The sequence below is a fragment of the Streptomyces sp. NPDC005774 genome (genome assembly GCF_042871645.1).
GTDB classification, from domain to species: domain Bacteria; phylum Actinomycetota; class Actinomycetes; order Streptomycetales; family Streptomycetaceae; genus Streptomyces; species Streptomyces pratens.
Map to the genome: position 1 here is coordinate 1 of NZ_JBIAIV010000057.1, position 41200 is coordinate 41200.

Annotated in this window: 52 protein-coding genes and 1 pseudogene; 7 read left to right on the plus strand and 46 right to left on the minus strand. The window is 32.9% G+C overall.

What is annotated here, in order from left to right:
• The 20 genes from ACFYQA_RS33360 to dut form a co-directional block, all read right to left on the minus strand.
• Window positions 1-1011 (minus strand): prophage endopeptidase tail family protein (locus ACFYQA_RS33360; protein ID WP_388926068.1); only part of this gene is annotated, 1011 nt, incomplete at its 3' end.
• On the minus strand, window positions 1012-1845 hold the full coding sequence (locus tag ACFYQA_RS33365; protein ID WP_002468177.1) for a phage tail domain-containing protein: 834 nt from the start codon (window positions 1843-1845) through the stop codon (window positions 1012-1014).
• A gap of 1 nt (window position 1846) precedes the next feature.
• Window positions 1847-6607, minus strand: coding sequence for a phage tail tape measure protein (locus ACFYQA_RS33370; protein WP_049386822.1), 4761 nt, complete (start codon window positions 6605-6607; stop codon window positions 1847-1849).
• 28 nt (window positions 6608-6635) lie between these two features.
• Window positions 6636-6788 (minus strand): phage tail assembly chaperone GT, encoded by a 153-nt coding sequence (gene gpGT, locus ACFYQA_RS33375; protein ID WP_154224849.1) that lies wholly within the window; start codon window positions 6786-6788, stop codon window positions 6636-6638.
• A gap of 32 nt (window positions 6789-6820) precedes the next feature.
• A complete protein-coding gene (gpG, locus tag ACFYQA_RS33380; RefSeq protein ID WP_002485828.1) occupies window positions 6821-7183 on the minus strand; it encodes a phage tail assembly chaperone G in 363 nt (120 codons plus the stop codon).
• Window positions 7184-7253: 70 nt separating this feature from the next.
• Window positions 7254-7439, minus strand: a complete 186-nt coding sequence (locus ACFYQA_RS33385; RefSeq protein ID WP_002456405.1) for a hypothetical protein — start codon at window positions 7437-7439, stop codon at window positions 7254-7256.
• A gap of 18 nt (window positions 7440-7457) precedes the next feature.
• Complete coding sequence (locus ACFYQA_RS33390; RefSeq protein WP_145466028.1) at window positions 7458-8087, minus strand: major tail protein; 630 nt, start codon at window positions 8085-8087, stop codon at window positions 7458-7460.
• A 12-nt stretch (window positions 8088-8099) separates the two neighbouring features.
• Window positions 8100-8504, minus strand: a complete 405-nt coding sequence (locus ACFYQA_RS33395; protein ID WP_002485830.1) for a hypothetical protein — start codon at window positions 8502-8504, stop codon at window positions 8100-8102.
• Between the two features lie 4 nt (window positions 8505-8508).
• Window positions 8509-8907, minus strand: coding sequence for a hypothetical protein (locus ACFYQA_RS33400; RefSeq protein ID WP_225540280.1), 399 nt, complete (start codon window positions 8905-8907; stop codon window positions 8509-8511).
• A 2-nt stretch (window positions 8908-8909) separates the two neighbouring features.
• Window positions 8910-9239 carry a hypothetical protein gene (locus ACFYQA_RS33405; RefSeq protein WP_002456401.1) on the minus strand — a complete coding sequence of 110 codons (330 nt, stop codon included), beginning with the start codon at window positions 9237-9239 and terminating at the stop codon, window positions 8910-8912.
• Window positions 9229-9570, minus strand: a complete 342-nt coding sequence (locus tag ACFYQA_RS33410; protein ID WP_002456400.1) for a head-tail connector protein — start codon at window positions 9568-9570, stop codon at window positions 9229-9231. Before ACFYQA_RS33410 ends, ACFYQA_RS33405 begins: the two co-directional genes overlap by 11 nt.
• Before the next feature lie 18 nt (window positions 9571-9588).
• Window positions 9589-10947: a phage major capsid protein gene (locus tag ACFYQA_RS33415; RefSeq protein WP_038399451.1), complete on the minus strand. Its 1359-nt coding sequence runs from the start codon at window positions 10945-10947 to the stop codon at window positions 9589-9591.
• 41 nt (window positions 10948-10988) lie between these two features.
• Window positions 10989-11546 carry an HK97 family phage prohead protease gene (locus ACFYQA_RS33420; RefSeq protein ID WP_038399450.1) on the minus strand — a complete coding sequence of 186 codons (558 nt, stop codon included), beginning with the start codon at window positions 11544-11546 and terminating at the stop codon, window positions 10989-10991.
• On the minus strand, window positions 11536-12768 hold the full coding sequence (locus tag ACFYQA_RS33425; RefSeq protein ID WP_038399449.1) for a phage portal protein: 1233 nt from the start codon (window positions 12766-12768) through the stop codon (window positions 11536-11538). Before ACFYQA_RS33425 ends, ACFYQA_RS33420 begins: the two co-directional genes overlap by 11 nt.
• 205 nt (window positions 12769-12973) lie before the next feature.
• On the minus strand, window positions 12974-14725 hold the full coding sequence (locus ACFYQA_RS33430) for a terminase TerL endonuclease subunit (RefSeq protein WP_350666657.1): 1752 nt from the start codon (window positions 14723-14725) through the stop codon (window positions 12974-12976).
• Window positions 14718-15188, minus strand: coding sequence for a phage terminase small subunit P27 family (locus ACFYQA_RS33435; protein ID WP_038399447.1), 471 nt, complete (start codon window positions 15186-15188; stop codon window positions 14718-14720). Before ACFYQA_RS33435 ends, ACFYQA_RS33430 begins: the two co-directional genes overlap by 8 nt.
• A 142-nt stretch (window positions 15189-15330) precedes the next feature.
• The gene (locus ACFYQA_RS33440; RefSeq protein ID WP_032601667.1) at window positions 15331-15681 is read right to left on the minus strand and encodes an HNH endonuclease; all 351 of its coding nucleotides are present in this window, start codon (window positions 15679-15681) and stop codon (window positions 15331-15333) included.
• A gap of 483 nt (window positions 15682-16164) precedes the next feature.
• Window positions 16165-16611 carry a transcriptional regulator gene (locus ACFYQA_RS33445; protein ID WP_002468152.1) on the minus strand — a complete coding sequence of 149 codons (447 nt, stop codon included), beginning with the start codon at window positions 16609-16611 and terminating at the stop codon, window positions 16165-16167.
• Window positions 16612-16819: 208 nt separating this feature from the next.
• Window positions 16820-16960, minus strand: a complete 141-nt coding sequence (gene rinB, locus ACFYQA_RS33450) for a transcriptional activator RinB (protein ID WP_002468120.1) — start codon at window positions 16958-16960, stop codon at window positions 16820-16822.
• A 526-nt stretch (window positions 16961-17486) separates the two neighbouring features.
• Window positions 17487-17909: a dUTP diphosphatase gene (gene dut / locus ACFYQA_RS33455; protein ID WP_002468111.1), complete on the minus strand. Its 423-nt coding sequence runs from the start codon at window positions 17907-17909 to the stop codon at window positions 17487-17489.
• Window positions 17910-17953: 44 nt separating this feature from the next.
• Here dut and ACFYQA_RS33460 point away from each other — a divergent pair, with 44 nt between their 5' ends.
• Window positions 17954-18283, plus strand: a complete 330-nt coding sequence (locus ACFYQA_RS33460) for a hypothetical protein (protein WP_350666653.1) — start codon at window positions 17954-17956, stop codon at window positions 18281-18283.
• A gap of 207 nt (window positions 18284-18490) precedes the next feature.
• Here ACFYQA_RS33460 and ACFYQA_RS33465 read toward each other — a convergent pair whose 3' ends face one another.
• The 7 genes from ACFYQA_RS33465 to ACFYQA_RS33495 all read right to left on the minus strand — a co-directional run bounded on the left by ACFYQA_RS33465 (window position 18491) and on the right by ACFYQA_RS33495 (window position 21870).
• Window positions 18491-18943 carry a DUF3310 domain-containing protein gene (locus ACFYQA_RS33465; protein ID WP_002468121.1) on the minus strand — a complete coding sequence of 151 codons (453 nt, stop codon included), beginning with the start codon at window positions 18941-18943 and terminating at the stop codon, window positions 18491-18493.
• Window positions 18940-19299, minus strand: coding sequence for an SA1788 family PVL leukocidin-associated protein (locus ACFYQA_RS33470; RefSeq protein ID WP_002468115.1), 360 nt, complete (start codon window positions 19297-19299; stop codon window positions 18940-18942). The genes ACFYQA_RS33465 and ACFYQA_RS33470 overlap by 4 nt, the downstream gene beginning before the upstream one ends.
• Complete coding sequence (locus ACFYQA_RS33475) at window positions 19300-19497, minus strand: hypothetical protein (protein ID WP_002468127.1); 198 nt, start codon at window positions 19495-19497, stop codon at window positions 19300-19302. It abuts the gene before it with no gap.
• On the minus strand, window positions 19498-19905 hold the full coding sequence (locus ACFYQA_RS33480; protein WP_002468165.1) for a RusA family crossover junction endodeoxyribonuclease: 408 nt from the start codon (window positions 19903-19905) through the stop codon (window positions 19498-19500). It lies immediately after the preceding gene.
• Between the two features lie 8 nt (window positions 19906-19913).
• Window positions 19914-20159, minus strand: a complete 246-nt coding sequence (locus ACFYQA_RS33485; protein ID WP_002468151.1) for a hypothetical protein — start codon at window positions 20157-20159, stop codon at window positions 19914-19916.
• A gap of 154 nt (window positions 20160-20313) precedes the next feature.
• Window positions 20314-21084, minus strand: coding sequence for an ATP-binding protein (locus tag ACFYQA_RS33490; RefSeq protein WP_038399446.1), 771 nt, complete (start codon window positions 21082-21084; stop codon window positions 20314-20316).
• 12 nt (window positions 21085-21096) lie between these two features.
• The gene (locus ACFYQA_RS33495) at window positions 21097-21870 is read right to left on the minus strand and encodes a conserved phage C-terminal domain-containing protein (protein WP_002468137.1); all 774 of its coding nucleotides are present in this window, start codon (window positions 21868-21870) and stop codon (window positions 21097-21099) included.
• Between the two features lie 43 nt (window positions 21871-21913).
• Here ACFYQA_RS33495 and ACFYQA_RS33500 point away from each other — a divergent pair, with 43 nt between their 5' ends.
• Window positions 21914-22396 (plus strand): hypothetical protein, encoded by a 483-nt coding sequence (locus ACFYQA_RS33500; RefSeq protein WP_002468164.1) that lies wholly within the window; start codon window positions 21914-21916, stop codon window positions 22394-22396.
• 15 nt (window positions 22397-22411) lie between these two features.
• Here ACFYQA_RS33500 and ACFYQA_RS33505 read toward each other — a convergent pair.
• The 6 genes and pseudogenes from ACFYQA_RS33505 to ACFYQA_RS33530 form a co-directional block, all read right to left on the minus strand.
• Window positions 22412-23011, minus strand: a pseudogene (locus ACFYQA_RS33505) (putative HNHc nuclease); the annotation flags it as partial.
• 83 nt (window positions 23012-23094) lie between these two features.
• Window positions 23095-23649: a single-stranded DNA-binding protein gene (locus ACFYQA_RS33510; RefSeq protein WP_049374172.1), complete on the minus strand. Its 555-nt coding sequence runs from the start codon at window positions 23647-23649 to the stop codon at window positions 23095-23097.
• Between the two features lie 28 nt (window positions 23650-23677).
• Window positions 23678-24454, minus strand: coding sequence for an ATP-binding protein (locus ACFYQA_RS33515; protein WP_061749171.1), 777 nt, complete (start codon window positions 24452-24454; stop codon window positions 23678-23680).
• Window positions 24455-24940, minus strand: a complete 486-nt coding sequence (locus ACFYQA_RS33520) for a siphovirus Gp157 family protein (RefSeq protein ID WP_002468176.1) — start codon at window positions 24938-24940, stop codon at window positions 24455-24457.
• Entirely contained in the window at window positions 24924-25136 is a 213-nt protein-coding gene (locus ACFYQA_RS33525) for a hypothetical protein (protein ID WP_388926091.1), read from the minus strand. The genes ACFYQA_RS33520 and ACFYQA_RS33525 overlap by 17 nt, the downstream gene beginning before the upstream one ends.
• A 295-nt stretch (window positions 25137-25431) precedes the next feature.
• Window positions 25432-25647, minus strand: a complete 216-nt coding sequence (locus ACFYQA_RS33530; RefSeq protein ID WP_002468180.1) for a hypothetical protein — start codon at window positions 25645-25647, stop codon at window positions 25432-25434.
• Window positions 25648-25755: 108 nt separating this feature from the next.
• Between ACFYQA_RS33530 and ACFYQA_RS33535 the strand changes: the two genes are divergently transcribed.
• Window positions 25756-25959 carry a hypothetical protein gene (locus tag ACFYQA_RS33535; protein ID WP_002468183.1) on the plus strand — a complete coding sequence of 68 codons (204 nt, stop codon included), beginning with the start codon at window positions 25756-25758 and terminating at the stop codon, window positions 25957-25959.
• 108 nt (window positions 25960-26067) lie between these two features.
• On the opposite strand, the gene ACFYQA_RS33540 is transcribed toward ACFYQA_RS33535, so the two are convergent.
• Both ACFYQA_RS33540 and ACFYQA_RS33545 read right to left on the minus strand, forming a co-directional pair.
• Window positions 26068-26556, minus strand: a complete 489-nt coding sequence (locus ACFYQA_RS33540) for an ORF6C domain-containing protein (RefSeq protein WP_038399444.1) — start codon at window positions 26554-26556, stop codon at window positions 26068-26070.
• Between the two features lie 287 nt (window positions 26557-26843).
• Entirely contained in the window at window positions 26844-27725 is an 882-nt protein-coding gene (locus tag ACFYQA_RS33545; RefSeq protein ID WP_038399443.1) for a DUF3102 domain-containing protein, read from the minus strand.
• 48 nt (window positions 27726-27773) lie between these two features.
• On the opposite strand from ACFYQA_RS33545, the gene ACFYQA_RS33550 reads away from it, so the two are divergent.
• Entirely contained in the window at window positions 27774-27992 is a 219-nt protein-coding gene (locus ACFYQA_RS33550; protein WP_038399442.1) for a hypothetical protein, read from the plus strand.
• A 175-nt stretch (window positions 27993-28167) separates the two neighbouring features.
• Here the strand turns inward: ACFYQA_RS33550 and ACFYQA_RS33555 are convergent, their stop codons facing one another.
• Window positions 28168-28380: a hypothetical protein gene (locus ACFYQA_RS33555; RefSeq protein WP_038399441.1), complete on the minus strand. Its 213-nt coding sequence runs from the start codon at window positions 28378-28380 to the stop codon at window positions 28168-28170.
• Window positions 28381-28551: 171 nt separating this feature from the next.
• Between ACFYQA_RS33555 and ACFYQA_RS33560 the strand changes: the two genes are divergently transcribed.
• The 3 genes from ACFYQA_RS33560 (at window position 28552) to ACFYQA_RS33570 (ending at window position 31799) form a co-directional block, all read left to right on the plus strand.
• On the plus strand, window positions 28552-29163 hold the full coding sequence (locus ACFYQA_RS33560) for a LexA family transcriptional regulator (RefSeq protein ID WP_038399440.1): 612 nt from the start codon (window positions 28552-28554) through the stop codon (window positions 29161-29163).
• 214 nt (window positions 29164-29377) lie between these two features.
• On the plus strand, window positions 29378-30535 hold the full coding sequence (locus tag ACFYQA_RS33565) for a CapA family protein (protein WP_038399439.1): 1158 nt from the start codon (window positions 29378-29380) through the stop codon (window positions 30533-30535).
• Between the two features lie 214 nt (window positions 30536-30749).
• Window positions 30750-31799, plus strand: a complete 1050-nt coding sequence (locus ACFYQA_RS33570) for a site-specific integrase (RefSeq protein ID WP_002468148.1) — start codon at window positions 30750-30752, stop codon at window positions 31797-31799.
• Window positions 31800-33377: 1578 nt separating this feature from the next.
• Here the strand turns inward: ACFYQA_RS33570 and ACFYQA_RS33575 are convergent.
• The 10 genes from ACFYQA_RS33575 to ACFYQA_RS33620 form a co-directional block, all read right to left on the minus strand.
• The gene (locus ACFYQA_RS33575; protein WP_038399459.1) at window positions 33378-34841 is read right to left on the minus strand and encodes an SH3 domain-containing protein; all 1464 of its coding nucleotides are present in this window, start codon (window positions 34839-34841) and stop codon (window positions 33378-33380) included.
• Window positions 34816-35226 (minus strand): phage holin, encoded by a 411-nt coding sequence (locus ACFYQA_RS33580; protein WP_002468157.1) that lies wholly within the window; start codon window positions 35224-35226, stop codon window positions 34816-34818. Before ACFYQA_RS33580 ends, ACFYQA_RS33575 begins: the two co-directional genes overlap by 26 nt.
• A 63-nt stretch (window positions 35227-35289) precedes the next feature.
• Window positions 35290-35688, minus strand: coding sequence for a YxeA family protein (locus ACFYQA_RS33585; RefSeq protein WP_038399458.1), 399 nt, complete (start codon window positions 35686-35688; stop codon window positions 35290-35292).
• Window positions 35689-35845: 157 nt separating this feature from the next.
• Window positions 35846-36253, minus strand: coding sequence for a hypothetical protein (locus tag ACFYQA_RS33590; RefSeq protein ID WP_038399457.1), 408 nt, complete (start codon window positions 36251-36253; stop codon window positions 35846-35848).
• Window positions 36240-36647 carry a hypothetical protein gene (locus ACFYQA_RS33595; RefSeq protein WP_237621837.1) on the minus strand — a complete coding sequence of 136 codons (408 nt, stop codon included), beginning with the start codon at window positions 36645-36647 and terminating at the stop codon, window positions 36240-36242. The genes ACFYQA_RS33590 and ACFYQA_RS33595 overlap by 14 nt, the downstream gene beginning before the upstream one ends.
• A 14-nt stretch (window positions 36648-36661) precedes the next feature.
• Window positions 36662-37285 carry a poly-gamma-glutamate hydrolase family protein gene (locus ACFYQA_RS33600; protein WP_038399576.1) on the minus strand — a complete coding sequence of 208 codons (624 nt, stop codon included), beginning with the start codon at window positions 37283-37285 and terminating at the stop codon, window positions 36662-36664.
• A gap of 4 nt (window positions 37286-37289) precedes the next feature.
• Window positions 37290-38504 (minus strand): BppU family phage baseplate upper protein, encoded by a 1215-nt coding sequence (locus ACFYQA_RS33605; protein WP_038399456.1) that lies wholly within the window; start codon window positions 38502-38504, stop codon window positions 37290-37292.
• The gene (locus tag ACFYQA_RS33610; protein WP_049386821.1) at window positions 38504-40366 is read right to left on the minus strand and encodes a M14 family metallopeptidase; all 1863 of its coding nucleotides are present in this window, start codon (window positions 40364-40366) and stop codon (window positions 38504-38506) included. The genes ACFYQA_RS33605 and ACFYQA_RS33610 overlap by 1 nt, the downstream gene beginning before the upstream one ends.
• A 15-nt stretch (window positions 40367-40381) precedes the next feature.
• On the minus strand, window positions 40382-40555 hold the full coding sequence (locus ACFYQA_RS33615) for a hypothetical protein (RefSeq protein ID WP_002504159.1): 174 nt from the start codon (window positions 40553-40555) through the stop codon (window positions 40382-40384).
• The coding region (locus tag ACFYQA_RS33620; RefSeq protein WP_388926102.1) for a phage tail protein at window positions 40548-41200 on the minus strand (653 nt) is incomplete at its 5' end. The genes ACFYQA_RS33615 and ACFYQA_RS33620, both read right to left, overlap by 8 nt.

Sequence of the window (41200 nt, forward strand, 5' to 3'; positions counted from 1 at the left end):
TTTTTTCGATTTAAAAACGCCTCTAAAAGAATGTTTACCTTTTGATAATCCTTTAGCTAAAATAACTTTTTGCGTCGAAGCATGAGCGCTGTAACAATCAAAAGTCCCTTTCGACTTATCATCAATAAATACTTCGATAATTCCACCTTTAGGTCCTTTTTTTAGATTCCAAGTTAAGGTTTCATTCCCCCACTTACAATCAAATGTCTTATAAAACGAATCTCCTATATGTTCAGTAGACCAAGTCCCTTCTTTATTAAAATTTCCAGAGTATGAGAAATCTTTAGGTTTTATAGGTTTATAGTTTTTCGTTTCGGATTTTGACTTTTTCTTTCCATATCCTTGAATATAGGTGCGTAATTCAGTTGTGATTGTTTTAGCCGAAACCGAACTATTATTATATTTATAAACTAATATTTCATCTGATTTTTTATAAAAATTATCAGGTGTATAAATATGGAAAGTTTTATTATTAGCAAAAAATATATAGCCAAAATACTCAGCACCTTCAATAAGATGTTCTAAACCATTTTTATCTCCTAACTGTTCAATATATTTACTCTCATTAAATTTTCCATGTAACTTATAATCGAAATTAAGTTTATTATTTTTGAATGCAAAATCAAGGTACTCTTTAACTTTCATGGAAATTTTTGCTTCAGTCTCATCTTCATCATTCAGTGACTCATCATCTAAATCTTTAGGTACATAATGATTTTGAAATTCCATAGAAATATGCTTAGCCTCAATTTCATTAAGTATTACACCTTCTTCATACTTAAGCTCAGTCGATTTAATAACATATTTCTGGCCCTTCCAAATTAAATAATTTTCATTAATCAAACTATCGAATATATCGGCGTTAACATTAGTTTTATAAGCAGTGAGAGATATGGATCGCTCATTATTTTGTTCATATTCATATTTAAAGGAACCAAAATCAAAGTCATTAACAATTTCCGAAAATGTCCCTTCTCTATTCATAAATATTAGATTTTCCAATATTCTCACCTACCTATAGATGTAATTAAATATAAATTCTGTTTTAGGACTATTGGATATATTGTGACCTCTAATTAAAATTTCATTCCAACCCGGCGCTAAAGTAATAAAATCATAATTTGTGTCTTTACCAACTCTTTTATTATTAATATAAGGATGCACTCCTATAATAGAAACCGTATTACGCTTTTTGAGCGGTTTTTTATATTCAAATATATCATTTGTGGTTAGATTAACGATTTCAAATCCATAAGGTGCTGTAAGTGTGCAATTAATATTTAATTTGTGTCTTAATAAAGGGTTAATAGTATCTTTAGAACCGTTAAATATTTTAAAGTAACGAATATTGTGTTTATATTTAACTTCATCACTTCCTATAACACCTTGTTCAAATTGCCAACTTTCATCAGTCCAACTAAATTCAGAAGTATCTTTTAATGATTCTGCATATCCTTTGTAGACAGAATAAGTCACCTCAATAAGTCCAAATTGACTTGTTAAATTTTCATTACTGACACCCTCTGGTATAACTGCATATTTTTTACCTGGCATATCTGAATGCCATACGAAATAAGGATCTCTCCTATTTATCAATTGACGTAACTTTTCTTTTGCTAATCTATATTCTTTATAATCCATGCCTTTATATGAAAATCTCAGTATCAAATTAAAAGGACCGAAATTCATCGGTCCTTGTAAAACGCCATCGCTACCATTAACTTCAATCTGATTGGACTTCCTATCTAAATCCTCTTCTTCAAATTCTAGAAACTTAAGATGAGGAATATCCGTTAGTGTTTCTTCGAAATGATCGTTAAATATTTTTACTTTTTTATTTTCCAATTTATAAACCTCCCTGGCTATAAGCAGCGAGTCTTAACCTTGAACCTTGTGCCTGACTTACATCGCGTTCTGAAAAACCTTTCGGTTGTTTTTCAATAGTTTTATTACTTCGTGCTATTTCCATTAACACGTTTATTTGTTTCTGTTGATTTTCTATCATTTGTAGTAGTAATTCTGCATTATCAACTGTATTACTAGTAACATTAGGTGTACGTAATTGGTTAGGTCGTTTATTTCTGTTATTTCCACTAATTTTACTTGCAGCAAGATGTAACAATTTCATCGCATCTGATTGTCTGCTTGGATCTGTAGGGATTACTATCTCAGGGTATCCATCTTCTGCCAAATTATATAATCCAGCAGTGTTAATAACCCCGCCTGTAGCATAAGCATAATCTCCAGCACGTTTAAATGCACTTCTCCAACTCCCCATAATAGGAACCCACTTACCTACAATGTAACGCATAGCAGATATAGCTTCGTCAGTTGGATTTAAGATGTTTCCGTGTCCTGGTTTAGCATATGCTCTAAAAGATGGTTCAATCATTTGGAACATACCTTTAGAAGGCGTTCCTTTTTGTGCGTTGATGTCCCAGTTATTAACCGCATCTGATTGGAAGTTAGACTCACGTTTGGCAACTCTCATCATTTGTTCGGTAATATAAGACGATTTATAACGTCCACCTAAAATAGATTGTGCTTTTTGAATTGCTCTACGTGCGTTTGCAGAACCACTACCACCAACTTTTCCGCCACCGCCATGACCTTTAAGCCATTTAGCAGGGTTTACTGTCCCTCTGTTTGTGATGTCATCATGGCGACCTCTTTCAACTTGGAAGTGTACGTGTGGACCAGTAGTCCATTGACCTGAATTACCTGTTTTAGCCATTGGTTCTCCAGCTTTGATTTTACCTTGTTTTAATATTTTAGATAAGTGCATAAAGAACAATGTGAACTGACCTGTTAAAAGTCGTGCAACAAGTCCTCCACCTAAGTTGTGGATAGCTTTTACATTTCCATCATTGGTAGCATTGATAGTTGTACCATATGGAGCGCCATAGTCAATACCAAAGTGAGCACCACCATTAAAACTATAACCAGGAGCACCACCATTAGGATAATACCCCGTAGTAATTGGGAATTTAGTGAACGAAGAACCATCTCCACCGCCTGCAGAGTCTAAACCTTCATTAAAGAAGTCTTTAATACCATTTTTAAGTTTCTTAATCATAGCTGTCATTAAATCAAATGGTAATGGTGCATTTTTCATAAAGTCTAGGTTAAAACCAACTTTCTCAAAGACTTTATTTACCAATTTCATAGGATGACCTACATAATCAAAAACATCTCCAATACCCTTGATAACAGTGCTAGACACATCTTTAGCTTTATCAAGTGCTTTTGTACCTATGTCTTTTGCTTTGTCAAACGTAGTACCACCTATGTCTCTTGCTTTACCACCAATGTCTTTTACTTTATTAACATCATTTTTTACACCAGAGCTAATAACATCTAATATACCGTCTTTCTTTTTAGTACCTTTACTAAATTTAGGTAGTTTTTTCTTCTTAGTGTCATATCCTGAATTAGATAAAATAGCATGTGTTTGGGCGCCATTATAAACTTCTGATTTCTTAGGTAAGAATGTTAAAGTATCTTTATTAGGAGTTAAAGCTAGTTTTCCATTAGGGTAACGAATCATTTCATTTCTGAATCCATTAGGACCATTACCTTTACCTTTGTCCCCTACTGTTGCCATTGTACCTTTATTGATTTTACCGTTGGTAATATAACTTTGTGTATGCGTAGATTGAGTACCTGTAGATAATTTAATCTTAGGTATTTTATCCATACCTAATTTATCTGCGACCCAGTTAACACCTTTGATTAATCCATTAAGGCCTTTTTTAACGCCTTTAACCATTCCGCCAAAAAGATTCCCAATTTTACCGGTAACTGTTTTGATACCGTCTCTCATTTTATTCATGGTGCCCATAACTTTCGATTTCATGCCATTTACTATAGATACAGTAGTACTTTTAATTCCATTCCATTTCTTGCTCATGAAGCCACCTACAGCATTCATGGTGTTATGAGTACCTTTTTTAAGTGATCCCCAAGCACCTTTGACGCCTGACCATAGAGCTTTCGCTTTATTAACAGTACCTTTTTTAATACTGTTCCATTTAGAACTCATGAAACTGCCAACTGCTTTAAATATGCCAATTGTACCTTTTTTGAGTGCATTCCATGTATTTTTAACTCCAGACCATAATGCTTTTGCTTTATTCACTACTGATTTTTTTATAGCCGTCCAGATTTTAACTGTGGCATTCTTTACAGCATTAAATATTACAGAAACACCTTTTTTTAATGCGTTAAATACAGATAGAACACCTTTGCGCAAAGCTCGAACGATTCCTAACACACCATTTTTTAATGCAGTCCACACTTTAATAGAAAAGCTTTTAATAGCATTAAATATCGTAACTACAATGCGTTTAATAAGGTTGATATTAAATTTTACTTGCGCAACATATGCTTTAATAATTGCTATAACGCCGTTCTTTAAGGCGGTCCAGATTTTAATAGCAGCATTTTTCATGCCATTCCATAAAGCTGATAAGACATTTTTTAATGCTTGAATAGGATGTTGAACAGCAAATTTAATAGCGTTCCATATTATTACAGCACTTCTTTTAATCGCGTTCCAAATGGCAATTGTAGAGTTTTTAATTGCGTTCCAAATATTAATAATATAAGGTTTGATAAAACCAAATATAGCTATTGCAGCATTTTTTATTGAATTCCAAATGCCGATAACTGCATTTCTAAACGAGCTATTTGTTTTCCATAAATGAATAAGCCCTGCTACTAATAATCCGATGGCTGTAATAACTATACCGACTGGTCCAGTCATAAATCTTATTGCTAATCCCAAGCCTTTAGTTGCTAAAGTTGCACCTTTAGTAACTGTAGTCCAAGCTGTTGTTGCAGCTGCAGCAATTTTAGTTTTCATAGCCTGTATTGTCTGAGAAGTGGTTAATGCAGCCACCGCATATCTATAACCATTTGCGATACCACGAGCAGTGGCAGTAACGCCATTCCAAATACCAGTCGCTGCTGCACTGGTTTTAGATAAAAATGATAGTGTTCTCATACTCGTCATTAAAGATCCTAATACTGTTATAGCAGTGCCAATTGTTGATGCCATAACGCCAAAGACCATTAGTAGTGGACCAATAGCTGCGGCGAGTAATCCTACAACTGCAATCGTTTTTTGAACGCCAGTAGGTAAATTAGAAAACTTATTCGCTAATGATGTAATCCATTTAGCAGCTTTATATAACATTGGGGCTAATGCATCACCTAATGAAATCGCTAAACTTTCAATTGCCGATTTCATTTTACGCATTGCGCCACCAATACCGCCTTCCATTTCTTTAGCCATTCTTTTTGAAGCACCTTTAGAGCCGTCTATGGATTTAGTTAGCTTTTTATAATCTTCGTCTGATGCATTGATAACTGCTAATGCACCACTCATAGCCTCTTTACCGAATATTGTACTAGCTGCGGCTGCTTGTTGATCTTTGGATAAACCACCCATTTTAGTTCTAAGCTGGTCCATTACATCTCTCATAGGCAGCATTTCACCGTTGCTATCAGTAATAGATATTCCCAGTTTATCCATTTCGTCTTTCATTGCTTTTGTTGGTTTAGAAAGGTTGGTAAACATTGTTCTTAATGCTGTGCCGGCTTTTTCACCTTTTATCCCAGCATTAGACATCAAACCAATAGCTACTGATGTATCTTCTATCGTGTAACCTAACGCACCAGCAACTGGAGCAGCGTATTTAAACGCTTCACCTAAACCACGTACATCAGTATTAGCTTTCGAACTCGTTTGAGCCAAAACATCAGCAAAGTGAGTACTATCTTTAGCTTTCATGCCAAATGCAGTTAAGTTGTCGGTTACAATATCAGACACGCTTGCCAAATCTTCACCAGATGCGGCAGCTAAATCCATTACACCACCAATACCTTTTAGCATATCTTTGGTGTCCCAACCTGCAAGTGCCATGTAGTTCATCGCTTCAGCAGATTCCGAAGCAGTGAATTTAGTATCTCGACCCATTTGAAGTGCTTTTATTCTAAGTTGGTTAAACTCATCGCCAGTAGCACCAGATGTGGCTTTTACTTTGCGCATAGTATCATCGAAGTCTATACTTTTCTTCATCGCAGCACCAAAACCTGCCACAATTGGTGCGGTAACGTGTAAACTCATGTTACGCCCAACCGACTTCATTGAGTCACCAATAGATTTTATCTTAGGTCCTATTTCAGAAAATGTTTGCCCAAGTCTACCGACAGACGATTTACTTACTGCAATCATTTCTCTATATTTATCTCGCGTTTGGTCGAGTTCGTTTTGTAAATAATTAAGATTGTCAGCTTGTCGACTATATTCCTGCCTTAATTGAGCAGCTTTTTTGCTATTCACACCAGATGCTCTTGCTGCTTCTTGGTATTTTGCTTTCAACGCTGCAACGTTAGCTTTAGATTCTTTGACTGCTTGCGATAATTCTCTAGTTCTTAACTTATATGAATTTAAACTTTTTTCGGAATACTTAAAGTTGTTGTTAGATAGTTTTAAGTCAGCGTTTAATCCTTTGAAACTACGTTTTATTTCCGAAATACTACGTTGAACGCCCATATCTTTCATAGATAGGTCAATCTGCAACCCTTTTATTCTTTCTGGCATCACTCCACCTCCTTACTTATAAAATGTATTACATGAACGCGTCGATCATACTGTTTGTTTTCTTGACGTTTTTCTTATTACTTTCGTCAACTAACTCCATGAAAAAAGCAAAAGGCATATCTAAAATATCGTTAATATCCTTACCGCCTTCTTCCATCATTTTCAACATTAACTTCTTCATATTTTCCTTATGTTCTTTATAATTGATAGGTTTTAAATCATTTTGGCTAGTTGCTTTTTTCTTTCTTCATCCATTTGACCTTGTGCAATAAATTGAATTTGTTGTTGTAACTCTTCTACAGCATCTGGTGCATGCAATCTGTCTAGTAAATCATCTTTTGTAAATTGATTGTTGTAAATATCAACTACCATGTCTAACATTTGATCGATATTTTCTTGCGCAGAAGTGTTCTCATCTGATGCACCGTCCATTAAATCAGCTGCATCATAGATTTTACGAAAAGGAATTTGTGTAGGTGTAATATAAGTGTCGAATTTTGCGTTACCTTCTGAATCAGTTACTGCGTTACCCTTTTTATCGATTTGAATTAATTTAATAAAATTACGTTTAGCCATATTTTAATTGCTCCTTTAATTTTGATTTTTATTTGCAAATAAAAAGAGGACACGAAGTCCTCGATAATAGTTATTCTTCTAATTCTTTGATTAACGCTTTTCCACGTCTGTTGTTGCTTGTAGAAAGCTCTGAAATACGCTCATCAGAGATTTTTTTGTTCGCTGGTTTAGGATAAGTATCTCCAGTATCGTAAACTTTCTTCTTATCCTCTAAATCAATGAATTTGTGTAAAACTTCATACTTATTTTTAGCCATAATCAAACCTCCTGTATGTTATGCGCCTAGTTCTGATTCTGTTCCACTAGATTCTTTTGGATCACTGCTTGGTGCAGATTCGCCAAAAACAGCCTCCCAAATAGCGTCTTTCATAACGGATGTACCTTTAGCATCGTGACCTAATAACATTGCTTTTTCTTCTTCGAAGCCTTTAACTTTAGCTTGCATGAATTCAGCAGTAGTAGAGTCAGAACTGAATTCTACGCCATCTTCTTTTGTATTACCTTCTAATTCAGGGAATGTGAATAATCCTTTAGGTAATCCCACATACTCGCGTGAACCATCTTCCATAGTTTTCGCAAACATAACAGCTACATATGGTGGTGTATCGTTACCAACTGACACGATGCCGTCCTCTGATTTTTCTAATCCGAACAATGCAACTCTGTCCTCTAATGGTAACTTATGGAAACCAGCTTCTACTTCGATTGTTCCGTTAGCAACTGCCATTTCTGCTACTTGGTTATCACCATATGCTTTTTCGATGTCTTGATCTTTGGATACTGAAATTTCTTGTAAATATTTAATGCGTTCTGGATCAGCAACTTTTTTAACGCCACCTTCACCATGCACTTTATAATAAAATTCTGTTAACCCTGTAAATGAACGATAGTTTTTCTCTGCCATATTAAAACACTCCTAAATTTTAAAATATTGTTTACCTTCAAACCTTTTAGTTTGTCGGTAGATACTAAATTCTTTGATATATTCGGGTTTTATTGATGATGTCTCTCCAAAACCTAATACTTCCCACATCATTCGTTGTATTAAAAAAACGAGTCTATCTGATAAGACTCGTCCGTTTACTCCTTGTTTTTGTTTTACAAATACATCTATTTGATAAAAATATTCGTAAGTGAGATTATCATTATCACCAAAATCAGTAGGTGTAGGTGTATCTAATGGATCTATGACAATCACTACATCTTTAATTTCTTGTGCGTTTGGATAATCAAAGAATTTAATATTGTTCTTTTGAACATGATTCATAATTTCTTTGTTATCTATAATCGCTTCGTATATTTTCATTGTGATGTCATCCAATAAATTACACCCTCTTTCTCATTTCTTCTTTTACTGTTCTGAAATACGTTTCTCTGCCTTCACGCATAGCGTTTTCAATAACACCTTTACCAGCTGTATTAACCCACTTTCCAGAACGATCAAAGTGACCATATTCATTTAGGTGGATAATACGATAACGTTGTTTAGGACCTCGCCAATGAATTTTAACGGCCCTTACTCCTTTTATCGTCATCGGCTTTGAAAGTGTAGTTTCTTCTACTGATTCTCCAGTATCTTCAAAACTTTTCATATTACCTTTGATAATACTTACAACTTTATTGCCAGCTTTAGTTAGTGTAAAGTCAGTTATGCGTTTAGTAGCAGATTTACCGTATTTCGTTTCTAAATAGGCGATTATTTCTTTATCACCTTTCAATGTCATAGTCATTCTTCTTCACCCACCACTTTGACATAGTTAGGCGACTTAGCAGGTGCTACATTTTTGACATTAAAAAACAACCCTGCATACATACCATTTTTTATCTCAAATACGTGTTTTGAGCTTGGTATAAATTGAGGTTGTGCATCTCTAATATTTAATGTAACTGACCTTTTACTAAGTTCTAAATTACCTAACTGTACATCTTTTTGTGTTGGTTCGTACATTCCAGCGAAACAACTGTATATTTCTTTTTGTTCATTCATTCCTGCTTCTGGACCATCATTCACAACTTCATAAAAAGTAACTCTGTAATCTAATTGGTTAAGGTTCATCGACTATCACCTCAATGTTATCCTTACGCCATTTAATCAAGCTACTTCTTAATGTCTGAACGAGCTTTACAGAAGATGCAGGTACTTCGAAAGTTTGTTCGTTGGAAGTAGTTGAACGGTTATCGTAGTGATGTGCTACAACATTCAATACTGCAAGGTTAAACAATCCGTTATTTTCATAAAAAGGTTGATCTTCTTCCCTTAAAGATACAGCTGTTTTAATTTCGTTAATCGCACCTGGTAAATACACTTCCATAATTAAGTCATCATCGAAATCATGGTCGACGCGTATCGCTTGTTTAATGGCTTCAACGTCATCTATTTTGAACATTGAAATCACCTACTTTACTTATGCTCCTAGATCCCCACTAGGTTCTGTTGCATCTTCAAACGTTACGAAGAAACCAGCATTTTTATCAGCCTGTTTCACATCGAAACGGAAAGCACCCATTAAGTATTTACCGTAGATTTCATTTTCAATCCATTGAACAGAAACATCTGTACGGTCTGCAAATAACACACCACGTTTTACATCACCGATAAATGCTAGTGCATCTCCATTTTTACCTAACAAGTCATCACGCACAACTGTTACATTCATACCTAACACAGTATTACCTGCAGTGTTGATAATACTGTCTTGTAGTAAATAACGACCGTTACCATCTTTTAATGTATCAAGTTTTTGATAGAAACTTTGTGTACAGATGATTTGGCGGTCATAACCAGGATCTAATTTAACGTTGATAATTTCTTTTAAGTCGTCAACATTAGAAACACTAGTAGGATTGAATGCTTTTAAAACTTCACCAATACGTTCATTTAAAGTGTTGATTTTTTGTTCGTTAATATTTTCAGAAACAATAGCAGTTAAGTTAGCAACTGAATCATCTAATGCTTCTTGTGAAATCGGAATAGATCCACGATAAGTGTCTACTTCCCAAGTGATTGTTTCGAATTCCGGACGAGCTAACTCAGGGTTTTTCTCTAATTCAGCCACAGTGTTGAATTTAGCGTTAGCACGTTTTAAGATCGGGTATTTCCCACTTGCAGTTGATACTGAAGTTTTTTGTACCAATTCTGATAAGTCTTGGACTGTCTTAACTTCTTTTTCAGGAATATATTTAATATCCTCTGGGATAGTTACGCCAACGTCATCAGATTTAACATTGTCACGTTTAGCCCCTTTTGATTTCATGTACTGTTCAAATGCTAGAACTTCTTCGTTTGTTTCTGGGTTTTGGTTTAATTTCGCCATAGAACGTTTCGCTCCTTCTTTTTTGTCTTTTTCTTTTTTTAATTCTTCTTCTGTTGGCTCTTCCACCTTCTCAATTGTAGGTGCCTCTGGTTTCGGTTTTGCTTCAGATTCAGGTTTGTCATCTGGTTTTGGTTTATCATCAGGTTTTTCTTCGTCAGACGGTTTCTCCTCTTTGTCATCAGATGGTTTACTTTCTGACCCTTCTCCAGTGTCATCACCTTTGTTATCTTCGACTTCTGCACCCTCGTCTTTGGGTGGTGTTTCTTCTAACTTAGGTGCTGATGCTTCAATTTCTTTTGAAAGTTGTTCGAGTTCTTCGTACTCTTTCTTTTGAGCATCAATATCAGCTTTTAAATTACGAGCAGTTTCGAGGTCGCCCTTTTCGACTGCTTCTTGCGCTTTAGAAATCAGATTAGCGATTTCTTTTTTGCGGTCATCTAAATTGGCCATGCAATATCACTCCTTATTAAATTTGGGTATAAAAAATAGCCTCACGTTTCAAAACGAAGGCTTTCTAAATCCAATGCTATCTTCATTTGTTCCAACTGTTTGAATTTCTTTAAGTCTTTCGCACGTTGACCGACTTCAACCGATGTATCTTTGTAGGCTGGCACTGTAACAATGCTAACTTCAATCAGTTCATCAATTTTATTTATGGTTTGAACATACTCATTATCTAGGTTTTGCCATGTACGAGCTGTTGAATCATTAGGAGGTAATGTATAGAAGAAACTACACTGATTTACGTTGCCCGCCTTAATATTTTCATAAATATCTCTGGCGTAAGATGTGTTAGGTAGGTGACATTTAAAGTACAAGCCTTTTTCATCTACTTTTAACTCAAGTGTTCCAGCCTGTGTGCGTCCTATAACGTAATTGAAATCATGATTGATTAAACATTTCACATCGCTTATATCTACATCATCTAAGGCGTTAGGTGCTACAATTTCTCTGAACCCACCCAAGTCATCACTCATTATATTAAAGATAATTGCGTACCCCTTAATAACCATATCTTGTGGTCCAGTGTCAACGTTACTATTCGTCATACTCATCACCCCCTTTAATGGAGTTCTTTTCAACTTCTTTGTCAATTTTCGATTTTTGATAATTTTCTAAAGTGTTAAGTGGCGCTCTGTTAAGGTCAACCAATGGTTGTTCACCATGTTCAATAGGTTGATAACCAAATACACTTCTTGCTTCGTCTGTTGAAATAATTCCTTTACTATGCAATTCGGTAATACGTTGTAATTGTAGCTCTGGATCAATGTCGATGAGACGTGATGAATCAAACTCTAATTCGTAACCCGAATCAATAAACTTAAATATTTTTGTTTCGAGTTCTGCAATCATCATTTTAAATATTGGATCTAATGTACTTTGCAAATATTCTAGGTTAGCTTGTGTGATAGATGTGTTTACTGTTTCAATACCTAGCTTCGATACTGGTAAACCAAACGCTTTAGCAACTTGAGATGTACTGAACTTATAACTATTTAAGAAGTTCAATACTTCGGTAGGAATTTGCAACCTGCTGAATTCCATTGTGTCGTCGATAGCAACTAAGCCACTATTGTTTTTTAATTGGCTTTCTGAGAAATTCTTTTTCAAATCTCTTAATTGTTCAGCATTGATTTGCCCTTTTCTATACTTCAATACTGATGTCGAAGTCCCACCATTATCGAAGAAGTTACGTAGGAAGCTCTTAGAACCTTGAGAAATACCAATTTCGTGTGCTAAAGCATACAAAGGACTATAACCCACATATCCATCTAATGTAATGTATCTAAAATGCAATATATCCTCACTGGTTATCTTTGCAGCGTTACCTTCCACATCTTCGCTCACGTTGTAGACAATATCTCCGTCTTTTTCCTCAACTCCTACTAAATCATTATGTAAGAAATAGAAGCCTACGGGGAAATCGTTTTTATCACGTACAATTTCAACAAAAGATTGACCGTTAAGCAGCATATTCGCGATGATTATAAACTTAAAGTGCCAACCCGGTAAGTCCGAATACGGATTGTTATTAAATAGATCCAGTATTTGGTCCATCACTGTATTTGTTTCGTGACCTTTAACTTTCAACTTGGTGCTTGCAATGTCTGCAGATATAATACGTGTAGCAGTAAATACATCACTGTTACGTAGCGCGTTTATACCAACATAGCTTGCATGTGTGCCATGTTCTTGCCAATACAATAATCGTTCTAAATCTCTGTTCATCTTTTCTTGTTTGCTTGTAAATCCTAAATCAAGTAATGGCATCTTTAACTGTCACCCCCTTTCTGACTTATCGAGGTATTGTCGTACGCTTGATTTAAAACGCCTGAGAGGCCTATGAGCAGCAAGCCACCAATAATATATAACGGCTTCCAAAGTATAAATAAGCCATAGAATAGACCTATTAAGCCCACAACGAATAATAGTATTACTACAAGTGCGTATAAGAATTTTTTCATCATCACACCTCCTATAAGAACAATGGCATTAAAGTTTCACTATCCCATTCATGTTCACAAGCCATCACATAAGCGAATATAGTCGACATGAGCGGATCTATCTTTTCTCTATTCATTTTCTTTTCAATCATCAATGAGTCATTAGTATCTTTAGCTACTGCATTTTTTATCGCAATATCTAGTAACGGATTTTTATGATGTTTAATGTCGCCATTAATTACTTTCAATCTAAAATCTAGTATCGGATTAGATAACGTTTGTGGTCCTTGTCTGATTTCTACTAAATCATAAGGCCAATCTCTACGCTCAATTTCTGCAATAACACCATGTATTGAGTAAGGATCATAACATAACGCTTGTACGTCTAATTTATATTGGTCGATATAATCCTCTATATAATTCAAAACTTGATCAGTATTGATAATTCCACTTTGTAAATCGGTAATCGTACAATAACCGTTTTCTGCAATTTGTCTATAATCTATAAAATCTCTATCAATTTTTCCATCTAGTCCACCTTTAGTAGCCACAAACGAATGACTGGTTACATAATACTCTTGATTATCTTCATTAAGATGAACGAACGACACTGCGGTTAAGTCATCAGCACGTGATAAGTCTAGGCCGATATAAGTTTTAGACCCATGTATATCAAAATCTGTTTCATTCTTTTTCCAATCATTGAAATCTAAGTAAGATTCTGTACTTGCTTGTAACCAATAATTGAAGTTTTTAACAAGCACCTTGAACATAGATCCTTTTTTATTAGCCTCTGATACGCGTTTTTCCAAATACTCTTCAATTTGTTCTTTTAAGTCGTCTGATTCATTGATTAATGGATTGGACTTGGCCCATGTTGTTTTATCTTGCCATTCATCTTCCGAGTCTTGTTCATAGATAATCGCAAAGTATTCTGGATCATCATAAATTTCAGCTAAAATATCTTTAGCATAAGGCCATTCATTTACAAACATCGGTGAATTTAAGTTAAAACCTGCGGTACTGATGATAAATATAAGTGATTGGTATAAGTTACCTTGACCTGATTGGATTAATTCGACCATTTCATCTGTTTTCGCTGCATGGTATTCATCAATAACTGCTAGGAATGGTTCGAAACCATCGACTGCACTTGTATCACGTGATAATGGCATAACGAAAGAGTCATCACGCAAGTTATTAAGCAACTCGCGTACTTTTTTAACGTCTTTCTTTAATTCTGGTACTTTTGATACTAAATGCATAAGTTGTTTAGTTACCATGTTGAATACTACGCTTGCTTGTTTCTTGTCATTAGCTGCACAAAATATCTGTCTGCCTTCTGCTGGTTCCCTATCGAATAAAAAAGAATAAAGTACAAGTCCACTTACTAAAAGTGACTTACCTCCTTTTCTTGACATTGAGATAAAAGCTTTTCTAAATCTCAGCATATCTCTGTCTTTCGTGAACCAACCTCTGACATTTGCGACAATGAACTTTTGAAACAATGTCAATTTGTGTATCTTACCTTTTGTATCAGGTAGTGTTTCCATGAATTTAATAACCTTTTTGGCACGTTTAGGTTTATAGATATAATTCCATTCAGGATTATCTATTGACTTGTGTATGTCTTTTAAATGACGAATACAGGCAAGTCTAGTATCCTTACATGTAATGTATGCACCAGATAGAACCATGACACAGTATTTGTATGCATCATCTCTTAAATCATTGGGTATATTTAGAAGCTTTTCATACACTTTAGGTATTTTAACGTTAGTCATCTTCATCAACACCAAATTCATCGTAAACCGATTTTGCTTTATCCTTTTCAACCGGTACAACTAAACGCATACGACTATCAATTGTCATACCCAATTTGCCACATATGCTTATAATTTCTCTTGTAGTATCCATGAATGTGACATATGGTCCTGTTTTACGATGGTTATCTGGTTGATACGTACCAACTTGTTGCATTTCTTGGTATGCTTCGTCACTAATGTCGACTAACTGGCAATATTTCTTGATTAAACCATAATCTAGTTCTGCAATTGGTAATTGTTGTAAAAGAGGAACAACACGCACCCATTCTTTAGCCGCACCTTCGGTTAAATCTTCAGGTAATTTTTTTGCATCAATCTGATCAAACTCATAAAGCCCATTTTCAACGTTTTCTGCTTCTTGTAATTCTTCTTTGGTACGGTGCCCTTGTTTTTGTAGGTTCAATTTACGTGGTCTAGCCATCTGACCACCTCCTTTTGTAAAATTACAACATTAAGTTTTGGGAATTTGGTCGGAAATGAGGCCGGCTCGTTTAACTCGAAACTTAGAGCCACAGGGGGTTTAGAACGCCCCGTTAATTTTATAAGAACATATATTATAAAAATTATTTTTTGTGAATTTTATTGTGACACCCGATACAGACTACCTCTAAATTATCCATATCCAGTCTTTTACCCCAGTCCTCTTTTAGTTCTACCTTATGGTGAACAATCAAATCTTTATCATTCACTATGCCCTTATTCAAACAGTGTTGACACAAGTAATTATCACGTAATAATACTTGTTTACGTAACTTACGCCACTGAGAACTGTTGTAGAACGATGTATACTCTTTGTTGCGCTTATTATGCCTAACCTCTTGGTTATACCTTTGTACATTGGCTTTCCTATAGTCTTGTAGCTCGCTTTGACTATAAGTTCTGTTTCCTAATCTAACTTTTGGTTCTTTAAACAAATTTTCTTTTCAACTTCTTTCAAAGAATTTTACTTCAATTACAAATATAAAAAATAAAAGACAAAACGAAATAAGATTTATAATCTCAAATCATTCTGTCTTTTACATAAAAAATATTTTATTATTAGAATGTAAACAAATTAAGAAAACTTTTTATTCATTAATACAAACAACAAACTTCATTTCGTAATAATCTTTTTGTTTCATTCAATCTTTTAAACTAAAGAAACTTTTTAGCTTCATTGAATGTTTGTTACACATAAGAATTTACTTAAATTGATATGATAACCTTCAAAAGATATATTGAAGGTTATATACAACACATGCACTTAAGCACTGCTTTATTAACATAAGCCCTTAAATATAGGTGCTAAGAAACACAAGGTCTTTATAATTGAGGGGTAAATAACCATGTGTTTATATTAGGTACGATACAAGAATACCCTATTGACAACCCGCAATTCACTATACGCCCAATTGCGACTAATCGAAGTATATCCATCCAATCCTTTTTGCTACATCTCTCATTATTTGATTACGCATTCTAATAGCCGAATGTTGACTAATCACCTTGCCATCTTCTCTACATTTAGTTAACTCGTGAGCGATATCTTCCCACTCATATATTAATAAGTCCTTTTCCCAATATCTGTATTCAATAATAGCTTTCTGTTCAGGTGTCGCATTTCTATACACATCTTCAACCGCTGTGATAGTTGCCTGTAAGTTACGATATTTATCATCTTTATGTAGCTCAATTATTTCATTTTCTACAGGCCTGCTTGGAAGATTAGATTTACCCCCACCAGTATTTGTATCTTGAGGCTGATATAATAATTCGTATCGTCTGTATAATAACTGTCCTTTCATATCTTCATAATTACGAAAGAACTGTTCTAACTTTGGTATGTCTTCTTTACCTAGACTCATAAGAAACCTCCGATACTTATTTTCTATTATCTTTAAAATATTTAATCTGCTTATTCAATAATTCATTAAGTTGTTTATGCTCGCTTAGTTTAATTCTCAATCCAGTTTGAACACATAATGATATTAAGAGTGCAATAGCTAATATAATCGAAATGATAATCCACATTTAAAATTCATCGTCCTTTCGTATATAATTTTCTATATCTATTTAATCGTTCTTTTCATAAAAATCTTTAGGTACTTTGACACTATCATATGAGGTAAGCTTATAATATATTTCTCTTCCAATCCATTTACCTAGTTCATACATAGCGATAGTAAACCATATTCTCATTAATCTCTTAATCATTTTATCGACTCCTTTAAAATTACAATTTTGTAAGATTAAGAAAAACTCCTATAAATCTTAAAATTATTGCGTTATATTTGCAGTATAAATTTGGAGGTGTAGCTATGGACAAATCAGCAAATAATATTCTTTCTTCATTTTGTTATTTCAGTGTGTTTTTTGCACCATTTATCTTTCCACTCATAGTTTGGATATTGGCAAGTGGAGATACTTCAAGACATGCTGGAAAAGCTTTACTTTACCATATTTTGCCAATCATCTTTTTCATCGTGTCATTTCTAATCCTTTCTGCATATAGTTACGATCACAATAATATAACGCTGACAGTAGGTCTGATTACAGCCTTCCTTACATTTTACTATATAATTAAAAATTTATATTTAGGAATAAAATTACTTTTCGCATAAAAATAAAAAGTCTTTATAGGCTTTTTATTTTTCTTTTTTAATTATTAATTTATTGCATTTCTTACCCCACTTTTCATTACTCTTTGCGAAGTATTCTTTTAACCTCTTCTAATACGTCTTTATTCTCCTGTGCTTCCATATGCACCTCTATCACTTTCGTTTTCGAACCAATCCACCTGCTTAGGTTTAGGATATACAACGGGAGCTATAACCAATTGTGCAATTCGAGTGCCTTTTTCTACTGTGATAGGTTCATCCCCAATATTGTCAGTAATAACACCAATTTCTTTATTGTACGTGTAGTCTATAGTCCCAAAGTTAACGCGCAATTTAGTTTTTAATGTTTTACCAGATCGTGGTCTTACCTGTGCTTCATAACCAAAAGGTAAATCAATTGCTATATCAGTTTTAACCACTTTAGTTGTGTTTGCAGGTATGTGAATCGTTTCTGATACATAAAGGTCTAATCCGCTATCTGTAGGATTTGCTCTTTTAGGAATTGTCGCGTTCACAGATAATAATTTAATCTCTAAGTACTTCATTCTTATTCTCCTATTCTGATATAATTAACCTATATAAAGATAAGGTGGTCTTAGCTTTGAACATTTCAATGTTTTTGAAGTTGCGTACTTGCGTAAGAGAAGGCAGTGTTAAAATGCCATCTGACTATAAGCACTTTGAATATATGCTATCCAAAAATTGGATTGTTCCAACGATTGTCTACTATAATACTGATTTAAGTGAAAATACTCCTTTAATGACTCCAAAATATAGTGACTATGTTGAAGCAACAAGAGAAGGCGAAGAAAAGTATTATTCAGTAAAAGACTTTTGGATTAAATGGATACTAATTTTCATCTTCTCTTTTTTTGGAACATGCGCAGTTATTACTGGAATATTAATAAAATTGTTATAGTAATAGATAATCAGAATTCATCTCAAGCACTCCCTATTTGTTTTTATATCTTCTATTTTAACTTTCATTTTTACTTTTCTAGATGTCATACCAACTATGAATCCTTTGACACCCAAATTTCTCAATTCATGTTGTACCTCTGTAGGTGTTTTACCCTTAGTTTGGTACTTGTATGTCTGATTAATTGTGTCAGATAGTTCTATTGAGTTATCTGCCATTCTCTAGAGCTCCAACAAATCTATTAGCATATTCTTCCAATTTCTTTTGATTTTGAATATCATTTTCTTTTCTCCCTGTTCTAAGTGAATATCTCATCTGGGTGAATTTCATCGCACCTCTAAATTCCTCTTCAGTGAATTGTTGACGGCAAAATTCGATTAAGTCTATACCTTTCTCACTATTGTAATGTGACGGGTGGTTAACCTTATCATCTAACGTCTTTTTAGTTTCTTCATTTCCATTAGGTAATGAGTAAAAATCATAACAATCATCAATAGTCCAAGTTCTCTCGTCAATTGCTTCTACATCAGCAACCCATTTATCTATATCAAGACTTGACTGAACTAAACGATAAACATTTTTTATTTGCACTGTAATTTCAACACCGTTAACTTCTTGGATTCTGATTCTATCGCCTATAATCAAATCTTTAATACTCATGATCTAACCACCCTTTTTGGAAAAATATCGTACTTCATAAGGTGTACACACCATTCTCTTCTAGGATGTACTTGAGGCACTTCAAATAAGTGCGGTTTCTTGCGTTTCAATTCCTGTAATCTGCGTTGCTCCATTCTCTCTTTATAACTTGTGATTTCGTCCTCTTTAGGTTTCAAACTATCCCACTCACTACGTCTTACTCCAATAGATGCTTCTATTGCATCTTCAAACTTCCAACCAGAAGCCAATCTTTGTCTTAAGATATCTGAATTGATATCTGCTTCTTTCATTTTCTCTACTACATCTGGTGTAATAGAGAAGTATTTATTTTTAACTCTCATTTTTGTCGCTTCCATTTAATTCAACTCCCATCCAGTTTCATCTATATCTACTCTCACAAATTCTGCTTCTGACAAAAACTTGTCTTTATTATCGTGGTATAACTTGTTATAGAATTCTTCCTCTTCATACATATCGCTTACTCTGTTGACTTCAACAGGAACTTTTATTTTCATATCAACTTTCGCTTTAATTTCTATTGTCCCTTTGTACATTCACTCCACTTCCTCTACATTCATGATTATTTTTGGTTCTTCTGCATATTGCTTAAAGCTTTCAATGTGTGCAATTTGGTTATCATCTTTCCATAAGTGATCGTTAGCAGCGTCTAGCACTGTTTTGATTAAATTGTCTATATCTGGTTTCGTACGTTTGTATTGACCTATCGATATTAACTTTTGATTCTTTGTCCAACTCTTAGGTGGTGCGAAGTAAAAATATATTGATACTTTCAATCTACTGTTCAACATCTTTTTAGGTAATTGACTCTGTATATATGCTTTATGCTTCGTATAAGACGTTGGCATGTATGTTTGAATGAATTTACCTGCATTTCTAAAACGTGGACGAGGAGAGCCAATAGGTTCCTTATACGTATCATTGAAATTAATCTCTATTTCCATAACTCACCTCAAAATAATAATTCGTTAATTGTCATTTGTTGTTGCAGTTCTTCTTTTCTGAACAACTTGTGTTTACGTTTGAGTTTTTCTAGTTCATCTTTCGTTACCGTTCCTGAAAATGTGTTTCTAAAGTGTATCCCTGCACAGTTACCTAATTTATAAGTATCTTCTCCTAGCGGCGTTACACTACACATCTTCCAACCGTCAATTTGATACAACATGTATTGCTTTTTAAGTCCGTCGATAAGTCCCATTAGGACACCTCCGTTATTGCCTGTCTGTTGCCTTTTTCTTCCAATTTGTCATTGATTAACTTGATGAGTGCAGCTTGATTCCCACTGCACCAATCAATCATTTTTTTAGCATACACATCGGAACACTCAAGTATTTGCATAACATTCTCTTTCGTTACCATGTGTCACGCTCCCTGTAATCATCTCCTAGTACCTTTACAGTCCTAGCGTTATGTTTCATTCTTGAATTGATCCGTTGCCAATTCATATTTTGATTGAGTTCTTTATCACTAAAATTTGTAGTGAAAATATTATTCTTTCCAACTCTGTTATCTACAATGCTGAATAGTTTATTTAATGTGTGTTCAGTGTTTTCTACACCTATATCGTCGAGTACTAACAAATCTATGTTGCTTAGCAGTTGTACAAGTTCATCTGTTGTTTCTGCAGCGTTCTTGTTGTATGTCGCTTTAATACGCTCCATTAACATTGGAATGTGCATAAAAGCCACTGAATATCCTTCGTTTTTAATTGCTTTAGCTATGGCATACGCTATATGGCTTTTTCCGGTACCGTATGAGCCTTGTAAGATTAAAGACTTAGGTTTATCTACAGAAAAGGTTTTAACGTACTCTATAGCTGTTTTTTTGGCGTATATTTGTTTTTCGTTTTGGGGTTTGTAATTGTTTACTGTTGCATCTCTTAGCGAACCATTTACAGTAGATTGATTGAAGATATTATTTATATATTTTTGCTTACGTTTCTTCTCTGCTTCTTTACCAGCTTGTATCATTGAACAGTCACAACCATGTCTGAACTCATGCCCGTTACTAAACTTGTAATAGTCGTATGTGTTTCCACACTTATTACATTTAAGGTTGTGTTGCTCTTCTACGATGTTTTTACTAGGTTTGATATTTCTAGCTAAACTTTCCATTGATTGCATTTATAATCACTCCTAGTCCCAATAACTCTCGTCATACTTCATACGTTCTAACTGATCCATACCAGTTGATTTTGTCTTTTGATTTAGATAACCTTCAAATTTAGTACCGAATAACGTTTCAGGTCGAAGGTACTTATCACTGTCTGTGTTTAACCACTCATCAGTTTTGACATCAATTACCTTTTTAAAATCGTCCAATCTAAAATCTTGGTTCCATCTTGCTTCAATAAACTTTCTTGTTTTAGCTGTTTTATGCTTGAAGTTTTTACCAGTTTTCTCATTAAGGTAATCAACAATTTCTTTATAAGGTATTCGAGACACAGTCGGGTTGCCCGACAATATATTATTGTTAGTAGTCTCTGTAGTAATGTCTGTGTAGTCTCTGGTATTGGTTGTATCATTTTGATACACTCCATCGTTTCTTTTTGATACGCTCGTCGTATCATTTTGATACGATGGTCGTTTCACATCCTCTAACTTTCCATAATTAATGCTATACCATTTTGTTTTATCGAATTTAGCTTTGTTGTAGTTACCTACATGCAATAAATCTTGTTTTTCTAAACTATATACAGCACGCTTAATTGTCATCACAGACCAAAAAGGAAAGTGTTTTTGCCATTCAGAAAATGAATTGTATATCCAGCGTCTACCATCGTAGTTATGATTGCTTTTCTTTAACCAATAGTGCATTTGTTGTAATACAATTGCTTCATTAAGTCCTATCTCAGTAGCTAACTTTGGTAAAACTAATATAGGATAATCATCAATCAATAAGTTGTTCATCTACTCAACTCCTTTTTGATATAATATTTTCGAGGTGATAAAAATGAATTGGATTTCTTTAATTGCGTTAATAGTTTCAATAATTTCTTTATGTTTAACTGCTTATAAATACTGGCGTGACTACAAAGAAAATCAATTAAATATTTCAGTAGATTTAAAAAATCATTTTGTTTCTGGCGAAAGAAATGTATTTGAACTGAATGTAGTAAATGAAACTAAAAACCCAGTTTCTATTACTAAAATAGTTTTAATAGACGAAAATAAAGGCTTAAAATTCGAGTGTATTCAAAACAAAGTGTTATTAACTAAAGGTAAACATATTAGAAATGAAAGCAGTTTGTTACCAATTAATTTAAACGCTTATGCTTCTCATAAGATGTTTATTGTTTTTGATTTAAAACAAATTTTAGATATTTATAATTTTGAAATTTATACTAGTAAAGGTGTTTATATTACTAATTACAAAGAGAAACAATTGAAAGAACAACCGCTATTAAACTTAGGATCAGTATCGATAAATAAATGATATGATCACGTTTTTTCATACATTTTTCTCTCCTTTCAGGATGGCGTTTAATTTATCATCAACTTTTATCCAACTATCTTGTAATTGGTAATATTTGTTAAAACTGTCTATCCCCATCTGATGTTGAATTGTATGGTGCTTACGACATAACGCTAATACGTATTTATCGTAGTGGTCTATCTTGTTCCTGTTCATACCTCTACCTACTGTTTCAAAGTGTGCTAAGTCTGAATTAGGTTTGCCGCATATCACACAATTTCTGTTAATCGTTGACCAATATAGATAACTCTTATCTTCTTTCATCAACTTACTCGTCTTTAATCTCATAGGAACTTGATGATGAAACATAAAAGCAATAATCATTTCGATTAATTCTCTTGCTATTTTTTTAGAACAATTCTTTAAACTAATAGAATCATAGCCATTCATTATTTCTAATTCGAATTGAAAATCTTGCCTCATAGCTTCTTTAGGTTGACCTAAATGTAATTCAATATCTTCGCATAACAAGAAAATTGTTCTGCGTTGTTTATGAGTTATCTTTTCGTGGTCTGGCACTTCTATATCTGCGTTGAGTGAGTAACCATTTTCCAACAAATCGATATGACTTTGTTCTAATTCAACACCAGTAGCAACGACGGAATAAGTACCGTCGTTATCTCGCTAGTATCTTGTAATAAGCTGCATTTAATCACGTCCTAGAAAGCTAAATCATCATCACTAATATCAATTGGTCCATTAGCATTTGCAAACGGATTATCTTGTTTTGTCATTGGCGTTTGCTGTCCGTTAGCTTGTTGTTCACGTTGTTTCATTTCATCAGTTTTAGGTTCGGGTTTATTTACGATTTCGTCACCTTTGTTCCAAACTTTTACAAAAGATAATCTAACGAAATACTTTCCTTCATCTTCGTTAAATTTATTTTTAAGTACGATTGTTCCTATTTTGTTAATTAATCTGTCTGTATCGAAAGTTAAATCAGGTAAATTAAGTTGAATTCCTAGTCTGCTTAATAATTCAATGTACTGTCTTTCTTGGAAGTCTTGTTGGAATGGTGGTACAAATTGATTATGTTTGTATTGTTTACCTTCGTTATTTTCAAATACGATAGTGAAATATCTTCCTTCTTTGTCATTAAATTCAACATCTTTAACTTTAACTGTGAATTCTCCTGCTCCTAAGAAGTCTCCACCTTTTATAAATGCTTCTTGATTAGTTTCTTTAGTGTGTTGTGATTGTCCTGTGATTTTCATAATTTTATACCGTCCTTATTAGTTATTTTTAATTTCCATTTCTGATTGCTTGTACAACGTCTGTAATGCTTGGGTTTACAAATTTCTTATTGTTAATTGTTATATTGCTTACATGTCTTATTTTGGTTTCAAATAAATTAGAGGGTTCAGCATTAAGTACATACTCATATGACTTTTGTCCGTTTTTCTCATGCTCCTCAATTGTCATTCTTGCTAAAACATCTGATTGACTTACAACTGCTTTTCTTATTTGATCTTGTGCCTCAATCGTGATAGTGGGATTAATCGTGCTGCCCTCATCGTCTTTATCTTTGTTGATACCTTCATGACCGCTTATTGCTAAATGGAATTGATATTGTTCTTGTAACTTAGAAACATATCTGTACATATGCACAATACGTGTCGCACATTCTCCCCAATCATTAAATGTCGGTTTCTTAGTCTTACCGTTCATGATGTCATCTATAGTGATGTCACGAAGTTTTTGTATCGTTTCGATTACTATGACATCGATTTTCTTTCCGTTATCTCTAAGTTTTTCGATAATTTGAGGCAACATTTTTATTACATAAGCAAAGTGTTTGTAGTTTTTGATTTGTACTACTGCGCCATCTTCTGTAACTGTTGTTCCATCTTCATTAATATCAAGCACAAGCGCGTTGTTATCTTTGGTTAAAAAGGTCGTTTTACCTGTACCGAATTTTCCGTAGATAGCGAATTTATAAAACTTGTTAGCATTTTGTTTGCTGATATCTTTAACCCCTAGTTGAGTTAGGATATCTTGCTCTTGTTTTTCTTCAGTCATCTATCTTACCCTCAAACTTCTACTTTGTTTTAGTTCTACTCCTTTGAGTTCTAAACCGCCTTTTATAGCTTTCAATAACTCTTTTTTGTCTAGCTTTGGTTGCTGTTCGATGTAGTATTGTTTAGGTATTAAACTTTCATCTGTAACATCTAAACTAGGTGGATTGTTAGCGATGCTGTACGAATTAAGCGCAGTTTTAAACTTCTCTTTACCTGTCTGCTCCATAACTTCCTGTAAACTTTCTTTTAAACGTTTGACACCGTTTTGATTAGAAGTTTTACGTTGTCTTAAACGCTTTATTTCTTCGTCTATAGCATTGTTATCTGCTTCTAAAGACTTAATAACTGCTACATATCCATCTGCTTTTTCTTCGATTGCATCGTTTATGCTTGCTAGCGTATCTTTTAAAATTTGTTCATCTTCTTGTTCAGCGATAAGGTCATAAACTTGTTGATAATTATCTTTTAATTCAAATAAGTTGCTCATCGATTAGACACTCCCCTGCAATTACTTTTTTAGCAACTTCTAGCTTTTGTTTCATTTTATTAATAGAATCAATGTTTCTAAATTTAAGACTTTGACACCCATATTGATAATGGCTTGAATAGTGCCAAAACTCACAAACTACATTACCGTCATTGTATTTTTTAAATTCAACTTCCACATTTTGATTGCTATACATAACAAGTTCATTCAGTATTCTCGATGTATCTAATAATAATTGTGAATTCATAATTGACTTATCATCACCTTTTTTGGTTTAATTAATTCATAGTATTTTAATACTGTCTCTTTCTCTTACTGGTAGACGTTATTACGTCTACTAGTTTTTTTAGTTACATTTAGCCATTTCTCCCAAAAGAACGAACTAAAAATTAAAGCGAACATCGAAATTCCTAATACTGTCGTGAAACCAGCACCTAACATTAATGTTATTATCATTGCGTTAAACATCGTCATGTAACTTAGTAAGTACTTCATTTTGTTCTCTCCAATTCTTTCAACACCTCATCAGAAATATTATGATAAGGAAATTTTTCTCTAACTAATTGAATAGGTATCTTTCCTCTTATTGCAATGTAACCTTCTTCTTCTAGCTCTTGATTGAGCTCTCTGATTATTAATGATGCTTTTGATTTAGAAACTGATAATATTTGCGCTAACTCTTTTGCTTGAAGTGAGTTTTTAATCATGTTTATATCTCCTAATCTATTATTATTCTTTCGTCTAAAATTAATTTTTAACTCGATTATTACTTCTTTATCTTTTCATGTATAATGAATGGCAAAGGGGGTTTTATAATGAATAAGATTACGAAAGAAGAATTATCTGAGCTGATTAATCAAAGAAATGATTATGCCGAAGAAACATTTGCTGAAATGTTTCTAGAAAGGGATAGTGAAAACCCTAATGTCATAGCAAATAACTATTTTGAATCTTTCGCACTTGCTAATGACAAGATGATTGAAAAATTGTTAAAGAATCTTGATTTATTAGAAGATTAAATTTCCATTAGAGTTTCCTCTTCACTTGTAAAAGTGTGATTAGGAATCTCTTTTTATTAGGTAAATCTTATCCTCTAAAAATTCTTTTCTTTGCCCCATAATTCATTTCTATATCAAACCAGGGATATTCCAACTTGCTTTATCTTCAAGTTCGTTGGGCTTGAAATCTTTAAACGCAATCATTATCAAAAATTGTTTAGTACGGTCATAATCAACTTTTTGAATTGCTGTGTATCTCGGGACGTTGAAATACTCTTTTAAGCGTGTCCACATTGCACGAATAAATTGTCCTTTTTTCTTTTTGAATAATTCATTTTGGTACTTCATATCTACTGGAATACCATTTTTGTAATACTCTCTTGTAAATTGGTTTGCTTTTGACTGAACAATTGACTGCAGTTCCTTTTGCTGTTCATAAGTTATAGGTACTTCTTTCTTGATTTCTTCTACCATATCTTCTACATATGACACTCGATTTTCAACGTGATCTTCCATATCTAACATTCTTTCAATGATTTGTTCTAACTGTTGCCCTTGTTCATTCGTTTGTTTAATATGATTTTGTAAAAAAATTAATTCATCTTTACGCTTTGCCATTTTGAATTCCTTCTTTCTGTTATAATTTTTCTATATACATTCGGTATCTATTCCAGTACTACAACAGCTCGCTACATCTGTTGCTAAACAAATGTTTGGTTTACAGTAATTTGAACTCTAATCCATTAATTAAGACATATAAGTTTTTATTAATTTGTGGAAAGCGTTCAATCAAGTGGTCATAATTATCTACTAACTCATTAGATACAAATATTAGTCGTCTATTACCTTTCTTGTCATAGTAGTAATAGATGACTTTTTGTTTTTCTTCTTGCATTGCTTTCCTCCTAATTTACGACGATTCTTCCGTTTAACATTGCTTCTAAATTGGTTGTAAATTCTTTCAGTAATGCTACATTTTCTTGTAGTCTTTCTTTCGATTTCGTATTCGCTTTGATGACTGTATCTAGTCTGTATGTCTCAACCGAATTTTCTTTGATGAAGTTCTGAATACTAATTGATATCTTGTGTGCGTTGATACTTGATTCACGTTCTAACCTCGTTAATTCTTTTTCTTCGTATGCTTGGTTAGGGTCGCTGAAACTGTTTCTATATCGCTGCAATTCATCTCTAAGTTCATTAGCATTGTTATTTTCACGTTCGAATTTTTGCTTGAATTGTTCGAGTTGTTGCTGAATTTCATCAGGTATAACCTCTTTGATAACCTCTCGCTCAATCACTTCAGGTTCTCTATTCTGTTCATCTTCGAGTTTCTTACGTGCAATTGACTCTGAACGTTGTGCTTGTTCCACTTGTGATTGGAGTTGTGCGTTTTGTTCATCACGTTGTTTGAGTTGACGTTTTAAGTCTTCTAATTCTCTATTTGTCATATCTATAGGTTTTTTCATTTCGCCAGAAGATGTTTCAAATTCTTCCTCTCGTTGTTCCTCGGGAATGGTCGCTAAAGAATATAATGCTTTAATCCCTAAATGGTTCACCGGTGAATCATTTGAGAATTCATCACTTACTTTTATAAATTTAGTTGCTTGCCCTCTACTCATATTTATTGATTGCAACCATTCAGACCACTCACCATGTGCTAAGTCATTTTCTTTAACATGTTTCAATCTTCGACCAATCTCGAAAATAGACTGACCTGCAATATTTTGATAACTCTTGATTTCCGTTTCTATTGTGGTTAAGTCGTTGCTGAGTTGTAATTCTTTCAATCGTTTATGCTCCTTTTTGCTATACTCCTTATAAAAGGAGGTGATATTGTGAACATTGATAACATCCGACAATTTCTGGATCGATACGAGGATATGTCTTTAAAACTTCACTTAGATAATGGCGATAAAGTTGAAGTTTTAGAAAACACACCTTCAATCGCAGGTATTCTTCAAGTCGAAAAACCTGAAAAGATCATCGTTAATTTAGACAGAGTGGTTTGGATAGAATATTTTAATACTAGTTCTGAACCACCAAAATTTATCTAGTGACTTCTTTGTAAGCTAAGACCAAATTCGCAGTTGCCTCAATCAACTGTGGGTTTGGGTTTTTTTGTATTACTTTTAATAAAACGTTAATTGTTCTGAACATTTCAATTGGATCATTTTGTAATTCGTTCAATTAATCCACCTCCTCCAATGTGTCTTTTATGACACTAATTCTTCAAAAAAAAATATCGTTCATTTGGTCTCTAGTTAAATTTAGAACTTTAACTATAGTCTTAATTTCTTTAATGTCGAATTCTTGCTCTCCTCTAATCCTGCTATAATAGGCACTTTTAGAAAGTTTCAGTCCATGTTCGTTTAACTCTTTTAAAAAATAATTTACATGCATCTCTTTCATCGCCAAAGCAGAATAAAGTTTTGCTTTGTTCATTGTTTAACACCTCCGTGTCTTTTAGGATACTTTAATAATACATACTATGAATCTTTAAGTCAACACAAAAGTGTCTAAAAATACATTTTTATTTTAATTTCCTATACAAGTGTTGCTTTTAAGATACTTAAGTGCTATATTTAGTACATACCAATTAGGAGGAAATTTAACATGAAACCCGACATTAAAAGTAGACGTAAAGAATTGAATTTAACTCTAGAACAAGTTGGAGATTTAGTAGGTGTTGGAAAATCAACTGTGAGAAAATGGGAAACTGGCGACATAGAAAATATGAAAAGAGATAAGATTGTAAAATTAGCAAAAGCATTGAGAGTATCTCCTTCATATATTATGGGAATAGAAGAAGAACAACCTCAAATAGAAACCCTACCAGTCAAAAAGATACCAGTCGTTTCTAAAATATCTGCAGGCTTACCTATCTATAGTGAAGAAAATTTAATCGATTATATATACTTTGCTACTAACAAACTTAATTCTGATAAAGAAGAATTTGGCTTAAAAGTGTCTGGCGATAGCATGGATAAAATATTTCAAGACGGCGATATAGTTGTGGTAGAGAAAGATTCTATAGTAGAGAATGGTCAGTTAGGCGTTGTTATGATTAATGGTTATAACGCGACTGTTAAACGTATTAGATACAATGGTGACCAAGTTATATTAATTCCAGAATCAAACAATACAAACCACTATCCACAGGTATATGGCAAAGATGACGAAGTAAAAATAATTGGTAGAGTTGTAGCAAGTCAAAAGTTATTTTAATGAAAGGTCAATTTAATAAACTACATACAAAAGGGGTCTATGAATGAAAATTTTAAATTATCATATTAGCTATGATCATATTGAAGATTTATACACTGTTACAGCCGAAACTGATAACGGAAAAACTTTCTGTTACACATTTTCAGATATGTATACTTTAAAAGATGTTAGAGAAACATTAGAGAGAATTGCAAGTGAAATAGATAAATAAACCATGAAGAAGGTATGTAAATTGAAAAAGATAATAGCTATAGTTTTTTTTAGTCTATTAGCAGTTATAACTATAATATTTGCTGAAATTGACACCCACTTTAATCATGAAAAAGTTTCTTTTGTTGCAGTTGGAGATAATTTAATTCATCCAGTTGTATATAACGATGCAAAAACCCGTCACAATGACTATGATTTTTCACCAATGTATAAAAACGTTAAACCTTATATAAAAAAGTTTGATATTGCTTACATCAACCAAGAATCCCCAATGGGAGGGGATGATATACCTTATTCAGGTTTTAAAAGGTTTAATACTCCTAGCGATTTGTCGAAATATTTGGTTGAATCAGGATTTAATTTAATTAACGGATCAAATAATCATGCTCTCGACAAAGGTACACATGGCGTTAATCATAGAGTTAATCTATGGGAAAAGTATAAAGAAAAAGGAGTTATGTTCACTGGTGTATACAAATCTAAAAAAGATAATGAGAAACTTCAAATTATAAATAAAAATGGAATAAAGATAGCAATACTTAATTATACATTTGGTACTAATGGACTTAAACCAGAAAATAAATATCAAATTAATTATTTAAATGAAAATAAAATAAAGCGAGATGTCAAATACGCTAAAAAAAATAGTGATGCTGTTATCGTTTCAACTCATTGGGGACAAGAGAGTCATCATTATCCAAATAAAAAGCAAGAAAGATATGCTAAAGTATTCGCAAATTCAAATGTCGATGCCGTAATAGGTATGCATCCCCATGTAATTCAACCGGTAAAATGGGTAAAAGGCAAAAATAATCACAAAACACTGGTAGTTTACTCATTAGGTAATTTTTTAAATGGTCAAAATACTGGTAATGAAAGTAATAATCTTTGTGGTAGCATAAATTTTGATATAACAAAAAAAGGGCAAAAAATTGTAATTAAAAATGTTCATTGGAAATCCCTAGTAAATTTCTATAGAGAAAGAATACCAGGCAATAAAGATTCTAGATATGATTTTACTGTTTACCCACTAGACAAATATAACGATAAAATAGCAAATGAACATGGTATGCAAAGTGGTGAAAACAAGGATATGACTAAAGAACATATGGAAAGAATTACTAATGAAATTATTGATAAAGAATTTTTAAAATCTAACTAAATTTGTTGATAGTTTATGAAATAAAAAAGATAACCCCAGGCACATAGTAATGCTCAGTGCTTATGCACTTACTCCTTTTCGGGACCAGCGTTAATCCTTCTCGAGTTATCTTAATTAAATTATAAGTAACATTGACTATTATTTAGAGAGCATATTATCGGGTAGCCCGTCTACCCTTATTATTTTTTACTTTTTTAAGGAGGAATGAGTAAAGATGCCAGTATATAAAGATGAAAGTACAAAAAAGTGGTATTTCTCTATACGATACAAAGATGTTTACGGAAATAACAAACGTAAATTGAAGCGAGGATTTGCCACAAAGCGTGAAGCGAAGAGTGAAGAAGCAAGATTTTTAAATGAAGTTAACGAAGGTTATAGTGACTCTAGAACTTTTGACTATGTTTTCAATCATTACCTGGAAAATAGCGATCTTCGACCTAAAACAAAAAAGCGTAAACGAAACGAATATAATAAACATATAAAAGATAAATTCGGACACATCAATATGAATAAAATAACTCAAAATCAGTGCCAAGAGTTCCGTAAATACTTAATGGAAACTGTACCTTCAACTAATACAGCACGTACCATATGGTCTGGTTTCAAAGTAGTTGTTAACTATGCTAAAAAGTATTTCGGGTTGCGTATAGATCCAACTATATCCATCAAACCTATTCCACGTGTAAAACCTAGACCGAAGTATATGCTAAGAGAGGAATTTGAAGAACGTGTAAAAGATATTAAAGAACAAGACTATAGAGAATTGTTTACTTTGATGTTTTATACAGGATTAAGGGTCGGAGAAGCAATGGCGCTAGTTTGGACTGATTTTAATAAATATAAAAAAGAGATATCCATTAGTAAAACAATGGACATCTCTAATAGAACAATATATCCACGACCTAAAACAGATAGCTCAGAAGATATTGTTCCCTTACCTAAGTTCATCAATGAAATGTTAACTCAACGCTATCAACGTGAGAAATCAGCAAACAAATACTTTGATGAACGTAGTTACTTTATTTTTGGTGGAATGGCTCCTAAGCACTACCAGCATGCTCAGAAGAAATTCCAACAAGCTTTCCCTAATTATAACATACACACGTTAAGACATTCTTACGCATCTTACCTTGCAAATAACGGTGTAGATATTTTTGTTTTACAATCGCTTATGAGACATGCTCAAATCACTGAAACGATGGGCACTTACAGCCATTTATATACTCAGAAAAAACACGATGCAATAGCAATATTTGACGAGTAAATGGTATCAAAATGGTATCAATAGCTGTTTTCAGTGATAGAGAATGGCTCAACCACGCCTTTGAAGGCTATCCAATTGCACCTTCCATTTCGTGTAAAATATCTATTTTCTGTATTTTTCAGATACTAAAAACGTTGATTTTAAGCGGTTTTGGTATCTGAAAATTTTACAATATTTTTAGTTTTAAATTAAATTGGTATCAATTATGGTATCAAAAAACCACGTTCTGTTAAGAACGTGGTTATTAAATAAATACATGAAAATTTGAGAGGAAAGTTAAATTGTATACTTATAAATTAGCACATTTAAAGATATAAAGAAAGTGGTTTAGAATATAGTATTAATATTAAATTAGGGCAAGGGTTATTTTAATATAATGGCCACCTCGAAGTCGAAATAGTTATAGTTTTATCTTAATTGCAAAATCATATAACTTTTCACATTGTTTTAACCCTAAATTATCAAGTGTGCGTTCTCCAAATCTTAGTCGATGAATAGTACTTTGTTCTACACCTGTTTCTGTTGCTATGCAATTGCTTGTTAGATCACTCTTTAATAACTTCTCTATTTCTTTTCTCATTATTCACTTTTCACTTCTTTGATATGATTTTATGTAAATAGTGTTCCATTTGCCTTCAACATAAACATTATGACTTTTGTACTTTTTAGTCATTCATACCATTCAAGTACTTTTCACTAGCTCCCCATAAACAACACACCAGTCTTCATTATAATTGTATTCTATCCTTATTATAATACTTTGTAGCATATTCATATAGTTTTTTGCAGTATGTTATCAGCTTCTATATTTTCAAGTCGTAGTTGTGAGATGACAAATTGTTTTATGCTTGCTCTTTGAAAATCTGATATCCTGTTATAATACTACTAATCAATTCAAGTATTTTTGATTTATACTCGCTCAAGTTTTCTACGTCTATTCTTTTTATCTAAATAATAAAAATGGATCTCTCTTCCTATAAAAGTAGTAATGGTACGCTTAATATTAATAATACAAATATATTTGTTCTTTCATAATTGAAAATATCCCAAAAATATTTTATCATATGATATGGAGAAGTTCTGAAGCTCCAGGTATAATCCTTTCTTTGTTATTTGGCCTTACGGTTTAGTTACCGAGAGGCCATTTTCTTAGTTGCATAACACTTCTTGAATAACCAGTACTGACAATACTGGATGTTCTAGGAGTGTTTTTATTATGTCTAGCATGAGGTTTTATGAAAACTTTTACATAAAAAAAAGGATAGCCGTTAAGACTACCCTTCTGTGAAATGACTTGCAATTTAATTATAACATAGTTACGACAGAAATTGTTGGCGTTCGCAAAAATAACCACGCTCACAAAGAGCGTGGTAGCAAAAAAGTTATAAAGGAGTATAAAAAATTAAATTGTATGTAATTTAATTATAGCACAGACCGTGTAACCAATGTAGTGTTAAACTATGTTTTTTTAATATCAATCTAATATCTTCATATTATAGACATAATTAATTGTAATTTATGAGAGGTAGCCATAGCGACTACCCTTGTATAATGACGTGGTAATTTTATTATAACAGATTAATTGATTGTACCCCACAATTTACCTAAACTATCATTTGTTTTATTCCATGTTCTCACAGCTAACCAAACGTCATTACCATTATAAGCTGTATAACTCACCCAAACGTGACCGTCTTGTTTACATACAGTGTCATATTTTATTGTTTGACCTGGCTGTAATACACCGCTCACAGGACAACTTCTAAACGGTCCAACATAATGAGTTTTAATAGGAGTGTTTGGCGTAAAGTGAGCTATTTCTGATTTATAATAAGTTCCATACTTATTGATTTTCCAACCGTTCATATCTCGTCTATTAGCTGGAGTGGATGCACTGCCAGGTTTGTTTTTAACTGTAGTAACTTTAGGTGTACTACCTTTCATATATGCCCTAATTTGCTTAATAAAGTAATCTTTTAACTCAAGCTGTGTTGCCTTAGTCCATGCTTGTTTTGTTGGATCAATGCCAGCATGTAATTTAGCAGAACGATGAGGACAAGCTGTATAACTAAATTCATTGTGTAAACGAACAGTATTTCTGTTAGCTGGTAACCCCCACTTTTTAAGTTTATGCGCTGCGAATTTAAGCGCAACTTGTTCATTTTTAAGAAAATCTTTATCTCCGGCATACATCGATTGGTTAACTTCGATTCCGTAGAATTCAAAATTACCTGAACCTGGTTGGACACCATCTGATACATGCCAAGCAATTCTATCTTCTGATATAGATTCCCAAATACCGTTTCTATCAGCGTATGCGTGAGCTATGCCTCTTGCTAATCTATTGTAATCAGCGTTTACTAGATTGTTGTAGTATTGTTTTGAATTCATTGTGCCGGCATCGTTATGAATGACTACACCTTTAGGTTTACGACCTCTCTTAGTCATAGTCCAACTTTTTATATGATTAGTGTTGACTTTGATGCTACTATTTTCCTTAACTGACTGTTTAGGAGCTGATTTTGCATCTTTTTTAGGTTCTTCTATTTCTTTCGCTATAGGTGGAACTATAAAGTGTGTTAAACCATAATAATTATCCCATCGTAAGCTAGGTTTTTTATTAGCCCAGCCATTCCAATTTTGTTCTAAAATTTGGAAACTGGTAGTATTACCACCATCATATACTATACCTATATGCCCATAACGTGAATAGGTTCCAGCTGTATATACAGCTATCCAACCTTTTTTGGGTATCGTTGACGGTTTGTTTTCTACAATCTTCCACCCTTTAGGGAATTTGTTTATTATAGAGCTTTTAGCATCGCCCCACATCTCTGTTTGATTATCAGTTAACCACATTACATAATCTATCGCCAAGTCCATACACTGTGCGTGATAAGCACGGTCTTTATCAATGCAACCTGGTTCCATAGCACCAAAGGAAGCGTCATAACTCGTCCAACGTTTAACTCTGTATGGACTATCTACTACACCGTTTTTATAATCTCGTAAACGTTTATTGATTTGAGATTGCGTTTTCATCTGGAGCTCCTCCTCCATCATTATTAAATTCGAATTCTTCTTCATCAGAATCATCAGTAAACGATTCGTTAGTGTCGAAAACTTCAGGTTTCACTGCCCCTGACTCACTTTTAAACTGTACAGGGTGCGTTTTTTGATTACGCGGTTTATTTAGTTCTAGGTCAATACCAGCATCAGCAACGCCTTTAGTGTTAGGGTTTGTAACAATACCTAAAGCTACAAGTATTGTAATAATACTTCCCAGAATACTACTGATTGTTTCAAGTTCACTTGATATATCTATACCAAATGCTTCGGTTACTTGTTTAGAAAATAATAATACTGCACCAACTAAAGCTGTGAGTGTTGTTCCGTTTTTAAAACGATTAATCCAGTTAATTTTCAAAAAATACATCTCCTTTATAGTAAAATAAAAGAGCCTAGGATTCATGTCCCAGACTCTAAGATATTAATTTAAATGTTTACGTGCTTCTTTAGGAATGTCATCTTTTTTAACTTCTTCATAACTTTTAACTGTATCTAATTTTTGTTTAATTTTTAAATAGTGATTGAGTTTTAGTCTTTTCATTCCTACATATTTGATTTTTTTACTGTTACCTTTTTTATCATAACCTGTTGTTTCGTATTCATGAGTTTGATCTGCCTCTTTTTTAGGCTTTTCTTTTACTGGTTTAGTAGTTTTTACATAATATTCTTTTGTCGGCTCAAGAGGGTTCTTCATATTCAAACTTTTTACATTTTCATTACTTGGATGATAATCACCGTAAATTCTCAATCCGAAAAGTAATCCCATTACTAATAATATAATGATTATTATAGGAATTAATAAAATTTTTAAATCTCTCATTAATGAACTCTCCTTCAATTTAATTACAATTTAATTGTAGAAGATTCTAATGAAAATTACTTTTATCTATTCTTACAAAATGACATCTTAAACTTACAAAGTTGAAAGATTTTAAAACTATATATGCCTTACTATGATTTTTTCTTTAAATACCACTTTAATTAATCACATTTTTTAAAAAGTCGAACAATGGGTGGATAAGCCAAGCCACACCGCCTCCACCAACAAATATACCGGTAGCTTTTAAAATAAACTCTTTATTTTCTTTACCTTTCTCTTTTGCTTCTTGTTCTTCTTGACTTAAATGTTTCCTAAACATTTGAGCATCCTTTTCGACGACAGACAATCGATGGCCTTGTTCTATGATTTGTTGGTTTGTCTTTTTCTGTTCAGCACTCATCTCTTTAGTTGCTTCAACCATTTGATTAAGTGTAGGTTTAAATTCTGCTAATAGCACACTTAAATTGTTATAATTATTCGTATGTTTTTCATCGACTTCTCTTATTCTTTTATGAATAGCATCCCTATCGTCATAATAACTTTGGGGTAATTCATTGTTTGGCATAATGCAACACTCCAAAGTAAGCATAACCACCACACGTTAAAGTAGTTAAAAAGTAAATGAGAGGTGACATCCAATTTAAAGAATCACTAATACCAGCTAACGTGATTACAAAGAAAAACACAGAACAAATAATCCCTCCTAAAATAAGAGTGATACTATAGACTTTGTTAATATTTCTATAAGGTAAAGCCATAGCTGCAATAGCTAAGCATAAACCACCTATAAAGAATGGAATACCCCAAATACTTAAGGGTATTATTTCATTAATACTGCTATACAATGGACTTTTATCGACTTGAGTTTCAGAAGCAAATATAAAAAAAGACCCACGAGCCATACCTATTGTTCCAATAAATAATAAAGAAATAACATTAATATATTCCATTTCAGTCATACTGTGTGTTTTCTTCATGTTTCTACCCACTTTCTATCATTAAGTGCAGCACAAATAGCATTAGCATAGTAATACATATCTTCTGTCCAATTATGTGTATTTTCTCTATTCTTTTGACTAAAATCGTTTCGACTAAAAAATTCTTTTCTTTGTTGAGTTGATATTTCAATCTGTACACCCATGCCATAGGCATTTTTATTAGTTATATTATTAATTTCTCTGCCCGCAATTCTGTCAGAAGCAGCTTCCACATTAAAACCTGAAACTTTTAAATTGTGAGTAATAAGAGATATAAGTCTTTCATCTAGTCCACCAATATAACTATTCGCTTCACTGCTTGAATAACCATGTATGGCTATCGTTACATTCATAAATTGATTCCAATATAGTAAATTGGGGTTATCATAATTTGTTGAAGTGACGTGTAGAGTTCTATTGTTTTTCGGTTTTAAACCTTTAAAAGTGAAATAGTTTGAATTCGATAATTCTGCAACCAATAACGCTAATTCAGAAGTGCCGCACTCTATACCACCTCCGTGTATAGCAGTTATAAGTGATTTACTATTTCTATCTTGCGTCTCAATCATCCAATCTTTTTCATTTCTCACAAGTTCAGTCATAGATTTATAAGTATCCATCACTTTATTCACCTCCTTTATCTATCATTCTAATTTCTCCGTAAATATAAGCTTCACGACTTACTGACCACTGATCGCTCTGAGAAATATAAACTTTAACATCTCCATTAGGTTCAATAGTTAATTGAGCACCACCAGCTTTAACAGGCACCGCTCTTAGGAACGCAGTTTGCGTACTTGTAATTAATTCACTCGGTAACTTCGCTATAACAGTTCCACTTTTAAAGTTGTCAGCGTTAATTCTTAAAATCACTTCCTTGTAGTCTTGATGTTGAATGATTTTATAAGCGCAATTAAAACCATTTTGTCCTTCAGCTTTATAATGCCTATTTTTTATAGCTCCATTAATCAAATCATATTCAATCCAATCTGAAGATTCAGGTAACTTTTCTTGTATTTCAGTAATGATTTTACGATGTTCATCAATTGTGACGTATCCCTCTTGACTTAATATATTTTCAATATTCCTAACTTCGATTCTTAAATCTTTCAAATATTGACTTCCTTTTGTGTCAATTTCGTTGTCATATTCTTCATAAAGATTTTGAATTGTATTTTTAGCCGCGTTAAGAGATTCCTCGACGTCTTTTACACTTTTACTATGTTGTTGATTAAGTTTGTCCAATCCTTTTTTTGTTTCAATCTGAATCTTTGTAATTCCTTCATCACTTGCATCTTTCACTTTAACAACGCAATCTTCTAAATTATCTAATTGTTCTTGTATTTCAGTGGCTCGTGCATTAATTTGTCTTTTTAATTCATCAAACATACGGATATATTTAATTTTAGTTGCACCATTAATTTTATTTATTATTGCGTCACCCACTTCGAATTCAAATTCAGTTAAAACTGCAGTTGATGATTTATCGCTATCTACCTGATTTTGATGGTTAATCGAAATATATATTTGACCTATAACAGTTGTATTCGTTGAAGCTTGTAAGAATTCAATAGGTATAGTTACTTCAATAACACCATTTAAAGGGTCAATAAAACGCACATTTTCTACTACTTGATTAGAACCGTTAGAGGACTCAAGATATATGTACGTTTCAGTGTTTTCTTCACTAATTAATAAAGGCTTTTTGTTTTTAGTCACATAAAACCTTAAAACAGCAGTTTTATCATCTAAATTATAAAAACCGATACCTTCATCAGATATCGGTTTTAAGTAAGGCTCGTTTTTAACTTCAATTTTACCAATCTTTTTTAATTCCATTATTTATCCTCTCCATTTATAACGTTTCTTAAATCATCATCGTATATAGTATTAGGGTAAATTTGTGTGAACGTATCTTCTTTAAGATTACCGTATTCTCCAGATTTTAATATCTGAATAGAATTAGCAGAATGCGTAGGAGTGAACTTCGCAAATAATTTAATTTGTTTGATTGTTACAATACCAGCACCTTTTTTCTTAACATCTAATACTGGCATTACTGTATCAGTACGTTTTGTACCTGGTTCAGTAATCGTCGACATTTGAACTCCAGCAGCAGCGTAAATAGGGAAAGTTGTATTTCCTTTGTTGAGTCTATGTTCAATTGAAAATAGATTACGTTTTCTACTTTTATTAAACCCAAAGAATGGATGATAATTCTGAACAATATTAGGACTAATCCCGACTGTGACATCTCTATCAACGTTTATAGTCACATATCCATAGAGCTCTACAAATCCATTCGCTAAAACTTTGAAACGCTGCTGACTCATCATTATACGTTGCCATTCATTCCTTTCTGCACGTAGGGTAATGACTTCAGACGTTTTATTGTTAAATCTATCATCATATACCATCACTTTAATGAAAGGATCTAATGATGTTTGACCATTTTGATAAGATTCAAATTGTGCCATTCTGAAAATTACATTACCAACCCAGCGTACTGAACGTCTCATTTCTTCGGGACTTTTCTTTTCACCGACACGTTTTTCATTTATTTCTGAAAGATATGACGTTGTTTTATTTCGGATTCCTACCCAATTACTAAAAGATGATAATGTACTGGAACCCCAAACAACGAGATCTCCCTTACTTTTTAAATTGTTAATAAGATGAGTCATATTATTATTTTTTTGATTAGCCCAACGCGGATAAAATAAACAGTAATCATTATTTACTGAAATAATATCATGCAAATCTAAGTGAGCAGTTAAATTATCTATACGTTGAACTAAGCTACGCATATTTTGTGATTCTTTTTCAGAAAAAGGACTTTTACCTTTGAAGTTAGATTTATCAGGATCTGTCCCTTTACCTGCCTTCCAGTTATAATCAAAATTTCTGTTTAAATCTACATTGTTCACATTCTCTCTTTTTTGATTTGCGAATCCCCACGGGTTAACCATAGGAACATAAATTAAACGTACATTTTTTCTTAAGTAAGTTAGTTGAGGATACTTTTCCCACTGATTGACCAATAGGTTGAGTATATGGCACATATCAAAAAATCCAGTAGTTTCATTACCGTGTATACATGAAGTAATAAGTAGCGTTTTATTGTAATTTTGTGGTTCAAACGTAAATTTGTACACATTATATTTTCCTGATGTATCTTCTCCTATAACTTCTTTTGTAACGTATTGATTATCAACTAAAGGGTTTAAAAATGCTTCAATATGGGCTTCTGGTTCCCAATTATTTGGTGTCCCATTTTCTCCTAATCTATTTCCTGATATATATGGAGGATTCCAAATAAAGTCAACTGCACCATTAGAATGTATTTCTTTATCTAATTTTCTGTTAATTCCTAAAAAGTCATGAAGCAGTCTTTCTTGCAACAAAGGATGTACGGTACCATCTATTGATACTCTGGCTTGTTTTGTTTCAGCTATACCGTCTCCATTTGCTCCTAAAACAAGCCCATTAATATTACCGTTAAGATAATCCAAAAATGCAGAAACGTTTGTATTTCTATAATCAACCTGCATGGCTTGATGTGCATGAAGGTTAGTTTCTGTGTGTGCGCGATGCTGATGATCTAATTCATTATAATAATTAAGTATTGTTCTAAAATTATTTATCATCTTGGTTCTAAATGTGTGTCCTATTTGAATAGGAAAGTCTAAAGTTAATAACATTTTATGAACCTCCTTTTATTCCTTCTCTAAATGAGATATTCTCTTTTTAAGTTCTTCATTTTCTTTTTCCAAAATTTCTATTTTATCTAAGTAAACACCTAAACCGATGACTGCCTCTATGTGCGTGACTGGAAAATATTCTTCTCCATCTCTATCTTGTAGATATCTTATCGATACTTCTTTACTCATCAATCAATACACTTCCTACTGTTTCGTTATATTCCTCTAACACATTTAAAGAATAGTCACTAGTTTTGAATCCTTTTTTCATAAGATTATTAACCTTTCTTAACCTACGATTGAACTGTGATTGCATTTGTATAATATCTTTCTGAGCATTACTGAATTCCACTTCAATAGGCTGCGAAACAAGGGGGTGATATTCAGTAAGTTTGACAACTTTTAAATCAGTATTAAATCCGATAGGTTTGTGAATAAATCGAATAGTATTATTTTCATGAATACTTTCTAATCCTAAATAATTCGTTGCTACTTCGATTGTTGGAATATCATCAAGCGTTTCTTTTAATTTCTTCTTTAACTCTGATTGATTTGTAATATTATCATCATATATTGTAGGGGCTTCTGATTTACCATATTGCTTATAATATGGAGACTTATATTCAGCATATACATGATAAATATCTTTGCCTTTAAGAACTGCAGTTAGATTTAAAACACTACTTTTACTCGTACCAACATACATGACTGGATTAGACTTCTTATAATCAATACCAGGTTTTTTCGATTTAAAAACGCCTCTAAAAGAATGTTTACCTTTTGATAATCCTTTAGCTAAAATAACTTTTTGCGTCGAAGCATGAGCGCTGTAAC

Excerpts from the sequence above, each read along its gene's own strand:
- ACFYQA_RS33525 (WP_388926091.1), bottom strand. The coding sequence starts at position 25,136 with ATGTATAGCAATCAAAATGTGGAAGTTGAATTTAAAAAATACAATGAC.
- dut (WP_002468111.1), bottom strand. The coding sequence starts at position 17,909 with ATGAAGTACTTAGAGATTAAATTATTATCTGTGAACGCGACAATTCCT.
- ACFYQA_RS33425 (WP_038399449.1), bottom strand. The coding sequence starts at position 12,768 with ATGCCATTACTTGATTTAGGATTTACAAGCAAACAAGAAAAGATGAAC.
- ACFYQA_RS33385 (WP_002456405.1), bottom strand. The coding sequence starts at position 7,439 with ATGGCTAAAAATAAGTATGAAGTTTTACACAAATTCATTGATTTAGAG.
- ACFYQA_RS33615 (WP_002504159.1), bottom strand. The coding sequence starts at position 40,555 with ATGAGTAAAGAAGTATCGATAAGATATCTACAAGATAGAGATGGAGAA.
- ACFYQA_RS33485 (WP_002468151.1), bottom strand. The coding sequence starts at position 20,159 with ATGGGACTTATCGACGGACTTAAAAAGCAATACATGTTGTATCAAATT.
- ACFYQA_RS33605 (WP_038399456.1), bottom strand. The coding sequence starts at position 38,504 with ATGGAATTAAAAAAGATTGGTAAAATTGAAGTTAAAAACGAGCCTTAC.
- ACFYQA_RS33540 (WP_038399444.1), bottom strand. The coding sequence starts at position 26,556 with ATGGCAAAGCGTAAAGATGAATTAATTTTTTTACAAAATCATATTAAA.
- ACFYQA_RS33370 (WP_049386822.1), bottom strand. The coding sequence starts at position 6,607 with ATGCCAGAAAGAATAAAAGGGTTGCAGATTGACCTATCTATGAAAGAT.
- ACFYQA_RS33600 (WP_038399576.1), bottom strand. The coding sequence starts at position 37,285 with ATGGATACTTATAAATCTATGACTGAACTTGTGAGAAATGAAAAAGAT.
- ACFYQA_RS33410 (WP_002456400.1), bottom strand. The coding sequence starts at position 9,570 with ATGTTCAAAATAGATGACGTTGAAGCCATTAAACAAGCGATACGCGTC.
- rinB (WP_002468120.1), bottom strand. The coding sequence starts at position 16,960 with ATGATTAAGAGATTAATGAGAATATGGTTTACTATCGCTATGTATGAA.
- ACFYQA_RS33465 (WP_002468121.1), bottom strand. The coding sequence starts at position 18,943 with ATGAGTATTAAAGATTTGATTATAGGCGATAGAATCAGAATCCAAGAA.
- ACFYQA_RS33420 (WP_038399450.1), bottom strand. The coding sequence starts at position 11,546 with ATGACGAATAGTAACGTTGACACTGGACCACAAGATATGGTTATTAAG.
- gpGT (WP_154224849.1), bottom strand. The coding sequence starts at position 6,788 with ATGAAGAAGTTAATGTTGAAAATGATGGAAGAAGGCGGTAAGGATATT.
- ACFYQA_RS33400 (WP_225540280.1), bottom strand. The coding sequence starts at position 8,907 with ATGACATTGAAAGGTGATAAAGAAATAATCGCCTATTTAGAAACGAAA.
- ACFYQA_RS33405 (WP_002456401.1), bottom strand. The coding sequence starts at position 9,239 with ATGAACCTTAACCAATTAGATTACAGAGTTACTTTTTATGAAGTTGTG.
- ACFYQA_RS33415 (WP_038399451.1), bottom strand. The coding sequence starts at position 10,947 with ATGGCCAATTTAGATGACCGCAAAAAAGAAATCGCTAATCTGATTTCT.
- ACFYQA_RS33595 (WP_237621837.1), bottom strand. The coding sequence starts at position 36,647 with ATGACTGAAATGGAATATATTAATGTTATTTCTTTATTATTTATTGGA.
- ACFYQA_RS33575 (WP_038399459.1), bottom strand. The coding sequence starts at position 34,841 with ATGAAAACGCAATCTCAAATCAATAAACGTTTACGAGATTATAAAAAC.
- ACFYQA_RS33490 (WP_038399446.1), bottom strand. The coding sequence starts at position 21,084 with ATGCAATCAATGGAAAGTTTAGCTAGAAATATCAAACCTAGTAAAAAC.
- ACFYQA_RS33390 (WP_145466028.1), bottom strand. The coding sequence starts at position 8,087 with ATGGCAGAGAAAAACTATCGTTCATTTACAGGGTTAACAGAATTTTAT.
- ACFYQA_RS33610 (WP_049386821.1), bottom strand. The coding sequence starts at position 40,366 with ATGTTATTAACTTTAGACTTTCCTATTCAAATAGGACACACATTTAGA.
- gpG (WP_002485828.1), bottom strand. The coding sequence starts at position 7,183 with ATGGCTAAACGTAATTTTATTAAATTAATTCAAATCGATAAAAAGGGT.
- ACFYQA_RS33510 (WP_049374172.1), bottom strand. The coding sequence starts at position 23,649 with ATGAAAATCACAGGACAATCACAACACACTAAAGAAACTAATCAAGAA.
- ACFYQA_RS33480 (WP_002468165.1), bottom strand. The coding sequence starts at position 19,905 with ATGGAAATAGAGATTAATTTCAATGATACGTATAAGGAACCTATTGGC.
- ACFYQA_RS33565 (WP_038399439.1), top strand. The coding sequence starts at position 29,378 with ATGAAGAAGGTATGTAAATTGAAAAAGATAATAGCTATAGTTTTTTTT.
- ACFYQA_RS33500 (WP_002468164.1), top strand. The coding sequence starts at position 21,914 with ATGAATTGGATTTCTTTAATTGCGTTAATAGTTTCAATAATTTCTTTA.
- ACFYQA_RS33520 (WP_002468176.1), bottom strand. The coding sequence starts at position 24,940 with ATGAGCAACTTATTTGAATTAAAAGATAATTATCAACAAGTTTATGAC.
- ACFYQA_RS33590 (WP_038399457.1), bottom strand. The coding sequence starts at position 36,253 with ATGCCAAACAATGAATTACCCCAAAGTTATTATGACGATAGGGATGCT.
- ACFYQA_RS33495 (WP_002468137.1), bottom strand. The coding sequence starts at position 21,870 with ATGAACAACTTATTGATTGATGATTATCCTATATTAGTTTTACCAAAG.
- ACFYQA_RS33430 (WP_350666657.1), bottom strand. The coding sequence starts at position 14,725 with ATGACTAACGTTAAAATACCTAAAGTGTATGAAAAGCTTCTAAATATA.
- ACFYQA_RS33475 (WP_002468127.1), bottom strand. The coding sequence starts at position 19,497 with ATGTACAAAGGGACAATAGAAATTAAAGCGAAAGTTGATATGAAAATA.
- ACFYQA_RS33535 (WP_002468183.1), top strand. The coding sequence starts at position 25,756 with ATGAATAAGATTACGAAAGAAGAATTATCTGAGCTGATTAATCAAAGA.
- ACFYQA_RS33530 (WP_002468180.1), bottom strand. The coding sequence starts at position 25,647 with ATGATTAAAAACTCACTTCAAGCAAAAGAGTTAGCGCAAATATTATCA.
- ACFYQA_RS33585 (WP_038399458.1), bottom strand. The coding sequence starts at position 35,688 with ATGAGAGATTTAAAAATTTTATTAATTCCTATAATAATCATTATATTA.
- ACFYQA_RS33435 (WP_038399447.1), bottom strand. The coding sequence starts at position 15,188 with ATGGCTAGACCACGTAAATTGAACCTACAAAAACAAGGGCACCGTACC.
- ACFYQA_RS33515 (WP_061749171.1), bottom strand. The coding sequence starts at position 24,454 with ATGACTGAAGAAAAACAAGAGCAAGATATCCTAACTCAACTAGGGGTT.
- ACFYQA_RS33555 (WP_038399441.1), bottom strand. The coding sequence starts at position 28,380 with ATGAACAAAGCAAAACTTTATTCTGCTTTGGCGATGAAAGAGATGCAT.
- ACFYQA_RS33560 (WP_038399440.1), top strand. The coding sequence starts at position 28,552 with ATGAAACCCGACATTAAAAGTAGACGTAAAGAATTGAATTTAACTCTA.
- ACFYQA_RS33445 (WP_002468152.1), bottom strand. The coding sequence starts at position 16,611 with ATGAGTCTAGGTAAAGAAGACATACCAAAGTTAGAACAGTTCTTTCGT.
- ACFYQA_RS33570 (WP_002468148.1), top strand. The coding sequence starts at position 30,750 with ATGCCAGTATATAAAGATGAAAGTACAAAAAAGTGGTATTTCTCTATA.
- ACFYQA_RS33470 (WP_002468115.1), bottom strand. The coding sequence starts at position 19,299 with ATGGAAGCGACAAAAATGAGAGTTAAAAATAAATACTTCTCTATTACA.